The following is a 56,965-nucleotide window of genomic DNA, read 5'->3' as shown; positions in this document are numbered from 1 at the left end:
GTCGCCCGCGGGCGCCGGCGCGGCCAGGGCCGCCGGCATACAGCCCAGCAGGGCGGCAAAAAGGATGGCGCGGGTCATTGCACGATTATAGCGTGCACGATGACGACGAGGGCGACGAGGACGACGACGACAGCGGCGAGCGTCGCCGTGCGCCGCCGGCGGGGCGCTGCTGATACAGTCGGCTTTCCCCCACACCTTGTTTGCCATGAATACGCACCGCCTCCTGCAGAATGTGAAAAGCCTGGCCGGCTGGCTGCTGGTCACTTTTACCGCCGCCGCGCTGGGCGCCTGGGCTTCACGCGACGCGCCGGAGTTCTACGCCCAGCTGAACAAGCCGGCATGGGCGCCCCCGCCCGGCGTGTTCGGCCCCGTGTGGAGCGTGCTGTACCTGCTGATGGCGATCGCCGCCTGGCTCGTGTGGCGCGTACGCGGCTTTTCCACGGCGCCGCGCACGCTCGGCCTGTACCTGGTGCAGCTGGCCGCGAACGCGCTGTGGAGCTGGCTGTTCTTCGCCTGGCACCTGGGCGCGGCCGCGTTCGCGGAAGTGCTGCTGCTGTGGGCCCTGATCGTCGCGACGACCATCGCGTTCTGGAAGGCGTGCCGCGCCGCCGGCGTGCTGCTGCTGCCTTATCTCGGCTGGGTCACGTTCGCCGGCGCGCTGACGTACGCCTGCTGGCAGCGCAATCCGCAACTGCTCGGCTGACACTGGACGCCGGCGCCATCGTTGTCTATGCTCGCACGACACGATGGAGGAAACGATGAGCGGACCCCTGGCAGGCATCAAGGTGGTGGAAATCGGCGCGCTGATCGCGGCGCCGTTCGCGGCGCGGCTGCTGGCCGAATTCGGCGCGGAAGTGATCAAGATCGAAGCGCCGGGGCACGGCGATCCGATCCGCAAGTGGCGCAAGCTGCACAACGGCACGTCGCTGTGGTGGTACCTGCAGTCGCGTAACAAGCAATCGATCGCGCTGAACCTGAAGAGCGCGGAAGGCGTGGACATCGTCAAGCGCCTCGCCGCCGAGGCCGACGTGCTGATCGAGAACATGAAGCCGGGCGCGCTGGAAAAGCTGGGCCTCGGTTGGGACGTGCTGCATGCGCTGAACCCGAAGCTGACGATGGTGCGCATCTCCGGCTATGGCCAGACGGGCCCGTACAAGGACCGCCCCGGCTTCGGCGCGATCGGCGAGGCGATGGGCGGCATCCGCTACACGACGGGCGAGGCGGGCGGCGTGCCGGCGCGCGTCGGCGTCAGCTTGGGCGATTCGCTGGCGTCGCTGCACGCGGTGATCGGCGCGCTGATGGCGGTGCTGCGCGTGAAGACGGGGCAGGGCGAAGGGCAGGTCGTCGACGTGTCGCTGGTCGAGAGCGTGTTCAACCTGATGGAAAGCCTGGTGCCCGAATACGACCTGCTGGGCCACGTGCGCGAGCGCAGCGGCGGCGCGCTGCCCGGCATCGCCCCGTCGAACACGTATCCGACGCGCGACGGCGCCTACGTCGTCATCGCCGGCAACAGCAACCCGATCTACAAGCGGCTGATGGCCGTGATCGGCCGGCCGGATCTGGCCGACGATCCCCGCTTTGCGCACAACGACGGGCGCGCCGCGCAGGCCGCGCTGATCGACGGCGCGATCGCCGGCTGGACGTCGCTGCATCCGATCGAGCACGTGCTGGCCGCGCTGGAAGCGGCCGACGTGCCGGCCGGCCGCATCTACTCGGTGGCGGACATCGTCGCCGACCCGCATTACCAGGCCCGCGACATGATCCTCGACCAGCAACTGCCGGACGGCGTGCGCGTCAAGATGCCGGGCATCGTCCCGAAGCTGTCCGACACGCCGGGCGCCGTGCGCTGGCAAGGGCCGGCGCTGGGCGAGCATACGGATGCCGTGCTGGCGCGGCTCGGCATGACGGCGGCGGACATCGCGCGGCTGCGCGCGGAGGGGGTGGTGCAGTGATCAGCGCCGCCGCGCGCCGGCCAGCAGCGCCGTCAGCGCATGGGTATCGACGGGTTTGACGAAATGGTGGTCGAAGCCGGCCGCGAGCGACGCCCGCCGGTCGCTGTCCTGGCCGTAGCCGGTGATCGCGATCAGCAGCGCGGCCGCGGCGGTGGGCAATTGGCGCAGCCGGCGCGCCAGCTCCCTGCCGTCCATGCCGGGCAGGCCGATGTCGAGCAGTCCCACGTCGAACGGTTCGCGCTCGGCCAGCGCCAGCGCGGCCGGGCCGTCGTGTGCCGTGCGCACATCGTGCCCCTGCGATTCCAGCAGCAGCGCCAGCATCAGCGCCGCGTCGACATTGTCGTCGACGACCAGCGTGCGCACTTTGCCGGCGGTGCCGGGCAGGTCCGCCAGGGGCCCTTGCGGCGCGGCGGCATCGGCCGGCAGGGCCGGCAGCCGAACGACGAAACGCGAACCGCGGCCCGGGCCGTCGCTGTGTGCGCTCACCGTGCCCTGGTGCTGTTCGACGAGCGCCTTGACGAGGGCCAGGCCTAGCCCCAGCCCGCCCTGCGAACGGTCCGGCGTGCGGCGGGCCTGCGTGAACAGGTCGAATACGGCCGGCAGCAGCTTCGCTTCGATGCCGATGCCGTTGTCGGCCACCGAGATCTCCACGTGGCCGTCCGTGCAGAGCGCTTCGACCGTGATCTGGCCACCCTCCGGCGTGTACTTCGCCGCGTTCGACAGCAGGTTCGCCAGCACCTGGACCAGGCGCTTGTGGTCGCCCTCGACGGCCACGCGCCGCGGCGGCAGCCGCAGCGCCAGGTGGTGGCGCCGGTTCGACACGAGCGGGCGCGCCTGTTCGACGGCGTCCGCTACCACGCGGTTCAAGTCCAGCCGGGTGCGCTCGATCGTCACCAGGCCCCGTTTCACGCGCGAGACGTCCAGCAGGTCGTTGACGAGGCCCGTCATGTGCACGACCTGGCGCGCGATGATCTCGCTGGTGCGGCGGATCTGGGCCGCGTCCAGCCGGCCGTAGCGCAGCAGGTCGGCGGCGCCGCCGATCGGCGCCAGCGGGTTGCGCAGCTCGTGGCCCAGCATCGCCAGGAATTCGTCCTTGGCGCGGCTGGCTTCCTCGCGGTCGGCGTTCAGCCTGGCCGTCTGCAGGCCGCTGGCAGCCAATGTCGTGGCGGCGCGCAGCAGCGCGACCTGGGCGGTCGTCGGGAACGTGGGGTCGGGCGAGCCGAACCAGATGCCGCCGGCCGTCTCGTACAGGCCGAGGCTGAGCACGATCACGCGCTGCGGGCCGAGCGGGGTATCGCACAGCTGCACGCGCTGCGCCGCGGCACGGGGCCAGATCGTGACGCTGTCGAGCCACGCCGGCGCATCGGCCAGGTCGACGGGAGCGCCCTGGATGCGCAGGCGCGGGCCACCGCGCATGCCGACGTCCGCATACAGGAATGCGAGCGGCACGAGGTGTTCGACGGCTTCGCTCATGATGCGCAGCACCGCCTCCTCATCGCGCCCGGCCCACAGGGCGGGCAGCGCGAGGAGGCCCATCAGGTCCCGGGTTTCCCGCGTCAGCGCGGCCGGGTGGGGCGGCGGGTACGCGCGCTGCTCGCCGTCATGCATCCTTCATATGCCCCCTGCGGCGGCGCAGTTCATCGAGCATCTCGCGCGGCGGCGTGAAATACGGGTTTTCCTGGATGACGCCGTTGATCAGCGTGAGCGGGTGCGTACGCAGCAGGTCCATCATCATCGCGCCGGACAGCTTGGCGGTGTCGTAGACGCACACGGCCGGCTGGCGGTTGCGGGCCAGCACCTCGTTGACTTCGGCCTCGTACTCGATCAGGTCTTCGGCGCCGGGCAGGTCCGCGAACGCCCAGCCCATATTGCCCATGATGCGCAGGCCCGTGAACTGGCCGGCCGTGGCCTCGCGCGTCAACGCGTCGACAGTCGCCAGCATCTTGTTTTTGTCGAAGGCGCCGTCGGCGTTCAGGTAGGCCTCTTGCCAGCCCAGCACTTCCAGCTGGCCGCAGGTTTCGCAGTGATGGGTGTCGATGCCGCCGTCGCGCAAGCGTGCCTTGTGGTCGTCATGCAGCTCGGCCGCGACGATGTGCAGGTTCTTTTCACGCTGCGTCACGGCTTCCTGATAGAACGGCGTCAGCACCGCGTATTCCTGGGTGCGGCTGTCGAAGAAGGCGCAGACGTGATAGGCGTCCAGCTGGGTGCCGGCGATCGACATGGTGCGCATGGTGGCCTCGCGAAAAGTGTTAAAAACACATTGTACGATGCCGCGGGCGGCGTGGCACCATGCACGGATGGCTACTAAATCGGTAGCCGCGCAACAGCCGCGCGCCAGCTCGCGGGCCGGCGGGCAGGTCAGGCGAACAGGTTCAGGATGCCGTCCAGGCCGACGAAATTGAGTGCCACGGTGGCCTGTTCGCGCACGACCGGCTTGGCGCGGAACGCCACCGACATGCCGGCGATGCCCATCATTTTCAGGTCGTTGGCGCCGTCGCCCATCACGATCGCCTCGGATGGGGTGATGCCGAGGCCGGCGCACACGTGCTCGACGGTGGCCTGCTTGGCGGCCGCGTCGACGATGTCGCCGATCACCTTGCCGGTCAGCTTGCCGTCGACGATCTCGAGCTCGTTGGCGCGCGTGTAGTCGAGGCCCAGGCGCTCCTTCAGCCGGTCGGTGAAATAGGTGAAGCCGCCCGAGACGAGCAGCGTCTTCAGGCCGGCGGCCTGCACGGCGCGCAGCATCCGTTCGGCACCTGGCGACAGGCGCAGGCGCTCGTCGTACACGCGCTGCAGTGCCGAGGCATCGAGCCCTTCGAGCAGCGCGACGCGGCGGCGCAGGCTTTCCGAGAAGTCCAGCTCGCCCCGCATCGCCGCCTCCGTGATTGCTGCCACCTGCGGTTTCAGGCCCTGCATGTCGGCGATCTCGTCGATGCATTCGATCGTGATCAGCGTGGAATCCATGTCCATCGCGACCAGCTTGTAGTCGGCAAGGTGGTGCACGCCCATCATGTAGGTGGCGTCCAGTTCGGCCGCGTGGGCGGCCACTTCGATCGTCTGGCGCAGCGCCGGCGAGAAGGCGATGCCGTCGCAGCGCAGCGCCGTGTCGGAGATGCGGGTGACGTGCCGCGGTGCCGTCAGCGCGGCGATGCGCTCGGCGCGCGGCATGCAGTCGTCCACGCCCTGCAGGACGAGGTTCATCGTGATGTCTTGTACTTGATTCATCGGACTAAGGTTCATGCGGTCAGTTGTTTGATCGCGTTCTTGATCTGTGCAACGCGGGCCGCCAGGTCCGGCATGTTGGCGGTGATCTTCAGTTTGTCCTGTCCGTTCAGCTTGATGTGCCGGTTCTTCTGGATCAGGGTGATGATGCGCATCGGGTCGATGGGCGGCTTCGGCATGAATTGCAGGTTCGCTGCCTCTCCATGCGCGTCGATCTTGACGATGCCGACCGTGGCCGCGGCCAGGCGCAGCCGGTGCGTCTCGATCAGCGCACGGGTCGCCTCCGGCAGCTTGCCGAAGCGGTCGATCAATTCTTCCTGCAGGCCGTCGATCGCGTCCTGCGACGCGCAGTTGGCGAGCCGTTTGTAGATCGACAGGCGCTCGTGCACGTCGCCGCAGAAGTCGGCCGGCAGCAGCGCGGGAACGTGCAGGTTGATCTCGGTGGTGGACGCCAGCGGCGCCGCGAGATCCGGCTCCTTGCCCGCCTTCAGCGCGCGCACGGCCTCGTTCAGCATGTCCGTGTACAGCTGGAAGCCCACTTCCAGCATTTCGCCGGACTGGCTTTCGCCCAGCACTTCGCCGGCGCCGCGGATCTCCAGGTCGTGCATCGCCAGGTAGAAGCCGCTGCCCAGTTCTTCCATCTGCTGGATCGCGTCGAGCCGGCGCTGCGCCTGCTTCGACAGGCCCTGCAGGTCGTTGACGAGCAGGTAGGCATAGGCCTGGTGGTGTGAGCGGCCGACGCGCCCGCGCAGCTGGTGCAGCTGGGCGAGGCCGAACTTGTCGGCGCGGTGCATGATGATCGTGTTCGCCGTCGGCACGTCGATGCCCGTTTCGATGATCGTCGTGCACAACAGGATGTTGTAGCGCTGTGCCACGAAGTCGCGCATCACCTTTTCCAGGTCGCGCTCGTGCATCTGGCCGTGCGCGACGGCGATGCGGGCTTCGGGCAGCAGTTCCGTCAGCTGGGCGAGGCGGTTCTGGATCGTCTCCACCTCGTTGTGCAGGAAGTACACCTGGCCGCCGCGCTTCAGTTCGCGCAGCACGGCTTCGCGGATGATCGATTCGCCCTCGCTGCGCACGAACGTCTTGATGGCCAGGCGCTTCTGCGGCGCCGTGGCGATGACGGAAAAGTCGCGCAGCCCTTCCAGCGCCATGCCCAGCGTGCGGGGAATCGGCGTGGCCGTCAGGGTCAGCACGTCGACCTCGGCGCGCAACGACTTCAGCGCCTCCTTCTGGCGCACGCCGAAGCGGTGTTCCTCGTCGATGATGACGAGGCCGAGGCGGGTGAACTTGACGTCCTCGGACAGCAGCTTGTGGGTGCCGATCACGATGTCGAGCGTGCCGTCGGCCATGCCCTTGATCGCGTTGGCGATCTCCTTGCCGGTACGGAAGCGCGACATTTCCGCGATCTTCACGGGCCAGTCGGCGAAGCGGTCGGCAAACGTCTGCGCATGCTGCTCGGCCAGCAGCGTGGTGGGCGCGAGGATCGCCACCTGCTTGCCACCCATGACGGCGATGAATGCGGCGCGCAGCGCCACTTCCGTCTTGCCGAAGCCGACGTCGCCGCACACCAGCCGGTCCATTGGTTTGCCCGACGTCATGTCGTGGATCACGGCATTGATCGCCGCCGCCTGGTCCGGCGTCTCGTCGAAGCCGAAGCTGTCGGCGAAGCGCTCGTAGTCGTGCGACGAATATTCGAACGCATGGCCCTGGCGCGCGGCGCGCCGGGCGTACAAGTTGAGCAGCTCGGCGGCCGTGTCGCGCACCTGCTCGGCGGCCTTGCGCTTGGCCTTGTCCCACTGGCCGGAGCCCAGCGTGTGCAGCGGGGCATCCTCGGGCGCGCCGCCCGAATAGCGCGAGATCACGTGCAGCTGCGATACGGGCACGTACAGCTTGGTGTCCTTGGCGTATTCCAGGTGCAGGAACTCGGTCTCGCCGACACCCAGGTCCATGCTGGTCAGGCCCATGTAGCGGCCGATGCCGTGATTGATGTGCACCACCGGGTCGCCGATCTTCAGCTCCGACAGGTCGCGCACCATCGACTCGACCTGCGTGACGGCTTCCTGCTTCTTCTTGCCGACGCGCCGGCCGGTACCGGCATACAGCTCCGTCTCCGTGACGAACGCCAATGGCTCGTCCAGCCGCAGCTCGAAGCCGGCCTGCAGCGGCGCGACGCCCAGCGCGAGCTTCTGGTGCGAGCCCGTGAAGCCGTCATAGCCTTCGACCAGCGCGGGGTGCAGGTCGAATTCGGCGAAATACTGCTGCAGCGTTTCGCGCCGGCCGGCCGAATCGGCGCAGATCATCACGCGCCCCGGGAACTTCAGCAGATACGCGCGCAGGTTCGTCAGCGGATCGTCCAGGTGGCGGTTCACCGCCACGTTCGGGACGGGCGCGGACAGCTCGGACGGTTCGCCGTCGTTGTCCTTGCCGATCGCCACGCGGGCATGCGGCTTGGCCAGCGTGTAGAACGCCTCGTCGCGCAGGAAGATCGCTTCCGGCGGCAGGATCGGGCGCTCGCGGTCGGCCTTCAGGAATTTGTAGCGGCTTTCCGTATCGGCCCAGAAGCGGCGGATCGCGCTGTCGATGTCGCCGACGAGAGCCAGCGCGGCGCCGTCGGGCAGGTAATCGAACAACGTTGCCGTCTCTTCGAAGAACAGCGGCAGGTAGTATTCGATGCCGGCCGACGCGATGCCGTTGGAGATGTCCTTGTAGATCATCGAACGCGACGGATCGCCCTCGAACGTTTCGCGCCAGCGGCTGCGGAACGTCGTGCGCGCCGCCTCGTCCATCGGGAATTCGCGGCCCGGCAGCAGGCGCACTTCCTTGACGGGATACAGCGAGCGTTGCGTGTCGGCGTCGAACGTGCGGATCGTCTCGACCGTGTCGCCGAACAGGTCGAGCCGGTACGGCAGCGCGGAACCCATCGGGAACAGGTCGATCAGGCCGCCGCGCACCGAGTATTCGCCGGGCGACATCACCTGCGTCACGTGGTTGTAGCCGGCCAGCGTCAGTTGCTTGCGCAGCGCACCCTCGTCGAGCGTTTCGCCCTGCTTGAAGAAGAAGGTGTAGGCGGCCAGGAACGACGGCGGCGCCATCCGCACCAGGGCCGTGGTGGCCGGCACCAGCATCACGTCGCACTGGCCGCTGCGGATCTCGTGCAAGGTGGCCAGGCGTTCGGACACCAGGTCCTGGTGCGGCGAGAACGCGTCGTATGGCAGCGTTTCCCAGTCGGGTAGCAGGTGGCAGCGCAGAGTCGGTGCGAACCACGGGATCTCGTCCAGCAGGCGCTGGCCGTCGCCCGCCTGGGCGACGACGACCGCCAGCATGCGGCCCTGTGACTTCAGGTGCAACGCCGCTTGCGCCAGCGCGTAGGCGTCGGCGGAACCGTACAGCGCGGGCAGCGCGAAGCGGTTACCGGGTTTCGGGAGGGCTTTAGTAAAGTCGAAAGGCATGCGGCAGGAAGGCTGACTTGTAACGAGCTGACTTCTAACTGGCTGACGAGGCAGCGCGGCCATGGCCGCGCGAAGGCAACATTATAGTCGAAGCATCGCAGGGGCGTCGTCCCTGTGGCCGGGACGCGCTTACGCCACCGTGGCGCCGAATTGCAGGGCCAGGTGATCGACCAGCAGCCGCGCCGCCGCCGGCAGCGTGCCGTGCCAGACAGCCTGCACGCGCTGCGGCGGCGGTTCGTGGTCCTGCAGGATGAGCTGCACGCGGCCTTCGTCGAGCAGGCGGCGCACCTGCCACAGCGCGGCCATGCCGGCGCCCAGCCCCTGCGCGACGGCCTCGTTGCACGTCGCGGCGTCGTTGGCACGAAACACGCCGGCGACCTTGACCCGCCGCGCCGTGGCGCCGTCCTGGTACGGCCACTGGCCCCGCTCCGGGCCGATCGTCCGCACGACACACGGCAGTTGCGCCAGCGCCTCGGGCGTGGCCGGCAGGCCGTGGCGCCGTACCCACTCCGGCGCGGCAAAGAACACGCGGCGCAGCCGCGCCAGCGGCCGGGCGCGCAGCGTGGAATCGGCCAGTTCGCCGATCCGGACGGCGAAATCGAGCTTTTCGCTCAGCAGGTCGGCTGGGCGGTCGCCGACGACCAGTTCCACCCGCAAGTCCGGCCAGCGGTGCAGGAAGCGCGCCACCATCGGCCCCACGTGGCTGGCCGCCAGCAGGGCCGGCGCGGCGATCCGCAGCGCGCCGGCAACGTGTTCGGCCTCGCTGCGCGCCTCGGCCCGGGCCGCGTCCAGCTCGGCCAGCACGGGGCGGATGCGGTGGGCGAACGCCAGCCCGGCCGGCGTCGGCTGCAGGCTGCGCGTGGTGCGCCGGATCAGCTGCGTGCCCAGTTCCCGCTCCAGCCGTGCCAACAGCCGGCTCACCGCCTGCAGCGAGCGACCGTGCGCCCGGGCGGCGGCCGTCAGCGAGCCCAGTTCCACGATCGCGGCAAACACCCGGTAGTCGTCCAGTTCGTTCATGCTCAGCAGATTCTCTCGTCAAATGGAAGAGTCTATCAGTGCGGCCGCCGATTGTGGCGGCACGCGGCACAGAACAAGCTCCCACCATCACCACTACACGGAGCAACGATGGCACCCCAGATCCACCACGTCGACGCATTCACCCGCACGCCCGGCCGCGGCAACCCGGCCGGCGTCGTGCTGCACGCGGACGGCATGACCGATGGCGACATGCTGGCGATCGCCCGCGACGTCGGCTATTCCGAAACGGCGTTCGTGCTGGCGCCCGACGACGAGCGCCACGACGTGCATGTGCGCTTCTTCACGCCCACCGTCGAGGTGCCCGTGTGTGGCCACGCGACGATCGCCGCCCATTATGTGCGCGCCGCGGTGCTGGGCATCTCCGGCAGCTTCGTGCAGAAGACGGGCGCCGGCTTGCAGCGCATCGGCGTCACCCGCCATGAGGGCGACTGGCGCGTGGCGATCCACCAGGGCGCCCCCGAGTTCGGCGCGCCGCTGGATGCGGCGCTGCGTGCGCGGATCGCCGCCGCGCTGGGCCTCGTGCCGGACGATATCGCCGCCCACCTGCCGGTGCAGATCGTCTCGACCGGACACTCGAAGGTGCTGGTGCCGCTCACGGACGCCGCCTTGCTCGACCGCCTGGCGCCCGACCGGGAAGCGCTGACCGCCTTGAGCGGGGACTTGGGCAGCAAGGGATATTTCCCGTTCGTGGCGGGGGAAGGGCGCACGGAAGGGCGCATGTTCGCGCCGGCGATCGGCGTGGCCGAAGACCCCGTCACTGGCAACGCGAACGGGCCGCTCGGCGCCTACCTGGTGCGGCATGGGCTGATGGCGCACGACGGCGTGCGGCTGGCGTACGAGGGCCACCAGGGCCGCGCGCTGGGCCGCGACGGCATCGTCCACGTGGCCGTCGACATCGGCGGCGGCGCGCCGCTGGCGGTGACGATCGCCGGCGACGCCGTGATCAACAGCGCAGCAGCACGGCCGTGATGTTGTCCCGGCTGCCGTCGCGCTTGGCCATCGCGACCAGTCCGGCGCAGCAGGCGTGCAGGTTGTCGGGGCGAGCGTCCGCCAGGATGCCTGCCAGCGCCGCCGCCGGCGTTTCGCCATGCAAGCCGTCGCTGCACAGCAGGTAGACGTCGCCCGGCGCCACCGTGTGGGTGATCAGTTCCGGTTGCACGAAGGAGCCGGGGCCGACGGCCTGCAGCAGCAGGTTGCGCGGCGGCAGAGGCGGCGGCGCGTGCAGGTCGAGCGCTTGCTGGTACAGCGTCTGGTCGCGCGTCAGCTGCGTCAGCGCGCCGGCGCGCCAGCAATACAGGCGGCTGTCGCCCACGTGGAAGATCAGTGCCGGGCCGCCGGGCACCGGCTGCCACATGCCTGTCAGCGTCGTGCCCATGCCCGTGCCTTCCGCGTGGTGGTGCGCGAGGTTGGCCTGGTATAGGTGCGCGTTGGCGTAGGCAACGGCGTCGTGCAGCGTGGCGACGGCCTTCAGCGCGGCGCCGGTCCACGTGGCGTCGGGGTCGGCCGGTTCCGGGGCGCCGGCCGGCCGAGCATGCGGCGCGGCGTGCTCGCGCTGCCCGGCGAGATAGTCGCACAGCAGGCGGATCGCTTCCGCGCTCGCGATCTCGCCTGCTTCGTGGCCGCCCATGCCGTCCGCGACTGCGAGCAGGTTCAGCTCGGGGGCGACATGAAAATGATCCTGGTTCGAGGCGCGCACGGTCCCCACGTCCGTGATCCCGAACGCAACGCCCAGCTCCAGCGTTTGGTACTGCGACAATGATGGCCGGTTCCAGCTGCCCAAGAGAACTCCCCGTTCACGATGCAGCGCATGCTAGCACGGGGCGCACTGCCGCGCCCAGCGCCGTCACGTCAGCAGCTCGGCATAGGCGCTGACGCTGCGCGGCGGCGGCAGGTTCAGCTGGGCGGCGACGCGCATGTTGACGACGTAGGTGAAGCGCGCCAGCGTTTCGATCGGAATGTCCGCCGGCGGCGTGCGGCGCTGCAGGATCTGCGCGGCCTTGTGCGCCGTCAGCCGGCCCACCGCGCCATAGTCCGAGACGAGGCCGAACAGCGCCTTGCCCTCGCGGAGCATCACCTCCGTGGCGGCGAAGCAGGGCAGCCCGACGGCCAGCGCCGCATCCGTAAGGGGCGCGCGGTGCGCGGCCAGGAAGCTGTCCGGGCCGATGTACAGCAACGTGGCGCCTCGTTCGGCCAGGTCGGCCACCAGTTCCGGCAGGCTGGCCGGCTGCGGCCGGCGCGTATCGTCCAGCGGCACGGGGCGTTCGAGCAACGTCATGCCTTCGGCCCGCATCGCCGCGCGCAGCTCGCGCACGGTCTGCACGGAATTCGGTTCGACGGGATTGTAGATGATGCCGACCCGGCGGAACGGCCGGTAGGCCCGGATCGCGGCCAGCTGCTGGCGCACCGGCACCACGTGGCAGGTGCCGGTGAGATTGCGGCCGGACGACGTCAGCGACGGCACGAGGCCGCAGCCGACCGGCGTGGCGACCATCGTGAAGACGACCGGCACATCGGTCACGTGCACGGCCGGGTTGACGGCGCCCACGCGGCCGGCGACGGCCAGCGAGACCGGCGTGCCCCAGGTGTAGATCAGGTCGGCCTGCCAGGCGCGCGCCTCGGCCACGTGCTCGCGCACGCGCGTGACGTCCAGCGCCACGTCGCGCACCAGGTATTCGACCGGCATCAGGCGGCCCGCGAAGTGGTCGCGAAAACCTTTTTCGACATCCGTCTCGCCGCGGTAAAGAATCATCGCGACGCGCGGCACGCGGACCGCGGCGGGCGCGCGCAGCGGCATGCCGGCCGCCAGCGCGGCACCGGCCCCGGCGCGCAGCAGCGCGCGCCGTGACGGCGCGTCCGGGTGGGAGTTCCGCACTGGTGCCATGGCTGTCGTCCGGTGAGGGGATGGGGCGATTGTAGCACCGCCGAGTGAACGCGGAACCGAGCGGGCCTTCAGTTCGTCAGCTGGCCGGGAAGCGGCTGCGGCTGCTGCGGCGGCACCGGCGTCACGTTCTGCGCGTTCGGCACGGTGGCCGGTGCGGTGGCGGCTTCGCCTTCGACACCGGGCGGCGACGGCGGCGCCATCGGCGCGCCGTCGTCCAGGTCGATGCCGCGCACGGTCGGATCGTTGGCGTATTCCTCCAGAATCCAGTCGCCGTCCACCTGCACGACACCTTCGGGCGGCGTGCGGTCGACCACCGGCCGCTTGGCCAGCGCCACCTTCATGTAGTCGATCCAGATCGGCAGCGCCAGCGTGGCGCCGAACTCGCGCCCGCCCAGCGACTTCGGTTCGTCGTAACCCATCCACGCCACCGCCACGACGCCGCCGCCATACCCGCCGAACCAGCCGTCGAACGAATCGCTCGTCGTGCCCGTCTTGCCGGCGATATCGACGCGGCCCAGGCGCTGGAATGCCGTGGCGCCGGTGCCGGTGCGCGCCACTTCGCGCAGCATGCTATCCATGATGAAGGCATTGCGTGCATCGAGCACGCGGGCGCTCTCCTCCAGCCGGGTGGGTGGCTTGGCCGCGAACAGCACCTTGCCGTCGGCATCCTCGATCCGCTCGATCAGGTACGGTTGCACGCGGTAGCCGCCGTTGGCGAACACGGAATAGGCGCCCGCCAGCTGTTGCGGCGTGACGGCGCCGGTGCCCAGCGCCATCGTCAGGTTGCGCGGATGGCGCGCGGCGTCGAAGCCGAAGCGGCCCAGGAACTCGTGCGCGTACGGCACGTCGACGGCGCGCAGGATACGCACCGACGGCACGTTCTTCGACGCGGCCAGCGAGCGCCGCATCGTGATCGGGCCGTCGAATTGCATGTCGTCGTTCTGCGGCCGCCACGGCGCGCCGTTGGCGCCGCCGGGCAGTTCGATCGGCACGTCGTTGACCAGCGTGGCCGGGCCGTAGCCCTTCTCGATGGCGGCCGAATACACGAACGGCTTGATCGACGAGCCGGGCTGGCGCCACGCCTGCGTCACGTGGTTGAACTTCTGCAGGTTGTAGTCGAAGCCGCCGACCAGCGCATGATAGGCGCCGGTGGTGGAATCGATCGACACGAAGGCGGCGGCCACCTGCGGCACCTGCGTGATGGCCCAGCCCTTGGTGCCGTTGCGGGCCACGCGAATGATGGACCCCGGGCGCAGGCGGATGCCGTCCCTGGCCTTCGCCGACAACCCGGCCGCGGCCAGCTTCAGGCCGTCGCCGGTGATTGTGATGTCCAGGCCGTCGGCCGTCTCGGCGCGCACCTCGCCGGCGCTGGCAGCCAGCACCACCGCCGGAATCAGGCCGTCGCTCGACGGCCGGCGATCCAGTGCCGTGTCGATCGCGCGTTCGCGTTCCTCGTCGTCGGCCGGCAGGTCGACGAAGCCCTCCGGGCCGCGGTAGCCGTGCCGCTGGTCGTACGCCAGCACGTTGCGTCGCACGGATTCGTAGGCAGCTTCCTGGTCGGCCTTCAGGATCGTCGTACGCACCACGATGCCGCGCGTGTACGCTTCTTCCTTGAATTCGGCATACACCTGCTGGCGCGCCAGCTCGGCCACGTATTCCGCATGCGTGTCGAACTCATGGCCGCGCTCATTGATGTGCAGCGTTTCGGCGCGCGCCTGTTCGTACTGGGCATCGGTGATGTAGTCGAGGTCGTGCAGGCGGCGCAGCACGATCTGCTGGCGCGCCTTGGACCGCTTGAAGTTGGTGATGGGGTTGTGGCGCGCGGGGTTCTGCGGCAGCCCGGCCAGCATCGCGATCTCGGCGATCGACAGGTCCTTCAGCTGCTTGCCGAAATAAACCTGGGCGGCCGCGGCGAAGCCGTACGAGCGCTGGCCCAGGTAGATCTGGTTCATGTACAGCTCGAGGATCTGGTCTTTCGTCAGCGCGTCCTCGATCTTGTAGGCCAACATCATCTCGTTGAGCTTGCGCGAGAGCTCCTTGCGCCGCGTCAGGTAGAAGTTGCGGGCGACCTGCATCGTGATCGTCGACGCGCCCTGGCGGAAGCCGCCGGACAGGTTGGCCTTGATCGACCCGAGCCCGCGCACCCAGTCCACGCCGCCGTGTTCGTAGAAGCGCGTGTCCTCGATGGCCAACAGCGCTTTCTTCATCATGTCCGGCATGTCCTTGATCGGCACGAAGTCGCGGTGCTCCTCGCCGAATTCGCCGATCAGCACCCTGTCGGCCGTGTACACGCGCAACGGGATGTTCGGCTTGTAGTCGGTCACGGCTTCCAGGCTGGGCAGCCGGGGCCGCACGACCAGCAACAGGTAGCCCAGCAGGGCGAGGGTGGCGAGCAGGCCGGCGATGGCGACGGCGATCAGGCCGCGCACGGCGTTGCGCCGGTTCAGCCAGGAGGCGGAGGAGGTCAAATCGGATATCCCACGGTGGTCAAACCGGGCCATTATAGACCACCCGGCGGGGCGCACCGTCGCGCCTGGCGCCGCGCACGGAACGCGCAACTTGCGGAACAAGCGGTAACTGTCGTATCTTGATAGAAATTATCGAGCCGGAGATCCAATGGCAGCGGCAAGGCAGGACGTCGATTGTGACGTGTTGGTGGTGGGTGGCGGCATCAATGGCGCGGGCATTGCGCGCGACATCGCGGGCCGCGGCCTGTGCGTGGCGCTGTGCGAGCGCGACGACCTGGCGTCGCACACATCGTCCGCGTCGACAAAGCTGATCCATGGCGGCCTGCGCTACCTGGAGCATTACGAGTTCGGCCTGGTGAAGAAGGCTCTGGCCGAGCGCGAAGTACTGCTGCGCGCCGCGCCGCACATCATGCGTCCGCTGCGCTTCGTGATGCCGCACACGGGCCAGCGCCCGGCGCTGCTGATCCGCGCCGGCCTGTTCCTGTACGACCGGCTGGCCCGCCGCGAACTGCTGCCGGGATCGGGCGGCGTGCGGTTCTCCTGCCACCCGGCCGGCCGCGCACTGCAGCCGTCCTTCAAGGTAGGGTTCGAGTATTCGGATGCGTGGGTGGACGACGCGCGCCTGGTCGTGCTGAACGCCGTCGATGCGGCGCAGAAGGGCGCCTGCGTGCTGCCGCGCACCGCCTGCACGCAGGCCCGGCGCGATGGCGACGTGTGGCGCGTGACGCTGACGAAGCAGGACGGCACGCACAAGGACGTGACTGTGCGCTGCATCGTCAACGCCGCCGGGCCGTGGGCCGCGTCGTTCCTCGACACGGCACTGCAAAGGCCCGCCGCGGCGCGGCTGCGGCTCGTCAAGGGCAGCCACATCGTCGTGCCCAGGATGTTCGAGCACGACGACGCCTACCTGTTCCAGCATACCGACGGCCGCATCGTGTTCGCGATTCCCTACGAACGCGATTTCACGCTGATCGGCACGACGGACGTCGAATACACGGGCGATCCGGGCCGCGTGGCGATCGCACACGACGAGGTTCGCTACCTGTGCGACGTGGCCAGCCATTACTTCCGCCAGCCTGTCGTGCCGAGCGACGTCGTGTGGAGCTACGCCGGCGTGCGCCCACTGCTGGACGACGCGGCGTCGAACGCATCGGCCGTGACGCGCGATTACCGGCTGCAGATGGACGAGCAGGGCGCACCCCTGTTGACAGTCTTCGGCGGCAAGCTGACGACGTACCGCCGGCTGGCCGAGGAGGGCGCGGACCTCGTCTGCAAGGCGCTGGATCACCGCGGCGCCGCATGGACGGCGGATGCGTGCCTGCCCGGCGGCGACCTGTTCGGCGCCGTGCCGCAGAACCGTTCCGTGCTGGAGTTCGACCAGTGGGTATCGGCGCTGCGCGTGCGCTACGCGTGGCTCGACTGCGCCCTCGTCGGCCGCTATGCCCGCGCGTACGGCACGCGCATCCACACGCTGCTGCAGGAGTGCGGGTCGATGGCGGACATGGGCGAGCAGGTGCTGCCGGGGCTGTATGAGGCGGAGCTGGACTATCTGCGCCGGCACGAATGGGCGATGACGGCCGAGGATATCCTGTGGCGGCGCACGAAGCTGGGACTACATTTGCCGGGCGGGGCAGCGGCGGTGCTGGATGCGTGGTTGGCGGAGTAGGGTCAGACCCGCCGGGTCTGACCCGAGGCTTTACGGGGTTCGGAGACAACGGCGGCCCGCGGGCCGCCGTTGTCTTTGCCGCCCGGGTAATGCTACAACGCCGGCAGCCTCTGGATCACGCCTTTTGCCGAACTTTTCAGCTGGACGCCCGTGCCGCCCCGCTTCAAGATGCACACGCCATTGGAGTAGCTCTGGCCGTAGGTGGCGTTCGGGACCCCGCCGATCGCGATGAACGGCGTGCTGGTGCAGTCGGCGGCCGGTTTCCACTGGTATTCCTCCGCGTCCGGGAAGTTGCCGTTGAAGACCACCACGGGCGATTCCGCGGTTTCCCGATCGAGCTGCACGGCGTGCGTACCGCCGGCAACGATCGGCAGCAGCACGGCCTGGTTATCCTGCGGGGCATCGTCGCGCAGGTCATGTTCGGCGACGCGCATCACGTTCAGGAAGTACTGATACTGGGCGTCGTCTCGCGTCGTCTCGGGCACCCCGCCGATCTCGATGCGCCAGGCGCCGAAGTCCGGAGTCTCCTTGGCGTCCGCCGGCTCCACGGGGTAATTGGTCCATACGCCGTTGGCGTCACGCACGGTGAAGCGGCAGTTATCGGTGGACGTATTCGTCGCGGGGGCAGCGCACGAGCTGCCGTCACCGGGAGCACCGCCGGCGAGCGTGACGTATGCGCGAGCGGGCAGCAGGGGCTCGATCGTCACCATCGCATCGTCGTTGCGTACGACCAGCGGTGCGTTCTTCGGCCCCGGCACCGTGTAACGGCTGGCGCTCGTGTCGGACGGCGTCGGCTTTTGAAACGTTCTCGGCATTTTCGCGGTATGCAGCAGCGATACGGCCGGCAGCTTGTACGGCGAATTGACGCGGTCGTAGACGAGGATCGTCGGCGGCAGGTCTGCGCCGGTCCGCTTGTCTTTGGCGCGGAGATAGACGATCTGGCGGCGGAAGCCATCCTGTGGATGGAGCCGGTAGCGGTGCGCAATGCTGCCCTTGGCGTCGGGCGCCTGATGACACCTGCTCGGCGACAGGTAGGCCTTGCCGGCGTTCGCGCTGACGTAGGAATAGGTGTACCCATCCTCGAACTCGTCGACGCCGTCGAGGACGTTGCCGTTGCGGGACTTGATTTCCTCGCGCGTAGGGTACGCTTTGCCGCCATTATCCACATTGGCTTCGCATGTGAACCACTGGCCACCGTCGTTACTGGCCGGGACGGTTTTCCCCTCGTCCCGGTATGTGTAGCTCTCGGCCGGGTCGTGGACGACGATCGTGTTGTGGGCGATCGTCCGGCGGTAGTAGTTGTGCCAGTGAGCCGTGCCATAGTTGCCGTAGCCGGAGTCCAGCAACAACGGCCCCTTGTAGTACAGCGAAAAACTGTTCTGGTCCAGGTGCTGGTGGTTCTCGCTGGCGAACGATGTCGATTTGAAGTCGAGCAGCGCGGCGTTGGCGAAGTCCCACGAATTGCGCATGAAGACGTTGCCGGCGATCGAGTAGTGCGAGGCCAGCTTACGAGTTGTTGGGTCCAGCGTGACCCGTGCCGCTTTGGTCCCGGGGAAGTACAGCGCATCCCACAGAGCCTGCGCATTGGCACGACTGCGCTTGCCCGCTATCTGGTCCTCGTAGAACGCCGTGGCGATGCCGCGCGCGTTCTCGAGGGTCGATCCTGGAACAGTGAACTTGGCGCTGGTTGCCGCCGCAAGCGCCATGTAGCCAATGTTGTTGCCGTCCACCGTCGTGGCGAAGTAGTCGCCGCTGGCGGGGTAGGTGCCGTCGGCGCGCAGCCCATCGATGAATGGGAATACGAGGCGCGGTATCCAGTCCTGTTCCAGCTCGGGCGAAGCCTGCCCGTGCGCCGCCCGCGCGCGACGCCACATGATCAGGCGCTCGATCACTTCGCCGACGGTCGACCCATACGAGAACAGCGTATGGTGGCCGCCGTCGATCGAAATGTCCTTGCGGGCAGGCAGGAGTCCATTGACCAGGTGGCCATAGATCTGGTCCAGCAGCGGGCGGACCCTGGCATCGTCGTCGACGATGGCAAGCAGACCGATCGCGGTTCCCGCCATCGCGCTGGCGTTGTGCCCCATGATGTAGTAGCGCGCGATATCCGGGTCTGTCACGCATTTGAGTTCGGTCCAATTCGCCTCGGTTGGCTGGGTCAATTTGCCATTCGGGCCGCAGTTCATGCCGATCAGGTCCATCATGCCCTTGGGGTCGTCGGCACGGATGTTGTCGGCAATGGCCTTGCGTATCTCCGCTCTCCGGGCTTCGGACCACAAGTCATAAAACCAGTCGTACAGGATGCCCAGCGCCGCGACGCGGGCGCTCTGCGCCCATTCGCCGCCGACGGTGAAGCCGGTGTTTACTACCTTGCCGTTCGCGTCATATTCGTTGTAATTCGCCATCTTGAGAATGACGTCCACGTAGTTCTTGGCCGCATCCCAATAGACCGGGTCCCCGGTCAGGCGATAGGCGAACGCGAGGTTCTGAGCGGTGTCGGCAATCGCTACCCGGCCGGCCTTCGCGACGTTACAGACGTCAGTCGCCCCGCTCGGCATCGACTCAATCTTGCATCCACTGGCATCTTTCGCCACGCCCGGTCCGATGTGGTCGGCAAGGTCAAAATAGGCAGCGCCCACTTCCCAGTCGATGTTTGTGCCGTCCCAGACGCGTGTCTGGGTGGCGCTGTCTTCCACGTAGAATTCGGCGATTTGCTGGCCTTTGCGGCCGACGAAGTAGTAATTCTGGGCCGCCGGTTTCCAGCCGGTGTTGTCGCATTTTAGTTCTTTGCCGCAGTCGACGGCGGTGGCACTGCCGTTGACGTAGATTCTGACCGTGCCTGCTGCGTCATAGCGAATGATGAGTCGCAGCTCGCCATCCGTGGGAACACGCCACCCCAAGTTGAACGCTTCGGTGCCGTCCGCCTTGACGAGCCGGGCCTGAATGTTGGTAGCGGTCTGGCCGTCGGCATCCTTCAGGTAGCGGATGGAGAGCGCGCCCTGTTTATTGAAATCACCAAAGATGACCGAGCCGGCTGGATCGGTGGCGCCGAGAAGGGTGGGCTTGATACGCAGATGGATCGCGCCGGTCTTCGGCATGTCCGGCCGGGTCGGCAGCTTCTTTTTCAGCGCCTCGATATCGGCAGGCGTAGCATACAGAAACGGCCGCGCGATGCTCGTCTCGGCGGCGTGTGCGCATGGGGCGTACAGGGCGAGGCCAGCCGTCGTGGCCAGCAACGCCCGCAGTACCGGTTTGAGGTGCATACAAGCTCCAGGGTGGGTGGTGGAGCTTGCATCTTACATCCCTGGTATTAACGAAAAACTAACAAATTGTCACAGCCACGGCAATAAAAAACGGCGGCCCGCAGGCCGCCGATTTCCGTTCACAGCAAGGTGAAATCACTTCACCCCATGCATCAGTTTCTGGATGAGCGGCGCCAGCAGGAACAGCAGCGCGCCGCCGATCACCAGCGACCAGAAGCCGAAGTTGTAGCCGGACAGCGCGGACGCCACCGACATGCCCGACTCGCCAGATACGTGCGAGGCGAAGATGCCGGACAGGTTGTTGCCGATACCCGTCGACAGGAACCAGCCGCCCATGCCCAGGCCGACGAGGCGCGTCGGCGCCAGCTTCGTCACCATCGACAGGCCGATCGGCGACAGGCACAGCTCACCGACGGACTGGATGAAGTACACGGCGAACAAGGTCCAGAACGGGATCTTGCCGTCGACGACGAGCGTCTTCAGCGCGAACACGAGCAGCAGGAACGCCAGGCCGTTGAAGATCAGGCCCAAGCCGAACTTGCGCGGGATCGACGGTTCGGCGTTGCGCTTGGCGAGCCAGATCCAGATTGCCGCGATGATCGGCGCGCACGTGATGATCGCGGTGGAGTTCACGCTCTGGAACCAGGCGGTCGGGAAGATCCAGCCGCCGAAGTCGCGATTGACGATGTTCTCGGCCAGGAACGTGAACGAGCTGCCCGCCTGTTCGAAGAACATCCAGAACAGGATGTTGAAGAAGAAGATGATCATCATCGCCCACACCTTGTCGCGCGCGACGGGGCCGTTGCGATAGCCTTCCACCAGCAGCATCACCGCCAGCAGGATGAACAGCACGGACAGCACGCCCTGCAGCTGTTCGGCGCCGACGGCCAGCAGCGCGTACACGACGGGGATCGTGACGAGCGCGCCGAGCACCACGTACAGCACGCGTTTCGGGCTCTGCGCCTGCGCTTCCGGCATGCCGATGCCCTTCAGCTGGGCGCGGCCGATGAAGAACCACACCAGCGAAATGAGCATGCCGACGCCGGAGGCGATGAACACGATCTTGTACGCCGGCGTATCGCCCGTGTTGAACACGTGCTGCGCCAGGTACTGGGTGAGGATCGGCGAGACGAACGCGCCCGCGTTGATCCCCATGTAGAAGATCGTGAAGCCGCTGTCGCGGCGGCTGTCGGCGGCGGAGTAGATCTTGCCGACCAGCGTCGAGATGATGGGCTTGAACATGCCGTTGCCGGTGATGATCGTCGCCAGACCCAGTTTGAAGACCGTCGGGTCCGGATAGGCGATCATGAACAGACCGGCGGCCATGATGATCGCGCCGATCAGGATGGAACGCTGGTAGCCCAGGATCCGGTCGGCCACGTAGCCGCCGAACAGCGCCGCCGCGTAGACGAGCGCCAGATACGAACCATAGGTGAGGTTTGCGTCGGCCTCACCGGAAGCCGCACCGCCATGGAATTGGGCGACGATGTACAGCACGAGCGCCCAACGGATACCGTAGAACGCGAAGCGCTCCCAGAACTCCGTCATGAACAACATCCACAGCGGGGCGGGGTGCCCCAAAATCTGTTTGAATTCGGGGATGGCCGTATCTACTGCCTTGCTAGTACCGCTCATGCGGCATCTCCTGAAAAAAAGTCGCCATTGTAATGGAGGCTCGCCGTTTGTCGATCGATTTTGGCGGGCAATTCGGTGGTGCGGCGCAGCAATGTGGTATGTTTGAAAAGATTGCAATAGTGTTTGCCTGCCGATGTCGTATATTGGCGAACATGGCGGCTTTCCGCACGACTCAGATAAAGGATTCACGCATCATGGAACAAGGTTTCGTCGACACACTGATCTCACCTGAGGGCAAGCTCGAGGTACTGTCCAAGGCCGAAGTCATCAAACTCCTCGACACCGGCAAGGGCGGCTTGTACAAGATGTTCCGCCAATGCGCGCTGGCGGTACTCAATTGCGGCAGCACGATCGACGACGGCAAGGAACTGCTGGACCGCTACCAGTCGTTCGACATCAACATCCTGCAGCGCGAGCGCGGCATCAAGCTCGAGATCCGCGGCGCGCCGGCCATCGCCTTCGTCGACGGCAAGATGATCAAGGGGATTCACGAACACCTGTTCGCCGTCCTGCGTGACATCGTTTTTGTGAGCAATGAAGTCACGGACAATCCGAAGTTCGACATGTCGACGACCGAAGGCATCACGGACGCCGTCTTCCACATCCTGCGCAACGCCAACGTGCTGCGCCCGCAGACCAATCCGAACCTCGTCGTGTGCTGGGGCGGCCACTCGATCAACCGGGCCGAGTATAACTACTCGAAGGAAGTGGGTTACCAGATGGGCCTGCGCGCTCTCGACATCTGCACGGGCTGCGGCCCGGGCGCGATGAAGGGTCCGATGAAGGGCGCCACGATCGGCCACGCCAAGCAGCGCTTCATGAACGGCCGCTACCTCGGCATCACGGAGCCCGGCATCATCGCGGCCGAGTCGCCGAACCCGATCGTCAACGACCTGGTGATCATGCCGGACATCGAGAAGCGCCTGGAAGCCTTCGTGCGCACGGGCCACGGCATCGTCGTGTTCCCGGGCGGCGCCGGCACGGCCGAGGAGATCCTCTACATCCTCGGCATCCTGCTCCATCCGGACAACGCGGAGATCCCGTTCCCGCTCGTGTTCACGGGCCCGGATTCGTCGCGCGAGTACTTCAACCAGATCAACGACTTCATCGGCCAGACGCTGGGCGAAGCGGCGCAGCGGCGCTACAAGATCGTCATCGACGATCCGGAGACGGTGGCGCGTGAAATGCTCGAAGGGATCAAGCAGGTGCGCGAGTTCCGCAAGTCCCGTAGCGACGCGTACTACTTCAACTGGGCGCTGCGCATCGACGAGGAATTCCAGCGCCCGTTCGCTCCCACGCACGAGAACATGCGCAACCTGAAGCTGCACAAGAACCAGCCGGTGCACGTGCTCGCGGCGAACCTGCGGCGCGCATTCTCCGGCGTGGTGGCCGGCAACGTGAAGGCGGACGGCATCCGTGCGATCGAGGAACACGGCCATTTCGAGATCCACGGCGACGTGTCGATCATGGACCCGATGGACAAGCTGCTCGCGTCGTTCGTCGCGCAAAGCCGCATGAAACTGCCGGGCAAGGCCTATACGCCTTGCTACCGCGTCATCAAGTAAGGCGGGGCCATGCAGCCCTACCATCCGCCAAGCAGCCCCGACGAGCTGGTGCTGGCCTGGCTGCGCCGCGCCCGCGAATCGCAGATGGGGCATTACGAAATGGCCACGGCGCTGGAGGCGCGCAGCTACTGGCTCGGCGTGCCCGTGATCGTGATCTCTGGCCTTGTCGGCACGTCGGTGTTCGCGTCGATCGCCGCCGAGGTCATCCCCGTGCAGGCCAAGCTGATCGTCGGCGTGCTGTCGGTACTGGCCGCCATCCTGTCCAGCCTGCAGACGTTCTTCAAGTTCGCCGAGCGCGCCGAGAAGCACAAGACGTTCGGCGCGCGCTTCGGCGCGATCCGCCGCGAGCTGGAGGTGCTGCATGCCTCCGGCGCCGCGCATCTCGAACCGCACTATATCGGCACGTTGCGCGAGCGGCTCGACCGGCTGGCCGAGGAGGCGCCGGCCGTGTCGGCCAGCGTGCACAACCGCGTGCAGCACCAGTTGAAGATCGCCGACGGGGCGGTGCCGGCCTGAACACTTGCCGCCGCGGCAAGCTGACGCGCATGTGCAACGCATGTGCTTGAAATTAAAGTATTTTTAGGCGGCTGCGTATTTTCCGACGGATACACTACGTCCATCCTGGGCGCATGCCCGCCATTCATCTTCCCATCATGACCATGCATCTTCCCGCCGATCGGTTGGGCGCCCTTGCCGCCGCCAGCCGTTCCGATGTCGCCAGCGCGGTGCTGGCGGCGATCGAAGCCACGCAGGCGACGCTCGAATTCGATGTTGCCGGCCACATCGTCCATGCCAACGCCCGTTTCCTGGAACTGACCGGCTACACGCTGGACGAACTGGCGGGCCGCCATCACCGCGTGCTGTGCACGTCCGAATACTTGGGGTCCGCGGACTATGCGGACTTCTGGGAGGAGCTGGCGGCGGGCGCCGGCAAGGGCGGCACGTATCGCATCGTGCGCAAGGCCGGCGGCGCCTGCTGGCTGCAGGGCATGTTCGTGCCCGTGCCGGGCGGCGGCGGTACGATCGCGCAGGTGATCATGATCGCCACCGACGTCACGCAGGCCAAGCTGCGCAACGCCGACTTCGAAGGCAAGAGCCGCGCGGTGAACCGGGTGCAGGCCGTCATCGAATTCGAACTGACGGGCAAGGTGCTGGACGCGAACGACAACTTCCTCGACGTGATGGGCTACGGCATCGACGAGGTGCGTGGCCAGCACCACCGCATGTTCTGCGAACCGGCGTTCGCCCACTCGGCCGAATACCAGGCGTTCTGGGAGCGCCTGGGGCGAGGCGAATTCAACACGGGCGAATACCGCCGCGTGACGAAGAGCGGCAAGGACGTGTGGATCCTCGCGTCGTACAACCCCATCTTCGATGCGGACGGCAAACCCGTGAAGGTGGTCAAGTACGCGGCCGACATCACCGAGCGCAAGCGCCTGTCCGAGGAAATCCGCGGCAAGCTCGATGCGCTGGGCCGCTCGCAGGCCGTGATCGAGTTCGACCTGCGCGGCAATGTGCTGACCGTGAACGACAACTTCCTGCGCACGATGGGTTATGTGCACGACGAGGTCGTCGGCCAGCACCACAGCATGTTCTGCGACGAGGAGCTCGTGAAAAGCGCCACGTACCGCAACTTCTGGGCCGATCTCGCGGCCGGCAAGTTCCAGTCGGGCCGCTTCCAGCGCCGCGGCAAGCACGGCGCGGCGATCTGGATCCAGGCGACATACAACCCGATCCTCGACATCGACGGTAAGGTGTACAAGGTCGTCAAGTTCGCGATGGACGTGACAGCGCAGGTGGACCGCGAGGAGAAGGTCACAGCGCGCGTGCGCGACATCGCCGCTGTGCTGGCCGAGCTCACGGGCTCGATCAACGCGATCGCCCAGTCGGCGCGCCACTCGACGGCGCTGGCCGGCCAGACGCAGGCCGAAGCGGGCAGCGGCGGCGCGTTGCTGACGCGGGCGAAGGACGCGATGGAAGCGATCCAGCGCTCGTCGGCGGACGTGCGCGACATCATCGACACGATCAGCGAGATCGCCAGCCAGACGCACCTGCTGGCCTTCAATGCCGCGATCGAGGCGGCGCGCGCCGGCGAGCACGGCGCCGGCTTCTCGGTGGTGGCGAACGAGGTGCGCAAGCTGGCCGAGAAATCCGCGCTGGCCGCCCGCGAGATCGGCAAGCTGATCACGCAAACGGTGGGCCGCGTGGACGAAGGCACGCGCCTGACGGGCGACGTGGAGGCGGCATTCGAACGCATCGCCGGCGCCGTCGCGAAGACCAGCGAATCGATCGCGCTGATCGACGGTTCGACGCAGGCGCAGGCCGACTCCACCCGCAACGTCGCCGCCTTGCTGGAAGACCTGGAGCGCGTGGCGACGGAGCGTTAAGATGAGCGCAGCGGCTCCCACGCGACGCTTTGCCGTCGTCGCCATCGGCGCGCTCACCGTCGGCATCGACGTGGATTGCGTCGTGCAAGCGCTGCCGATGCCGGCGGCGCTGGTGCCGCTGCCGCGCCGGCGCGGCGCGCTGGCCGGAGTCGTCGATTGCCAGGGGACGCTGATTCCCGTGGCGGACCTGGCACGCTGGGTCGACACCGGCGCCTCGTCCGGCGCAGCGGCGGCGCGCCGCATCCTCGTGCTGCGCGACGGCGGCCGGCGTATCGGCTTGCTGGTCGATGCGATCGACGGCTTTGCCGACGTGCCGGCCGATGCGATCGCCCGGCTGCATCATGACGACGATGCCGAGGAAGTGTTCCAGGCCGCGGCGAAGGTGCCAGGTTCGGAGACAATCCTGTCGGTGCTGGAGACGGGGCGCCTGGTTGCGCTGGCCTGTGCGTGGCATGGCGATGACGGGCCATCCGCGGCATCCGCCGCGCAGGCGCCGGTGGAGCAGGCGGCGGTGCGCGTGCTGTGCGCGGTGCTGCAGGCTGGTGGCGTGCTGCTGGCGCTGCCCGCGGTGCGGCTGGCGGCCGTGCTGCCGCGGCCCGCGCTGGAGCCCGTAGGCGGCGGTGCCACGGCGTTTTGCCGCTGGGGCGAGCGGCTGGTGCCCGTGGTGGCCGCGTCCGATGCGGTGCCGGAGCTGGCGCCCACCACGGCCGGCACGTTGCTGGCGATCGTCGAACATGCGGGGACCGCGCTCGGCATGCTTGTCGATGCCGCCCTCGACATGCGCGAACTGGCGCTGCCGGACGGCCCGGTGCCGGTCGTCCACGGTGAGGACGGCCAGGCAATCGCGTGGATCGATGTCCCGGCCTTGTTTGCGCGGCATCCGGAAACGGCGCTCAGCAAGGCAGCCGGCGGTGCCGGGGCTCCGGTGCGCAACGTCAACGACGGCGAGCTGCTGGTCTTCGAGGCCGGCGGCACGTTGGCCACGCCGCTCGACGGGATCGAACAGGTGCTGCCGTTCGACGGCGCCGATGGCAACGCGCCCGCGACGATGCCGTGGCAGGGCCGGGCGATCGCCGTCACGGACCTGCGCGGCGCAGGGGCACGGAGCGGGCAGGGTGCCATGCTGGTGCTGCGCGCTGGCGGCGGCCACGCGGCGTGTATCGTGGAACGGGTACGCTCGCTGGTGCCGCGCGGGACCGGTGAGGTGTACAGCCTGGCGCAGCCGGGGCAGGGCGGCCCGGCATGTTTCATCGCGGTGCGCGACGGCGAGCGCACGGCCAGCTACCGGATCGACGACCTGGCCGAACGGGTGCGGCGGCGGTAAGGCGATCGTCCGCCGCGAGGAGCCGGACACCCACGGGGAACTTGCCGGGCAGGGGCCGCCCCGGCCACGACCCGGGTTTTCTCTGGCTGCTGTGCCGTTTCTGGACACCTTATCCTGAACCATCGGGCGTCGATGGCGTGGCCGCCGGCGAATGGACGCTCCTGCCGGAGAGCGATGTCCGTTGGCTCGACGCCCAGATCGGCAGTTAGGAGGTCTCGACCGGGCCCCGCCGGGTGATCGATGGACCGATCGGATGGCTGTGCGGCGCTTGCCATGCCATGTCCATCGATGTGGACGATCGCACAAAAGAAAACGCGCGGCCGTGGCCGCGCGTCGTCAACCAGAAAACGCGATCGCTCAGTCTTCCTTGCGCAAATGCGGGAACAGCAGCACGTCGCGGATGTTCGGCGAGTCCGTCAGCAGCATGATCAGGCGGTCGATGCCGATGCCGCAGCCGCCGGCCGGCGGCATGCCGTATTCCAGCGCGCGGATGTAGTCGGCGTCGTAGTACATCGCCTCGTCGTCGCCCGCTTCCTTCGCGGCCACTTGCGACAGGAAGCGCTGCGCCTGGTCTTCCGCGTCGTTCAGCTCCGAGAAGCCGTTGGCGATCTCGCGGCCCACCATGAACAGCTCGAAGCGCTCGGTGATGCCCTTGCGGGTGTCCGATGCGCGCGCCAGCGGCGACACTTCTTCCGGGTAGTCGATGATGAACGTCGGCTCCCACAGCTGCGCCTCGGCCGTCTCTTCGAACAGCGCCAGTTGCAGCGCGCCCAGGCCCGAGTGGGCATGCGGCTTCACGCCGAATTTGAGCAGCTCGGCCTTGATGAAGGCTTCGTCGTTCAGCTGCGCATCCGTGTAGTGCGGGGCGAACTTGTTGATCGCGCCGACGATCGTCAGGCGGTGGAACGGTTTCGACAGGTCCAGCTCGCGGCCGCCGTAAGTCAGCACGGCGGAACCGTGCGCGTCGATCGCGGCCTGGCGGATCACGGCTTCGGTGAAGTCCATGATCCACTGGTAGTCCGTGTACGCCGCGTAGAATTCCATCATCGTGTATTCCGGGTTGTGACGGATCGACACGCCTTCGTTGCGGAAGCTGCGGTTGATCTCGAACACGCGGTCGAAGCCGCCGACGACGAGGCGCTTCAGGTACAGTTCCGGCGCGATGCGCAGGTACATCTGCATGTCCAGCGCGTTGTGGTGCGTGATGAACGGTTTCGCCGCCGCGCCGCCCGGGATCGGGTGCAGCATCGGCGTTTCCACTTCCATGAACTCGTGCTGCTGCATGAAGCGGCGGATCGACGAGATCGCGGCGGTACGGGCCTTGAACGTGCGGCGGGTTTCCTCGTTCATGATCAGGTCCACGTAGCGCTGGCGGTACTTGGTTTCCTGGTCCGCGAGGCCGTGGAACTTGTCGGGCAGCGGGCGCAGCGACTTCGTGATCAGGCGCAGTTCGGTGACCTTCACCGTCAGCTCGTCCGTCTTGGTCTTGAACAGCGTGCCTTTCACGCCGAGGATGTCGCCCAGGTCGTAGCCGCGCAGCGCTTCCATCGCCGCTTCGCCCGTCACGTCCAAGGTCACGTAGATCTGGATGCGGCCGTCGCATTGCGAGCCGGACGAATCCTGCAACGTCGCGAACGCGGCCTTCTTGCCCGCCTCGCGCTTGAGCATCATGCGGCCGGCCAGCACCACCGGCACCGGGTTCGCTTCCAGGTCTTCACGCGACTTGCCGCCATGCTGGGCGTGGAGGTCGGCGGCCTTGTGCTCGGGCCGGAAGTCGTTCGGGAAGGCGACGCCTTGCTCGCGGATCGCGGCCAGCTTGGCCCGGCGTTCGGCGATGATCTTGTTGTCGTCGTGGCCTGGCGCCTGGTCTTGGATTTCCGTAGTCATGGTTACTGTGCTTGTTGGGTGAATGGTGTGGTGGCGAACAGCTCGCCGATGTCCAGTTCGGAGAAGTCGCGCGCGAGCTTGACCACGTTGTCGAATTCCGCGAACGCCTCGGCCGGCAACGTGGTCGTCAGCACGACGGCGCGCATGCCGGCGCGGCGTGCCGCTTCCACGCCCAGCGGCGCATCCTCGAACACGATGCAGTGCTCGGGCGCGACGCCGCAGCGCTCGGCCGCCAGCAGGAACACGTCCGGATTTGGCTTGCCGCGGGCGACGTCGGCCGCGCCGACGACGGCATCGAAGTGGCGGCGCAGGTCCAGCCCGTCCAGGGTGAACACGATGTTGGCGGGCGGCGCGGCGGTGGCGACGGCCAGGCGCACGTCTTCCTGCTGCGCCGTGGCGATGAACTCCTCGAAGCCGGCGACGGCTTCCAGGTGCGGCGCGTACAGTTCGCGGTACAGCTCTTCCTTCTCGGCGTCGAGCAGCGCGGCATCTTCCTTCGTCAGCCCGGCGTCCAGGTAGGTGCGCATGATTTCATGGCCCTGACGGCCGGCCGTCGAGCGGAAGAATTCGTCCGCGTCGATGGCGTGGCCGCGGCGCTCGAAGAACGCCAGCCACGACTTCGTGTGGAACGCCATGTTGTCGACGATCGTGCCGTCCATGTCGAAGATGAACGCGCGGGGCACGGTCATGCCGGTGCTCGTACTCGTGGTCGTCGTCATCACACGCCTTGTTTCAGCGAGGCGGCGATGAAGTCGTCCAGGTCGCCGTCCAGCACGTTTTTCGTATTGCCCGTCTCAAAGCCCGTGCGCAGGTCCTTGATGCGGCTCTGGTCCAGCACGTAGGAGCGGATCTGGTGGCCCCAGCCCACGTCCGTCTTCGAGTCTTCCAGCTTCTGCTGCTCGCTCATGCGCTTGCGCAGTTCCAGCTCGTACAGCTTGGCCTTCAGCATGTCCATCGCCTCGGCCTTGTTGCGGTGCTGCGAGCGGTCGTTCTGGCATTGCACGACGATGCCGGACGGCGCGTGCGTGATACGCACTGCGGAGTCGGTCTTGTTGATGTGCTGACCGCCGGCGCCGGAGGCGCGGTACGTGTCGATGCGCAGGTCGGCTGGGTTGACCTCGATCTCGATCGAGTCGTCCACCTCGGGGTAGACGAACAGCGACGTGAACGACGTGTGGCGGCCGTTGGCGCTGTCGAACGGCGACTTGCGGACCAGGCGGTGCACGCCCGTCTCGGTGCGCAGGTGGCCATAGGCGTAGTCGCCCTCGACCTTCAGCGTGGCCGTCTTGATGCCGGCGACCTCACCCTCGGATTGTTCCAGCACCTCGACCTTGAAGCCCTTGCGTTCGCAATAGCGCAGGTACTGGCGCAGCAGCATCGACGCCCAGTCCTGCGCCTCGGTACCGCCGGCGCCTGCCTGGATGTCGATGAAGCAGTTGTTCGGGTCCATCGGGTTGTTGAACATCCGGCGGAATTCCAGGCCTTCGATGACCTTCTGGATCTCGGCGGTGTCGCCGATGACGGATTCGAGGGTGGCGTCGTCGCCTTCCTCCTTGCCCATCTCGAACAGCTCGGCCATGTCGGCTAGGTCGCTCTTGGCCTTCGTCAGCGTGTCGACGATGGCTTCCAGGGCTTTCTTTTCGCGGCCCATGTCCTGGGCTTTTTTCGGGTCGTTCCAGACCGCCGGGTCTTCCAGCTCGGCGTTCAGTTGTTCCAGTTTCTCGGACTTCTTATCGAAGTCAAAGATACCTCCGAAGTTCGGCTTCGCGGGACGTCAGGTCTGCGAGCTGGGCGGCGAGGGAATTGATGCGTTCTGCTTCCATGGTTTTTCTGTCTCTGTAGAGTGCGATCAAACCTTGGATTATACCTTACCCTCCGTGCTCCGGCCGCGTGCCCCGGCCAGCGCCAGCACGGCCCGGTAGGCAAGGGCGCCGTAGAGCAGCACGATGGCGATGCAGGCGGGCACGGTGGGGGCCGTCATCCACGTTCCCTCGGTCAGGCCGAGCGGGCGCAACACCGGCGTCCAGACGATCACGAGCAGCAGTGCCGGCGCGGTTGCGTAGTCGATCAGTTGGCCGCCGGGGCCGAAATTAAGGAACAGGTACGAGCCGACGAAGTAGAGGCAAACGAGGGTCGCGGCAATGCGGGCGCGGCGGCGGATGGCGGCGGGTCGGTCCATGGCGTACTCCGATGATGCTTGCACGATGCCAGCTTGCTGGCGGCGGGGTGGCTTTGTATTATGCATGCCTTCGCCTCTTTGCCACGGACTTGCCATGCTGTTACGCCACTGCCCGCTGATCCTGACCGTCCTCATCGCGGGGTGCGCCGCCGTGCAGCCCGGCGTTCCCGCCGGCACGCAGGCGACGCTGGCGCTGCTGGAAACGACGGACCTGCACGGTAACGTCGTCAGCTACGACTACTACAAGCTGGCGCCCGACGCCTCGCTGGGCCTGGAACGCACCGCCGCGCTGATCGCCCAGGCGCGCGCCGAATACCCGAACAACGTCCTGCTCGATAACGGCGACACGATCCAGGGCACGGCCTTGTCCGACTACCAGGCCGTCGTCAAGCGGCTCGGCTGCGGTGAGACGCTGGCTATCTACAAGGTGTTCAACGCACTGGGCTACGACGGCGCCGGTGTCGGCAACCACGACTTCAACTACGGTCTCGATTACCTGAACCAGGTGTCCGGCAGCCAGTTCGATGTCGCCGGCGTCGAGAACGGGCAGCGCTGCGCGGGCCCCAACTTCCCGCAGGTGCTGGCCAACGTCTACAGCGCGAAGACCAAGGAGCCGCTGTTCCGGCCGTATGCGATCATCGACAAGCGCATTGTCGCAACAGGCCCGGACGGCAAGCCGGTGCCGGCCACGATCCGCGTCGGCATCATCGGTTTCACGCCGCCGACGATCCTCACGTGGGACAAGCGCCACCTGGAGGGCAAGGTGTACACGGAAGGCGTGCGCGAGACGGCCGAGCGCTACGTGCCGAAGCTGCGCGCGGAAGGGGCGGACATCGTCGTCGCGATCTCGCATGCGGGGCTCGATGCGAGCGCCTATTCGCCGACGATGGAGAACGGCAGCTGGCACCTGTCGCGCGTGCCGGGCATCGACGCGCTGCTGATCGGCCATTCGCACCAGGTGTTCCCGAACCCGGCCAGCAAGGTGCCGCAGTTCGACCTGCCGGGCGTCGACAAGGTGAAGGGTACGGTCAACGGCGTGCCGACCGTGATGGCGGACCTGTGGGGCAAGCACCTGGGCGTCGTCGCGCTGGCGCTGCGCTGGGACGGCAAGGCGTGGACCGTCGACCGGGAGCGCACGAAGGTCGAGGCGCGGCCAATCCGCACCGGCAAGGAGTCGGTGGCACATCCGGCCGTCGCGCCGCTGGTCGCGCTTGAACACGCGGCAACCATCGACTACGTGAAGACCCCAATCGGCAGCACGGACTTCCGCATGTCGACCTATTTCGCCGACGTGGGCGACGTCAGCGCGATCCAGGTCGTCAACCAGGCGCAGGCCGCCTACCTGGCCGAGTATGTGAAGACGAACCTGCCGCAGTATGCGCAATTGCCGGTGCTGTCGCTGTCGTCGCCGTTCAAGAGCGGCTCGGCCGGTGTCACCGATTACACGGACGTGCAAGCCGGCCCGATCGCACTGAACAACGCGGCCGACCTGTACCTGTACCCGAACGCGCTGTACGGCGTGAAGATCGACGGTGCGGGCCTGGCCGCATGGCTGGAAAAGGCGGCAGGGCGCTTCAACACGATCGACCCGCGCCGCACGGCCCCGCAGGAACTCGTCAACGCGCAGTTCGCGGGCTTTAATTTCGACATGCCGACGAGCCCCGACCTGCGCTACGAGATCGACGTGACGCAGCCGCCGGGCCAGCGCATCAGGAACCTGCGCTGGCGCGGCGGGCCGCTCGCGCCTGGCCAGGAATTTCTCGTCGCGACAAATAACTATCGGGCCAGCGGCGGCGGGGGATTCCCCGGCCTGGACGGCAGCCGGACGGTCGTCGCGGCGCCGGACAACAACCGCGACGTGCTGATCGCCTACCTCCGTAAGCAGGGTGCGCTGACTCGGGCCGCGAACGGTGCCGCGCGCAGCTGGCGTTTCACGCCGGTGTCGACGCAGGGCCCGGTGGTGTTCCATTCGGCGCCGGGCAAGGAAGCCCTGGCCCGTGCGGCGGGACTCGATAATGTGCGCGAGCTGCGCACCGACGATGGCGGCGGCAAGGGGTATGCGCTGTACGGGATCGACCTGGGGCGCTGAAGCAGGGCGCCTAGTCGGGCACGTGCACCCGCGCCTTCACATGCTTCAGGTTGGCGACAATGGTGAACGACATGATGACGAGCAGCGACCACGCGCTCCATTTGCTGACGTGGACGGCCGACCACGCGCCCAGCTGGTTCGGGTAACGCCACACGCCCATGAAGGTGCCGAGATTTTCGGCCAGCCAGATGAAGAAGCCGATCAGCATGAAGGCCAGCAGCAGCGGCATCCTGCGGTCGCGGTCGAGCGGGCGGAACACCACCGTCGTGCGCGCGTACAGCCCCAGCGCGCACGCGGCCAGGTACCAGCGGTAGTCGGCGATATAGTGATGCGTGAAGAAGTTCGCGTAGATCAGCAGCGCGATGAGCGCGGCCATCCAGTGCGGCGGATGGTGGCGGATGCGCAGGTCGAACAGGCGCCACGCCTGGATGATGTAGCTGCCGACGGCGGCGTACATGAAACCGGAGAACAGCGGCACGCCGAGCAGTTTCGTGTAGCCGGGATCCGGATAGCTCCATGACCCGACCGACGTCTTGAACACTTCCAGCACGAAGCCCACCGCGTGGAACAGGCCGATGGCCTTCACTTCATCCCATGTTTCGAGCCTTGCCGCCAGCATCCAGGCCTGGATCGCCAGGGCAAGCACCAGCAGCACGTCGTAGCGGGGCAGGCCGCCGAGGCCCGCGCGCGGCACGCAGAACACGGCCAGGAAGAACAGCCCGGCGAACAGGCAGGCGCGCGCTTCCTTGATGCCGAAGCAGAGGAACTCGACGAACGGCCGGTGCGCGGCCCGCAATGTGCGCGGGCGGGCATCCGTCAGACGGGCGTCGAGGGCGGCCAGCATTGGCAGCACCGGCGGTCAGTGCAGCTTCTTCTGCTGCTGCACGAGGATGAACGGGCTGACGACGCAGGCCCACAGCTTCGCTTCCGTCTCCAGCCACATTTGCGCCTGCTGGTCCGACACCTTGGCGATCTGGCCCGCGGTCATCCATTGGGTCACGCTGGCCTTGTCGTCATGGGCGATGCGCACGGCCACGTCGACGAGGTCCAGCTCGTCCGCGATCCACACCACATTGCCGGAGGCGAAGTGGCGCATCAGTTCCGACCATGGCAGGCGGCCCGTTTCGCGGTTGACCTTGTCGCGCAGTTCGAGATCTTTTTCAGGCTTGGTCTGCATTGTTGATTCAATTCTTGTGATTCGAGGAGAACGGCGCGACGTCGGGCGTCGGGCCACCCCGCCATGTTAACCGATAGGCCGTGCCTTTGCGAACGTTGCCGACCAGCGCTGGGCGGAAGCAGGCGAGATTGGTGCCGCCCGCCCGCCGTACGCTCGGGTACAGGATGCCCATCGAGCCGGCCGCGAGCAGGCGCTCGGCCAGCACCTGCGAGACGACGTAACTGTCCGGCGCGAGGCAGGGCGCATAGTCGGGCAGGTTGCGGATGTCGTGGAACTGGGCCGTGAAGTCGGCCAGCATCGTCTGGTAGCTGACGCTGTCGTCGAAGCGGTCGATTTCCGCGTACTCGACGGTCTTGTGGAAGATCACTTCGGCCAGCGCCGTCTCGATCTCGAACGCGCAATACCAGGCGCCCCGGTCGCCGTCGTTGAAGCGGCTGCCTTCGGGGCGCGGATACGTGAACGCCGCGTTCACGATGCGAAAGTTCGGCACATGGAACAGCAGCTCGTCGATGCCGATGCCGGGCGCGCCGCCGTGCTCGGCCAGCACGCGCGCATTGGTCGCGTTGTCCAGCTCAAACAGGTCGGCCAGCTCGGCGTCGTTGTCGGACAGCGGCGCGAGCACGGAATCCTCGACGTCGGCAAAGCGCGACGGGATCAGGCGGCACGTATCGAACCGCCGCAGCAGCCGCAGCGGGGGAAGCGGCAACGAAGAAGGCTGCTGACCCGGCAATTACAGGCCTCCCCGCCGCGCGTCGAGCAGCTTGCGCACGGTCTGCATGGCCAGCAGGCCGCCGGCCTGCATATAGGCCAGCGGCGTGCGGCCGCCAAAGATGGTGTTCTTGTTCGGCAGGCTGACCCATTCGTCGGCCAGCTGGTCGCCGTAGATGATGTGCAGGGATTTGTAGATGCCGAGGAGGTAGGAGATGCGGGTGATGCGGTCGACCTCGAGCACGCGCTCGGGGTTTTTCTTCCATTCGTAGAACGTGCTGCTGGACAGGCCGCCCAGCAGTTCACGGGCGTCGTCGTCGCGCAGTTTCCACGCGGCGGCCAGTTTGAAAAATCCTTTCAGTGCCGACTTCGACAGGCGCTCACGTTCTTCCCTGGCATTCAGGTCGACGGGCACCACCGGTTCGAATCGGCTCTTGGGGTACGCATAGGCGGGGTTCATATGTCCTCCAGTTATGGAGACTTTATACTCCGATTTCGTGTTCTTTGCAAGCAAGCTGTTGTGCACCATCAATGGTTCGGCTGCGCCCGGTCGCGCTGGCGCCACCTTGAGGCTTATTCCAGGTCAAAGGGCGCGCCTTCCGGTGCCCCGATGACGGGCGTACGATGGTCAGACTCGCAACTTGAAAGGAATGCCATGCGCGCGACCACGCTTGCCGCTTCGATGACGCTGCCGCTCCTGGCCACGCTGCTGCTGGCCGGCTGCGCTGCGGCGCCGGCCCCGCCCGCGGCCTCGGCCCCGTCCGCCGCCGTTGCCGCGTTGACGCGGCAGGTTGCCGACACGGAGAGGGCGTTCGCCGCTTCGCTGGCGCGGCGCGACTTCGCCGCCTTCCAGCGATTCATCGCCGATGATGCCGTGTTTTACTCGAGCCCGGCGCCACTGCGCGGCAAGCCGGCCGTAACGGCCTACTGGCAGCGCTATTTCGACGGCGCCGAGGCGCCGTTCGCGTGGGCGCCGGAGGAGGTTGACGTGCTGGCGGACGGCACGCTCGCTGCCACCTCCGGCCCCGTGCGCGACGCGGCGGGGCGCACGATCGCGCGCTTTTACTCGGTGTGGCGCCTGGAGGCACCGGGGCGTTGGCGCATCGTGTTCGACAAGGGCGACGTGCCGTGCCAGTGCGTGGGCAGGCGGCAGCCTTGAACGCCACGCGAGCGTTGTAAAAAAGCCATCAACAGGCAGCCGGACGCACCCGGCGCTTTTCCTTGCACGTTGCCGGGCGTACCATCAGTTCTCCCATCAGCTCTTTAACGTGACCTGAAAGGAAATTGAAATGCGTACCAAACTTGCAGGACTTGTCACCGCCGGCATGCTGCTGGCGTCTTCCTACTCCGCATGCGCCTGGGCCGGGCCGTCGGAGCTCGACAACGCTGCCCTGCGCCGCCAGGTGATCGCCACCGAGCGTGCGTTTGCGGCGTCGATGGCGAACCGGGACTTCGATGCGTTCAAGACGTTCCTGTCCGACGAGGCGATCTTCTATGCGGGGAACGGCATCCTGCGCGGCAAGGAAGCCGTGGCCGATGCGTGGAAGCCGTTCTTCGATGGTGCCGAGGCGCCGTTCTCGTGGGCGCCGGACCGTGTGTCGGTGCTGACGTCCGGCACGCTGGCCCATTCCAGCGGTCCCGTGAAGGACCCGGCGGGCCAGGTGACGGGCCGCTTCAACTCCGTGTGGCGGCAGGAAGGCCAGGGCCGTTGGCGCATCGTGTTCGACAAGGGGGAAGACGTGTGCAACTGCCGGCAGCAGGCGGGCGCCCGTCCGGAAGCGATGGTCGAATGATCCGCTGACGCGGAGTCGACTCCGCAACGCCGGGCCGGTCGTATCCAGCCGTGTCCTTTACGCCGGCTCGGCGTGTTCCACCATCAGCTGCACCCGCGTGGTGCCGTTGTACTCGTTGGCGTCGAGCCGGAACGCAACGCGCGCCCGTTCGCCGACGGCATCCGTGCGGCCGAACCAGATCGCGTCGTAGCGCGCGCCGTTCTTCTCCAGCAGCAGCTTCAGGTGGCGCTCCTTCAGGATGCGCTGGCTGACCACGCGGAATTCATCGCAGAACACGGGTGGCGCGAAGCCCTGGCCCCAGACGATGCCGTCCAGGATCTCGATGAACTGCGGCGTGAAGTACGCGTCTTCCAGCGGGCCATCCGTCTCGATCACCCGTTCCAGCTGCTGTTCCGTCAACAGTGCGCGGCCGACCGCCTCGAACGCCTGCGCGAACGCGTCGAACGCTTCGGCGCGGATCGACAGGCCGGCCGCCATCGCATGGCCGCCGAACTTGTCGATCAGGCTGGGCGCGCGTTTCGACACGAGGTCCAGCGCATCGCGCAGGTGAAAGCCCGCGATCGAGCGGCCGGAACCCTTGATCCAGCCGTCGCCGGCCGGCGCGAAGGTGATGGTCGGCCGGTAGAATTTTTCCTTCAGCCGCGACGCGACGATGCCGATCACGCCCTGGTGCCACGTGTCGTCGAACACGCTGATCGTCGTGCTCTGCGCGGGTTGGAAGTCGTCCAGGTGCAGCAGCGCCGCATCCTGCATTTCGGCCTCGATTTCGCGGCGCTTCAGGTTGATCTCGTTGAGCTGCTGGGCCAGCGCCCAGGCGCGCCCTTCGTCGTCCGTGATCAGGCATTCGATCCCCAGCGACATGTCTTCCAGCCGGCCGGCTGCGTTCAGGCGCGGACCCAGTGCGAAGCCCAGGTCGAACGGCGTCGCACAGCGCGCCTGCCGGCCCGCCACGCGGAACAGCGCGGCCACGCCGGCATGCATGCGGCCGGCGCGCATCCGCTTCAGGCCCTGCGCGACGAGGATGCGGTTGTTGGTATCGAGCTTGACGACGTCGGCCACCGTGCCCAGCGCCACCAGGTCCAGCAGGTGGTCGAGCTTCGGCTGCGTTTGCGCGTCGAACACGCCGCGGCGGCGCAGCTCCGCGCGCAGGGCCAGCAGCACGTAGAACACGACGCCGACGCCGGCCAGGTTCTTCGACGGGAAGCCGCATGCCGGCTGGTTCGGGTTGACGATGACGCGCGCGTCCGGCAGCTTGTCGCCCGGCAGGTGGTGGTCGGTGACGACGACTTCGATGCCGCGGCGCTTCGCTTCCTCGACGCCATCGATGCTGGCGATGCCGTTGTCGACGGTGATGATGATGTCCGGCGCCTTTTCGCGCGCCGTCAGCGCCACGATCTCCGGCGTCAGGCCGTAGCCGTACTCGAAGCGGTTCGGCACGATGAAGTCGACTTTCGCACCCATTGCGCGCAGGCCGCGCAGCGCCGTGGCGCAGGCGGTGGCGCCGTCGCAGTCGTAGTCGGCGACGATCACCATGCGCTTGCCGGCGGCGATCGCGTCGGCCAGGAACACGGCTGCCGCGTCGATGTGCAGCAGGCCCGGCGGGGGAATCAATGCCGTCAGCTCGGCGGACAGGTCCCTCGGATCGGTCAGGCCGCGCGCTGCGAACAGGCGGGCCAGCACGGGGTGGATGCCGCCCTGGCGCAGCATTTCCGATTCGCGGAACGGGCAGGGGCGGGTGGCGATGCGGGTCATGGGCGGGTCTATCTATGTAAGCAGATTCTTCAAGTGTTGCGGACGCCAGAACTTGTGCAGCGCCAGTTTCGTCGTCGCGGTGTCGGTCCAGCCGAGGCGGTTCGTCAGCACAAGCCGCGCGTTGGCAACCTGGCCGCCGCGCAGCGCGGCCAGCAGCGGCGCGAACCATTGGTCCTCCAGCTGCTGCATGCCTTGCAGCCACCGGCCCCAGTCCTCGGCGATGCCGGCCGCGACCAGGTGGCCGGCCACGGCCGTGCGGTGCGGGCCTTGCTGCGCCAGCCATTGGACCGCGGTCGCGTCGCGCAGTTCCGGCGCGGCCAGCGCGTTCAGCCAGGCGGGCGCGGCGGCCGTCGCTAGCACGCCTTGCGGCGCCTGCGGTGCCGTGCCGCCCGCCCACAGCCAGAACGAATTGACGGCCTGCTTGCGGCCCTCGTTGACGGGGTGGGCGTGCCACAGCATCTGCACTTCGTTCAGCAGCCGGCGGAAGTCGCGTGCGGCGGACCCGCGCGGCATCCATGGGTGCAGGTTGTCGCCGGTGGCCGCGTCCGGCGACGCCGTCGCCAGATCGGTCCAGCCATCGGCGCGCAGGAACCATGTGTGGGCGTCGCCGTACACGAGCTCCATGCCGGGCTCGTCGAACAGCGGGCGGGCCGCGTCGAACAGCGCGCGCGCCTCGTCCTCGCCGACCCGCACGGTGCGCAGGTCGGGCATCATCAGGTGCGTGCCGACGATCACGTGGACGGGGTGGAACACGAACCAGTGGCCGGCGGCAGGCGCCAGGCCGTAGCCGCGCATCACGGCCGGCGCGAACGGCGCGGCCGGCGCCGTGGCGGGATCGCCGGCCAGGCCCAGCGCATGCGCCAGCCAGGCCTCGTGCGGCAGCAGCCGGGTGTCCGGCTCGAAGCCGTGCGCGGCATGATTGGTGTTGCGAGAAAGTAAAGTCGCCAGCGACGGGGCCTGCAGGCTGCGGATCAGGTCCGGGGCCATGTCCTTGGGCGGCAGGCCGTAGGGTACGACGAGGGTGGTAGCGAGGTTCGGCAAATCCATGCGGCATTGTAATGGAAAGCGGGGACTATCGTGCCTGGCGGCGGGCTTACAAGCTCATCCGTAACCCATCAAATACTGTTTATATGGCAAACTGCGGTCTTTGCGCCAGGGAACCGTCCTTCTTCATGAGTTTGATCCACCAGATGCCGTTCGAATTGCTGGTCGGGCTGCGCTACACGCGCGCCGGCAAGCGCAGCGGCCGCAACAGCTTCATCTCGTTCATCTCCGCCATTTCGATGGCCGGCATCGGCCTGGGCGTCGCCGCGCTGATCATCGTGCTGTCCGTGTACAACGGCTTCCAGAAGGAAGTCACGGCGCGCATGCTGTCCGTGCTGGGCCACGTCGAGGTGTACCAGATGAACGGCCCGATGGCCGACTGGCACGCCACGGCGCGCAGCGCCTTCGCCAATCCCGAGGTGCAGGGCGCGGCGCCATTCGTCGAGCTGCAGGCGCTGCTGGCGCATGGCGGCGACGTGCTGCGCCCGGCCATCGTGCGCGGCATCCTGCCGGAAGAAGAGGGCAAGGTCTCCGACGTGCCGCGCCAGATCCGCTCTGGCAGCTTCGCCGACCTGCGCCCGGGCGGTGCCGGCATCGTGCTGGGCATCGAGCTGGCCCGCGAGCTGGACGTGAAGGTGGGCGGCAAGGTGGCGATGGCGCTGGCGTCGGGCGGCGGCGGTACTGGCGGCAGCACCGGCGGAGGAGCGCCGGCGCTGCGCACCTTTACCGTCGTCGGCATCTTCGAGGCCGGCCACAACGAATTCGATTCCACGCTCGCCTACGTGCACCTGGAAGACGGCGCGCGCCTGCTGGACCTGGCCGGCCCGTTCGGCCTGCGCCTGAAGCTGCGCGACATGGACCGCGCACCCGAAGTGGCGTTCCAGCTGAAGCAAACGATGCCGGGCGACCTGCTGGTGCGCGACTGGTCGAAGCTGAACGTGAACTGGTTCGCGGCCGTGCAGACGCAGAAGAAGATGATGTTCATCATCCTCACGCTGATCATCGCGGTGGCCGCGTTCAACCTCGTCGCGACGCTCGTGATGACGGTGACGGACAAGCAGGCCGACATCGCGATCCTGCGCACCCTGGGCGCCTCGCCCCGTTCGGTGATGAAGATCTTCATGGTGCAGGGCGCGCTGGTCGGCGTGCTCGGCACCGCGCTGGGCGTGGCGGGCGGCGTGCTGGTCGCGCTGAACGTCGGCTCGATCGTGGCCGGCATCGAAGCGCTGTTCGGCGTGCACTTCCTGGCGAAGGATATCTATTTCATCAGCGAGGTGCCGTCCGACCTGCGCTGGCTCGACGTGGCGGTGATTGGCGCGACGGCTGTCGGCCTCGCGTTCCTGGCAACGCTGTACCCCAGCTGGTGGGCGGCCCGCGTGAAACCGGCGGAGGCGCTGCGCTATGAGTAATCTGCCCTTTGAATGGCTGGTCGGCCTGCGCTACACGCGCGCCGGCAAGCGCAGCGGCCGCAGCGGCTTCATCTCGTTCATCTCGCTGATCTCGATGTGCGGCATCGCGCTCGGCGTCGGCGCGCTGATCGTCGTGCTGTCGGTGATGAACGGCTTCCAGAAGGACGTCACTGACCGCATGCTGTCGGTGCTGGCCCACGTCGAGGTGTTCGCCCCGCAGGGCGGCATGCCGGACTGGCAGGAGCAGGCGAAGAACGCGCTGCGCCACCCGGAAGTGAAGGGCGCCGCGCCGTATTCGGAAACGCAGGCGGGCCTGATGCATGGCGGCGAGGCGCTGCGCCCGGCGATGGTGCGCGGCGTGCTGCCGGAGCAGGAGGGGGACGTGTCGGACGTCGCCAAACACGTCAAGATGGGCAGCTTCGCGGCATTGCGGCCGGGCGAATTCAACATCGTGCTGGGCATCGACCTGGCCCGCGCGCTGGGCGCCGGCATCGGCGAGAAGGTGACGATGGTGCTGCCGCAAGGGACCGTGACGCCGGCCGGCCTGGTGCCGCGCATGCGCAACTTCACCGTCGTCGGCATCTTCTCCGCGCAGCACCAGGAGTTCGACGCCGGCATGGCTTTCGTCCACCTGCAGGATGCCGAACGCATGCTGCGCATGGACGCGCCGGCCGGGCTGCGCCTGCGCCTGGCGGACATGCACCGCGCGCCGCAGGTGGCCGAGGAGTTGAAGAAGCTGCTGCCGGGTCACCTGCAGGTGCGCGACTGGTCTAAGCTGAACGCCAACTGGTTCGCCGCCGTGCAGACGGAAAAGCGCATGATGTTCATCATCCTCACGCTGATCATCGCGGTGGCCGCGTTCAACCTCGTGTCGACGCTGGTGATGACGGTGACGGACAAGCAGCCGGACATCGCCATCCTGCGCACCTTGGGCGCATCGCCGAATTCCATCATGAAGATCTTCGTCATCCAGGGCTCGCTGGTGGGCTTGCTCGGCACCGCGCTGGGCGTGGCCGGCGGCGTCGCGGTGGCGCTGAACATCGACGTGATCGTACCGTTCATCGAACATTTATTGGGAGTGCAGTTCTTGTCGAAGGATATTTATTACATCACCACCGTGCCATCGGACATGCGCTGGCCGGACGTGACGAAGATCGGCGTCGTCTCCGTGCTGATGGCCTTCCTGGCCACCGTGTACCCGAGCCGCAGCGCGGCGCGCGTGAAACCTGCGGAGGCGTTGCGCTATGAGTGAGAACGGCAACCCGGCAGTCCTGTCCTGCCGTAACCTGGGCAAGACGTTCACCCAGGGCGACTACTCCGTCAACGTGCTGGCCGGGATCGACTTCGCCGTGCATCGCGGCGAGCGGGTGGCCATCGTCGGCGCTTCCGGCTCCGGCAAGTCCACCTTGCTGCACCTGCTGGGCGGGCTCGATACGCCGACTACCGGCAGCGTGACATTGCAGGGCAAGGACTTCGCCACGCTGTCCGAAGCGGCGCGGGGCGAATTGCGCAACCAGGCGTTGGGCTTCGTCTACCAGTTCCACCACCTGCTGCCGGAATTCTCGGCGCTGGACAACGTGGCGATGCCGCTGATGATCCGCCGCATGAAGCGCAAGGACGCGCACGAGCAAGCGCAAGCGATGCTTGCGCGCGTGAACCTGGCCAAGCGCGTGACGCACGTGCCGGGCGAACTGTCCGGCGGCGAACGGCAGCGCGTGGCGCTGGCCCGCGCGCTGGTGACGCAGCCGGCCTGCGTGCTGGCCGACGAACCGACGGGCAACCTGGACCACGCGACGGCCGAGCAGATCTTCGACCTGATGCTGGAGCTGTCGCGCACATTGGGCACGGCATTCGTCATCGTCACTCACGACCCGGAACTGGCACGCCGCTGCGACCGCGTGCTGCGGCTGACGGACGAAGGCCTCCGGCCCGAGTAAACCATGTGGATCGACACCCACTGCCACCTGGATGCGCGCGAGTTCGGCGGCGACTCGCTCGGCGTCGCCGCCCGTGCCGCGGAGCGGGGCGTGGGCATGATCGTCATTCCGGCGATCGACCGGAATAACTGGCCGGCCGTGCGCGACCTGGCGGCCAGCGCCGCCAATGCCAGCTACGCGATCGGCATCCACCCGATCTGCGTGCCGCGCGCTACCGAGGACGACCTGGTGGCGATGCGCGATGCGGTGCGCGCGGCGCTGGACGATCCGAACTTCGTCGCGATCGGCGAGGTGGGGCTGGACTTCTTCCTCCCTGAACTGTGCGAGCCGGCGATGCGCGACAAGCAGATCCTGTTCTTCCGGGAGCAGCTGAAGATCGCCCGTGAATTCGGCCTGCCCGTGCTGACGCACGTGCGCAAGTCGCAGGATCAGGTACTGAAGCACGTGCGGCAGATCCCGCCGGCCGGCGGCATCGCCCATGCGTTCAACGGCAGCTTCCAGCAGGCGCAGGGCTACATCGACGTCGGCTTCAAGCTGGGCTTCGGCGGCAATGTCACTTTTACACGAGCATTGCAGATCCGCAGGCTCGCCGAACAGCTGCCGCTGGACAGCATCGTGATGGAGACGGATGCACCGGACATCGCGCCACACTGGCTGCACCCCGGCGTCAACACGCCGGACCAGGTGCCGGCGATCGCCGACGTGCTGGCGCAACTGCGCGGCATCCCGCTTGACGAACTTCAACGCGCCACGACGGCGAACGCGCATATCGTAATGCCTCGGCTGCGCGCCCTGACAGGGACGTAGCGCCCGGCGCACCGCATCCATCCACGGCGTGCCGCTCTCCTGTGAGGTGGCATGCGCAGCTCCATCCTTGGTTTCGTCGCCGGCGCCGCGTTCCTGCAGACGCGCGCCGCGTTACCCGCCCATCCGTTGGCCTGGCTGCTGGTACTGCTGGTGCTGGCCGCGCTGATCGGCTGGCGGTTTGATGTGCGCGGACGCTGCGCCGCATTGTTTGCCTGCGGTGCCGGCATCGGCTGCATGTGGGCCGCGCTGGTGGCGGCCGATGCGCTGTCCGCCGGCCTGGCCAAGGCGGACGAGGGCCGCGACGTGGTCGTCGTCGGCACCATCGCCGACCTGCCGGTGGCGAACAGCCAGTTCACCCGCTTCCAGCTGGACGTCGAACAGGCCGACGGCATCGTCGTGCCGCCGCGCGTCGCGCTGTCCTGGTACGGCAACCTGCGCGGGCAGGAAGCGCCCGTGCCCGCGCTGCGGCCGGGCGAGCGCTGGCGCCTGAAGGTGCGGCTGCAGCGGCCGCACGGCAATGCGAATCCGCACGGCTTCGATTACGAGCTGTGGCTGCTGGAACAGCGCATCCGCGCCACCGGCTACGTGCGGCCGGATGGACCGCAGCAGCGTCTGAATACCTTCGTGTTCACGTTGCCGCATGCGGTGGAGCGCCTGCGCTGGCTGCTGCGCGCGCGCATCGAGCGCGCCTTGGTCGGGCGGGAGTACGCGGGAGTGATCGTCGCGCTGGTGGTCGGCGACCAGCGCGACATCGACCAGTCGGACTGGCAGGTGTTCAACCGCACCGGCATCAGCCACCTCGTGTCGATTTCCGGCCTGCACATCACAATGATCGCCGGGCTGGCCGCATGGCTGATGTCCGCCCTGTGGCGCCGCTCGTTCTTCGTGCGCGGCGTCCGGCTGCCGCTGCGGCTGCCCGCGCAGAAGGCGGCGGCGCTGGCCGGCATGCTGGCGGCGTTCGGCTACGTGCTGCTGGCCGGCTTCGGCGTGCCGGCGCAGCGCACCCTGTACATGCTGGCCGTCGTCGCGCTGGCCGTGTGGACGGACCGGGCCACCAGCGTATCGCACGTGCTGGCGCTGGCGGCCGGCATCGTCGTGCTGCTTGATCCGTGGGCCGTGATGTGGCCGGGCTTCTGGCTGTCGTTCGGCGCCGTGGGCGCGATCCTGTATGCGTCAGTGGGCCGTACGCAGATCGTCAAGAACCCCGGCAATCCGGATGCGGCGGACGAGGACGAGCGACGCGGCAAGCCGCTCACCCGTCGGCAGCGCGGCATGCGCGCACTACAGGCGGCGGTCGGCACGCAGTACGCGGTGACGCTGGGCCTCGTGCCGCTGACGCTGCTGCTGTTCGCGCAGGTGTCGCTCGTCAGCCCGCTGGCGAACGCGATTGCGATTCCGGTGGTCAGCTTTGTCGTCACGCCGCTGGCGCTGGCTGGCGGCGTGCTGCCCGATCCGTTCTCAAGCCCGCTGCTGGTAGCGGCCCATGAAACGATGCGCGCGCTGGCCGTGCTGCTGCGATGGTGCAGCACCGCGCCGCTCGCCGTGTGGCAGGCGCCGGCGCCGCCGTGGTGGCTGTTCGCGTTTGCGCTGGCCGGCACGGCGTGGCTGCTGGCGCCGCGCGGCTGGCCCGTGCGCTGGCTGGGCGTGTTCACGTGGGTGCCCTTGCTGACGGCGCCCGCGGACGCGCCGCGGCCCGGCACCTTGCGCATCACCGCGCTCGACGTGGGGCAGGGCATGGCCGTGCTGGTCGAGACGGCCGGTCACCGGCTGCTGTACGACACGGGACCCGCGTATGGCCCGGAGGCGGATGCGGGCGGGCGCGTGATCGTGCCTTACCTGCGCGCACGGGGCATCGGCCGGCTCGATGGCCTCGTCGTCAGCCATGCGGATGCCGACCATGCGGGCGGCGCGCTGACGTTGCTGGCGAATACGCGGGTGAACTGGGTCCTGTCGTCGCTGGGCCCCGGCCACCGGATCGCCCGCGCCGCCGCGTCGCACGCGCATTGCGTGGCGGGCCAGCACTGGGAATGGGATGGTGTACGTTTCGAGATGCTGCACCCGGGTGCGGCCAGCTATGCCGACGCGGGCCTGAAGACCAACGCGCGCAGCTGCACGTTGCGCATCGCGGCACCCGGCGGCACGGTACTGCTGCCCGGCGATATCGAGGCGGCGCAGGAAGCCGAACTGGTGGCGCGTCATGGTGACGGCTTGCGCGCGGATGTGCTGCTGGCGCCGCACCATGGCAGTGGCACGTCGTCGACGCCGGCCTTCCTGGCCGCCGTACGGCCACGCATCGCGATCTTCCAGGTGGGATATCGTAACCGGTATCGGCATCCAAAAGGCGAGGTGTACGCGCGCTATGGCAGCATCGGCGCGCAGCGGTTGCGCACGGATGGCGCGGGCGCCGTGGAGGTGGAGCTGGGCGCCGACATCACGGCGACCGCGTACCGCACAGTCCATCCGCGCTACTGGTATGACCGCTGACGGAACCGCCCCGTTGTGCCGGACCGCTGGTGGTGTTATTGTCGATCGGATAAGACCAATTCCGACGGAAAAGTGCTTCAGCAATGTCGGTTAGAATGCGACAGCGCTTACCCGTCCCCACCATGAAACCGATCCTGCACTTCGCCCACGCCAACAGCTACCCCGCCGGCACGTACCGTCAACTGTTCGACGCGCTGCGCGCGGATTTCGACGTGCAGGCGCTGGACATGCACGCTCACAATCCCGCGTATCCCGTGCGCGACGGCTGGCACGAGCTGGTCGACGAGCTGGTGGCCGAGCTGGAAGCGCGCTATCACGGCGAGCCGGTGATCCTCGTCGGCCACTCGCTGGGCGGGATGCTCAGCCTGATGGCCGCGGCGCGGCGTCCGGAACTGGCGCGCTGCGTGATCATGCTGGATTCGCCCGTCGTCGCCGGCTGGCGGGCCTGGGCATGGCGGCTGATCAAACGCCTCGGCGCGGAAGATCGCTACTCGCCGTCGCGCTACTCGGTGCGGCGCCGCAATGTGTGGGCCAACGAAGCCGAAGCGCTGCGCCACTACGCCAGCAAGGAACTGTTTGCCGCGTGGGCGCCGGGCGTGCTGCAGGATTATCTCGATGCGGGATTGAAGCCCCATCCGGAAGGGGTGCAGCTGCGCTTCTCGCGTGAGGTGGAAACGGCCGTGTATCGCACGCTGCCGCACCATATCGGCACGCTGGTGGCCGGCACGTTCCCGGTACCGGTCGGCTACCTGGCCGGACGCATCTCGGCCGAGAACCGGCAGGCGGGCCTTGGCGCCACGAAGGCGCTGGTCGGCCGGCATTTCCGCGTGATGCCGGGCGGGCACTTGTTCCCGATGGAGTTTCCGCTGCTGACGGCGCAGGCGGTGCGCGATATGGCCTGCGACCTGCTGGGCCCCGCGCTGGCGCTCTGCGGCGAGCAGCGCCAGGCATAAATCCGCGCAAAAGCCTGTAGCAGGGGGCGCGGATCGCGTAAAATCGCGGCAACGCGGCAAAACCGCTCCCGCAACCAATGAAAACAGCCTGACGATGACGATTAAAAGCGACAAATGGATCCGCAAGATGGCGGAAGAACATGGAATGATCGAGCCCTACGAGCCGGGCCAGGTGCGCGCGGTCGATGGCCGCAAGGTGATCTCGTTCGGCACGTCGTCGTATGGCTACGACATCCGCTGCGCCGATGAATTCAAGGTCTTCACGAACATCAACAGCACGATCGTCGACCCGAAGAACTTCGACTCGAATTCGTTCGTCGACGTGAAGAGCGACGTCTGCATCATTCCCCCGAATTCGTTCGCGCTGGCGCGCACGATCGAGTACTTCCGCATTCCCCGCAACGTGCTGACGGTCTGCCTGGGCAAGTCGACGTATGCGCGCTGCGGCATCATCGTCAACGTGACGCCGTTCGAACCCGAATGGGAAGGTTACGTGACCCTGGAGTTCTCGAACACGACGCCGCTGCCGGCCAAGATCTACGCGGGCGAAGGCTGCGCGCAGGTGCTGTTCTTCGAGAGCGATGAAGTGTGCGAAACGTCGTACAAGGACCGCAACGGCAAGTACCAAGGCCAGCGCGGCGTGACGTTGCCGAAAGCATAGGTAAAGGGCCACACTCGGCGGAAGGCAAACCCTAGACCGAAACCCCGGGGTCAGACCCGGCGGGTCTGACCCCAGCCTTTGCCGTTGGGGTGAAAGCATGCGATAGCGGATTCGGCAGGCGCCCCTGCTTCAATCCAGCGGCAGCGTAATCTCCACGCACAACCCGCCGCCATCGCGATTGTAAGCGGCGATCGCGCCGCCATGCTGCTGCACGACGTGGCGCGCGATCGCCAGCCCCAGGCCGTGGCCTTCGACGTCCTTCTGCGTGCCGCTGCTGCGGAAGAATGGCTCGAAGATCGTCTGCAGGTCTTCCGGTGCGACACCCGGCCCGCGGTCGAGCACTCGGATGCGCAGCTCGGCACCGCGCGCGGTACTTTCGACGACGACGGTGCCGCCCGCCGGGCTGTGCTTGATCGCGTTGCGCACGACGTTCTCGATCGCCCGCGTCAACAGGTCAGGCTGGCCGAGCAGCACCACGTCCGGCGTGCCCGCGGCTTCGACGACGCGGCCCTGCGCCGTTGCTTCGAACTGCGCATCGCCGACGATCTGGTCGAGCAGCTCGGCCGCGTTGATCTCTTCCTTGGCGCCGGGCAGCGCACCCGCTTCCAGGCGCGATAACGTCAGCAGCTCGTCCACCAGCTTATCCATCCGCATGCTTTCGCGCTCGATGCGTTCCAGCGAGGCGCTGATCCGTTCCGGGTTCTGGTGCGCCAGGCCGATCGCTGCCTGCAGCCGGGCCAGCGGGGAGCGCAGTTCGTGGGACACATCGTGCAGCAGCCGGGTCTGGCCATCCATCAGGCTGGAGAGGCGCGCCGTCATGCGGTCGAAGTCGCGGCCAAGGTCCGTCAACTCGTCGCCGCGGCCCGTGCCGGCGTGCGTGAAGCGGGGCGCCAGGTCGCCTTGCGACGCGGCTTCGAATGCTTGCCGCAGCGAGCGGATCGGGCGCGAGAAATACCACGCGAGCAGCGCGGCGAACAGCAGGCTTGCGAGCAGGGCGGCGGCCAGCGGCACGAACGGCGTCAGCGGCTGGAAGCGGGGGCCACGCGGGCCGTCCGGGTCGAACTGGCCGCCGGGGCCCGGTTGCGGGCCGGCGCCCGGCTGGCCCGGCGGCGGCTGTCCGGCGCGGTCGCCAGGGGAGCCGGGCGGCGGGCCACCGTCGCGCGGCGGTCCGCGCCGCTCCACCATCTGCGCGATCGGCAGGCCGGCGCCGGCCAGCAGCGGCCGCGCATCGTCGTTCAGGCCGCGCTGGCGCTCACGGGAAGGCAGGAACAGCAGGTAGTGCTGGCCGTTCGGCAAAGCGAGGCGGCGCACGACGCGGGTATCACCCTTGGCGAGCAGGGCGCGCGCCTCGGCCACGGCGGCCGGGTTGACGATGCGGCCCAGCAGTTCCTTGCCGTGTTCGTCGACGGCGAACACGCGGTGCCGCTCCATGTTTTCCAGCAGCCGCGCCAGCGCTTGCGGCCCGCCGAATTGCAGCGTCGCGACGGCCGATTCGATCGCCAGCTGGGCCGGCGGACTGGTGTCGATGTCCAGGCGCCTGCCTTGTTCGGCCGCGCGGTTCTTCAGCCACACGGCGCCGCCGATGCCCACCGTCGCCGCGATCTGCGCCAGCAGGATACACAGGAAGAACTTCCAGAACAGGCGCCCCACGTCAGTCCTTGATCAGCTGGTAACCCATCCGGTACACGGTTTGCAGGCAGGACCGGCCGTCGGCCAGGGTGCCCAGCTTGTGCCGCAGGCTGGACAGGTGCACGTCGATATTGCGGTCGAAGCGCGCCATCGGCCGGCCCAGGCCCTGTTCGGACAACGTGTTCTTGCTGACCGGCTTGCCCGCGTTGCGCGCCAGGACTTCCAGCAGGTTGAACTCCGTGCTGGTCAGCTCGAGGGTCGTGCCGGCCCATGAGGCGCGGCGCTGTTCCGGCCACATCGTCAGCTGGCCGACGACGAGCGGCGCCGACGCCAGCTGGTCCATCGGCGAGCCCTGCGTGCGGCGCAGGATCGCACGGATGCGCGCCGTCAACTCACGCGGCGTGCACGGCTTCGTCACGTAATCGTCGGCGCCCAGTTCCAGGCCGACGATGCGGTCGGTATCGTCGCCGCGGCCCGTCAGCATCAGGATCGGCATGCGGCTGGCGGCGCGGATGCGGCGCAGCGTTTCCAGGCCATTCATCCGCGGCATCATCACATCGAGAATCGCGATCGCGTACTGGCCCGTCAGCGCGGCCGCGGTACCGGCTTCGCCGTCGTTGGCCGTCTTGACCTCGAACCCTTCCTGCTCCAGGTATTCCTGGAACATCCCGACCAGTTCGACATCGTCGTCTATCAGCAGAACCTTGCTCATACAGCTTCGTGGAATTAACAGAAGCGGCCATGATAGCAGCCCGCCGCGGCCGGACGGCGGCTATTTACCCGGATTTACAGCCGTGCTCTTTACATGGATTTACGTGCCTCTTACCGCGCTTTACATAGGGGAAACGGAGAATGGCGGCTCCCATGTCACCGAAGGACCGCTGATGAAAACCAAACAACAAATACTGCAACGATTCCTGCTTGCCGCCGCGCTGGCGCTGCCCGCGGCGGCGTGGGCCGACCGTGCCGGCGGTGCGGACAGCGCCGGCGACGAGGCAGCCGGCGCGCCGGAGCACGGCCCCCGTGCGGACGACCGCCGCGGACCTCCGCCGGCGATGCACGAGGGTCTTCGCGAAGGCGAGGACATGGATGGCCCGCGCGGCCACGGCTTCGGCCCCGGCCGCGGCTTCGGCCCGATGGGCTTCGCAGCCGTGCCGCCTTACCTGCGCGGCATCGAGCTGACCGAGGCGCAGCAGGACAAGATCTTCGCGATCGCCCATGGCCAGGTGCCATACCTGCGCGACCAGATGAAGGCCCGCATCAAGGCCGAGCGTGCGCTGGCCGAGCTGCATGGCGCCGCGAACTTCGACGATGCCGCCGCCGCGAAGCTGGCACAGGCCGCCGCCCAGGCTGAGGCGAACGTCACGCTGGCGCAGCTGCGCACCGAACAGAAGGTGCTGGCCGTGCTGACGGCAGAGCAGCGCAAGGCGCTGGATGAGCGCCGCAACGACCGCGGTCGTGAAGACCGTCCCGACAACCGCGCACCGGGCCGCCCGGGCAACCACTAATCCAAAGGAGACACCATGACCATCAGTTCGCTCACTTCCAGTGCCGCCAGCCAGCTGGCCTATGCCAACCGCCTGTCGGGTATGTCGTCGACGTCCGGCACCCAGCAGACCAGCGGCACGCGCCGGCCGCCACCGCCGGACGATGGCGGCGGCTTGATCAGCGCCATTGCCGACGCGCTGAAGTCGATCGGCGTCGGCACCACGTCGGACACGACGAGCACCGACTCGACCAGCACCGATACCAGCACCGACACGACGACTTCCACCGATACGACCGCGAACGCGGCGCAGGCGCTCGGCTCCTTCCTGGAGAACCTGATGGGCGCGCTGCACGCGCAGCAGGGCGAAGACGGCGGCACGCCGCCGCCGTACGGTGAGCCGCCGCAGGGTGGTCCCGGCATGGGCGGCGGCCCCGGCAAGCTGGCGTCCGACCTGCAAAGCCTGATCTCGAAGCTCAGCGATGACAGCAGCGACAGCACCGACAGCACCACCACCGATACCACGACCGACACCAGCAACACCAGTGTCAGCGAGCTGGAAAGCTCGTTCAAGAGCCTGCTGACGGCGCTCGGCGGCGACGGCAGCGACTCGTCGGCCCAGCTGTCCAGCTTCCTGCAGGCGCTATCGAGCAAGCTGCCGTCCGCCAGCAGCAGCGGCAACCTTATCAACACCAGCGCTTAAATAGTGGGGGAGCCAGCCATGGAACACCACGGACACAGCCTCGAGGAAGACCTGCGCAAGATGCTGGGTGCCACCGCCGACCGGCGCCAGTCGTTGCGCTGGCTGCTGGCGGGCGCCGCGGCGCTGCCGGTGGCCGGATGCGGCGGCAGCTCCACCGATTCCAGCGCCAGCACGACGACGAGCACGGACACGACCGGCACGACCACGGGGACCACGGGCACCGGCACCACCGGTACCGGCACGGGGACGACCGGCACCAGCTCCAGCTGCTCGGTGATCCCGGAAGAGACGGGCGGCCCGTACCCGGGCGACGGCACCAACAGCAACAGCAGCGGCGTCGTCAACGTGCTGACGCAGACCGGTGTCGTGCGCAGCGACATCCGCGGCAGCTTCAACGGCATGAGCGGCACCGCGGCCGGCGTGCCGCTGACGATCAAGCTGCACATCGTCAATGCCAACAACAACTGTGCGGCCGCGAACGCGTTCGCCCTCTACCTGTGGCACTGCGACCGCGACGGCAACTACTCGCTGTACTCGAGTGGCGTGACGAACCAGAACTACCTGCGCGGCGTGCAGGAGGCCGATGCGAACGGCGACATCACGTTCACGACGATCTTCCCCGGCTGCTATTCGGGCCGGATGCCGCACGTGCACTTCGAGGTGTATGCCAGCCTGGCCAAGGCCACGAGCGCGGCGAACCGCGTCAAGACGTCGCAGTTCACGTTCCCGATGGCGACGTTGAACGAGGTCTACGCCACAACAGGCTACAGCGCCAGCGTGCGCAACCTGGCGCAGATCAGCTACGCCACCGACAACATCTTCAGCGACGGCTACGCGCTGCAGCTGGCCACGGTGACGGGCAACGCCACCGACGGCTACGTCGCGACCTTGACGGTGGCAGTCGCCGCCTGATCCCTCCCGGCGAACTTTCGTTCGCTGTTTTCGCCCGGCCTTGCGTGCCGGGCGAAATCCTTTCCACCACGTTGGCCGATTTCCCGGCGCGCCGAATTGGTTCGCTCGACCGGTGCCGCGCATGTCGCGCCAAGAAAAAAGGCGGCCCGCAGGCCGCCTCGTTCAGTACCTAGCAAGGAGCTTACTGCCTCACACAGTCGACGAAGTAATCGCGCTTGCCGTTGACTTCGCGCTTGACGAGGCCGTGCACGTCCGTCTCGAAGCCGGGGAAGCGCTCGTTGAAGTCGCGGGCGAAACGCAGGTAGTCGACGATCGTCTTGTTGAAGCGCTCGCCCGGGATCAGCAGCGGAATGCCCGGCGGGTACGGCGTCAGCAGGATCGACGTGATGCGGCCCTCCAGGTCGTCGATCGCCACGCGCTCGATCTCGCGGTGCGCCATCTTCGCGAACGCGTCGGACGGCTTCATCGCCGGGACCATCGACGACGTATACATCTCGGTCGTCAGGCGCGCCACGTCGTAGGCCTTGTAGAAGTCGTGAATCTGCTGGCACAGGTCCCGGAGGCCCATCTGCTCGTAGCGCGGATTCGCCTGCGAGAACTCGGGCAGGATGCGCCACAGCGGCTGGTTCTTGTCGTAGTCGTCCTTGAACTGCTGCAGCGCGGTCAACAGCGTGTTCCAGCGGCCCTTCGTGATGCCGATCGTGAACATGATGAAGAACGAGTACAGGCCGCACTTCTCGACGATCACGCCGTGCTCCGCCAGGTACTTCGTGACGATCGAAGCAGGGATGCCGGATTCGGCGAACTGGCCGTCCAGCGACAGGCCCGGGTTGACGATGGTCGCCTTGATCGGGTCCAGCATGTTGAAGCCCGGCGCCAGGTCGCCGAAGCCGTGCCATTCCTTGCTTTCCGCCTTGAAGATCCAGTCTTCGCGCGTGCCGATGCCTTCCTCGGCGAAGTGGTCCGGGCCCCACACCTTGAACCACCAGTCGCTGCCCCATTCCTCGTCGACCTTCCGCATCGCGCGGCGGAAGTCCAGCGCCTCGAGGATCGATTCCTCGACGAGGGCCGTGCCACCCGGCGCTTCCATCATCGCGGCCGCGACGTCGCACGAAGCGATGATCGAATACTGCGGCGACGTCGACGTGTGCATCAGGTACGCCTCGTTGAACATGTCCTTGTCCAGCTTGACGGTCTCGGAATCGCGCACCAGCACCTGCGAAGCCTGCGACAGTCCGGCCAGCAGCTTGTGCGTCGATTGCGTCGAGAAGATCAGCGACTCTTTGGCGCGCGGGCGGTCCTTGCCGATCGCGTGCATGTCCTTGTAGAAGTCGTGGAACGTGGCGTGCGGCAGCCATGCTTCGTCGAAGTGCAGCGTGTCGATCTTCCCGTCCAGCATTTCGCGCAGCACTTCCACGTTGTAGACCACGCCGTCGTAGGTGGACTGCGTGATCGTCAGGATGCGCGGCTTCTTGTTCTGCGCGTCGCGCGCGAACGGGTTGTTGTCGATCTTCTTCTGGATCGACTCCATCGAAAATTCTTCCAGCGGGATCGGGCCGATGATGCCCAGGTGGTTCCGGGTCGGCATCAGGAACACCGGGATCGCGCCGCACATGATGATCGAGTGCAGGATCGACTTGTGGCAGTTACGGTCGACGACGACGATGTCGCCCGGCGCCACCGTCGAATGCCACACCATCTTGTTCGACGTGGACGTGCCGTTGGTGACGAAGTAGCAGTGGTCCGCGTTGTAGATGCGCGCGGCATTGCGCTCGGACGCGGCCACGGGGCCCGTGTGGTCGAGCAGCTGGCCCAGCTCCTCGACGGCGTTGCAGACGTCGGCGCGCAGCATGTTCTCGCCGAAGAACTGGTGGAACATCTGGCCGATCGGCGACTTCAGGAACGCCACGCCGCCCGAGTGGCCGGGGCAGTGCCACGAATACGAGCCGTCGTTCGCGTAGTGGACGAGGGCGCGGAAGAACGGCGGCGACAAGCCGTCCAGGTAGCTCTTCGCCTCGCGGATGATGTGGCGGGCGACGAATTCCGGCGTGTCCTCGAACATGTGGATGAAGCCGTGCAGCTCGCGCAGAATGTCGTTCGGGATGTGGCGCGACGTGCGGGTTTCGCCATACAGGTAGATCGGGATGTCCGCGTTCTTGTAGCGGATCTCCTCGACGAACGCGCGCAGCGACTTCAGTGCGTGGTCCGTCTCTTCCTTTGAACCGCCGCCGAATTCCTCGTCGTCGATCGACAGGATGAAGGCCGAGGCGCGCGACTGCTGCTGGGCGAACTGCGAGAGGTCGACATAGCTGGTCACACCCAGCACTTCCATGCCTTCCTTTTCCATCGCCGCGGCCAGGGCGCGGATGCCCAGGCCGGACGAATTCTCGGAACGGAAGTCCTCGTCAATAATGACGATGGGGAAACGAAATTTCATGATGTCTCCAAAAAGAAGAACCGCCCCGGTTCAGTCGTTACCGGAGCGGAGCTGGGTGCGCCAAAAAAAAGAAACGGGATTCTCGCAGAATTTGCACCGCAGGGGTAAAAAAATTATGACTCAATGTCCACCGGCCGCGGCGCCACCGAGCTTGCCCAGCAGGGCGCCCAGCGGATCGACGTGCAGCCAGGCGAAGATGCCCAGCAGGATGCCGGCCCCGGCGACGACGTACGTGGCGATGTGCAGCCAGCGGCGGTGCGTCAGCAAGGTGATGGCGGCCAGCGCGATGGCGATCTGCTCGGCCGTCGTGGCCAGCGCCCACTGGTGGTGCTGGTGCAGCACCGTATCGGACTTCTTGTCCCATTCGGCCGACTGGGCTTCCCACTTCTCGGCCTCCTTCCTGATGTCATCCTTCTCGGCCTTGTAGCGGGCCACGTCGGCGCGGTATTTTTCAGGATCGACGTTCGGCAACGTCATCGCCAGCTCGGCCAGGTTCTGCTTGTTCGACTTGGCCTGGTAATAGTTCCAGCGGTTCGCGGCCTCGGTCTTCGCGATCGCCGCGTTATTCTTGAACATCGCCGCGTCGTTCTGCGTGGCGCCGCCCTGGTAGCCGAACAGCGCGCCGATCGTCGCGAGGATCGCGGTCGTGACGGCGATATTTCCGGAGAATTTGTCATTGCCGTGGGCGGAGTGTTCGACCGCGTGATCGTGCGGTCCGTGGACGTGGAAACCGTGTCCCGACATGATGCTGTTCCTTCTTACTGATTGCGTTGATAGGTGACGATGTCGAACGCGAGCCCGCTTGCCGACTGGTGCGCGGTGCGCTCCGTTTCCCGCCACACGGCAGGGTCGATCGGCGCCAGGAACGTGTCGCAGTCGAACGCCTCGTGGATTTCGGTGACGATCAGGCGGTCCACCACGTCCAGCGCCTCGCCAAAGACCTGCGCGCCGCCGATCACGAAGGCGGGCGCGCCGCCGACGAGGGCGACGGCGTCGGCCAGCGAATGCACGACGTCGACGCCTTCATGGCGCCATGCCGGATCGCGCGTGATGACGATGCTGCGCCGGTTCGGCAACGGCTTGCCGATCGAATCGAACGTCTTGCGGCCCATGACGATCGGGTGGCCGGTGGTGAGCCGCTTGAAATGGGCCAGGTCTTCCGGCAGGTGCCAGGGCAGCTGGTTGCGCACGCCGATGCCGCGGTTGCGGTCGACGGCGACGATGATCGAGAGTTGGGTCATGCGGGTGTTCATGGGCGATCCTGTAAAGGCGTGCATTATCGGCGATTTTCGCGACAGCGGTGTGACGCGGAACCTCGCGTGCGGCGGGTGCCCGTCAACTGCCGTCCACGCTGAGCGCGCGCACCGCGCCACGCAGCGCCCCATGCAGCGCCTGGCGCTCTTCGGCTGACAGCTCGGGGAACATCTGCGCCTCCACTTTCACCACTTCGGCGTCGCAACGCTCCATCACGGCGTGGCCGGCGACGGTCAGGCTGATCTGGATGATGCGGCCATGCGACGGGTCCGGCCGGCGCTCGATCCAGCCCCGTGCCTCCATCGCCTTGACCATCTCGTTGGCCGATTGCGGCGACACCATCGTCCGCTCGGCCAGCTGTGCGTTCGACAGCGAGCCCTGGGCCCGGAACACGGTCAGCGCCGTGTATTGCGGCACGGTCAGGCCATAGGGGGCAAGGCTGTCGCGCAGGCGGCGGTTCAGCACGTGATCGAGGCGGCCCACGAGGTAGGCAAGGCCGGACGGTTTCTGGGCGTTGGATTTCGGCATCGGCAATCTGCTTGTCAAATCGGGACAGCTGGCATTAATATGAAGACAATATCAGGGTACTTGATATTCCCCGACGTGGCGCGGCGTGGTGAATGGGGGAGCCATTGTAAGGCAATCATCGCCTGGCGCGCCTTCCAGAAGACCGCAGAAGATCTATAACACAGGAGACCTCATGCAGATCACGCTTTCCCGCACCGCGCTGGCACTGGCCGGCGTTGCGTTGCTGCCCGGCTGCGGCGGCGATACCGTCGTGGCGCAAGGCCCGCGGCTGGCTGCCGCCAGT

The 56,965-nt window shown here is 67.3% G+C and carries 49 protein-coding genes (2 of these 49 cut by a window edge); 22 read left to right on the top strand and 27 right to left on the bottom strand.

The window, feature by feature from the left end; genetic code table 11:
- A protein-coding gene (locus IP92_RS23080; protein ID WP_145879641.1) for a c-type cytochrome crosses the window boundary here: on the bottom strand, window positions 1-78 show its 5' end (the start). 297 nt of this gene lie to the left of the window's left edge; only the first 78 of its 375 coding nucleotides appear in the window; the start codon lies at window positions 76-78; the stop codon falls past the left edge of the window.
- Window positions 79-205: 127 nt separating this feature from the next.
- Between IP92_RS23080 and IP92_RS23075 the strand changes: the two genes are divergently transcribed.
- Complete coding sequence (locus tag IP92_RS23075; RefSeq protein ID WP_145879638.1) at window positions 206-703, top strand: TspO/MBR family protein; 498 nt, start codon at window positions 206-208, stop codon at window positions 701-703.
- Between the two features lie 55 nt (window positions 704-758).
- On the top strand, window positions 759-1,952 hold the full coding sequence (locus IP92_RS23070) for a CaiB/BaiF CoA transferase family protein (protein WP_145879636.1): 1,194 nt from the start codon (window positions 759-761) through the stop codon (window positions 1,950-1,952).
- Here the strand turns inward: IP92_RS23070 and IP92_RS23065 are convergent, their stop codons facing one another.
- The 5 genes from IP92_RS23065 to IP92_RS23045 form a co-directional block, all read right to left on the bottom strand.
- Window positions 1,953-3,560: a hybrid sensor histidine kinase/response regulator gene (locus IP92_RS23065; protein ID WP_145879634.1), complete on the bottom strand. Its 1,608-nt coding sequence runs from the start codon at window positions 3,558-3,560 to the stop codon at window positions 1,953-1,955.
- Window positions 3,553-4,182: an MEDS domain-containing protein gene (locus IP92_RS23060; protein WP_145879632.1), complete on the bottom strand. Its 630-nt coding sequence runs from the start codon at window positions 4,180-4,182 to the stop codon at window positions 3,553-3,555. The genes IP92_RS23065 and IP92_RS23060 overlap by 8 nt, the downstream gene beginning before the upstream one ends.
- A 128-nt stretch (window positions 4,183-4,310) precedes the next feature.
- Window positions 4,311-5,153 (bottom strand): phosphoserine phosphatase SerB, encoded by an 843-nt coding sequence (serB, locus tag IP92_RS23055; protein ID WP_145879761.1) that lies wholly within the window; start codon window positions 5,151-5,153, stop codon window positions 4,311-4,313.
- A gap of 35 nt (window positions 5,154-5,188) precedes the next feature.
- Window positions 5,189-8,626 (bottom strand): transcription-repair coupling factor, encoded by a 3,438-nt coding sequence (mfd, locus tag IP92_RS23050; protein WP_145879630.1) that lies wholly within the window; start codon window positions 8,624-8,626, stop codon window positions 5,189-5,191.
- 129 nt (window positions 8,627-8,755) lie between these two features.
- A complete protein-coding gene (locus tag IP92_RS23045; RefSeq protein ID WP_145879628.1) occupies window positions 8,756-9,643 on the bottom strand; it encodes a LysR family transcriptional regulator in 888 nt (295 codons plus the stop codon).
- Between the two features lie 108 nt (window positions 9,644-9,751).
- Between IP92_RS23045 and IP92_RS23040 the strand changes: the two genes are divergently transcribed.
- A complete protein-coding gene (locus IP92_RS23040) occupies window positions 9,752-10,633 on the top strand; it encodes a PhzF family isomerase (RefSeq protein ID WP_145879626.1) in 882 nt (293 codons plus the stop codon).
- Here the strand turns inward: IP92_RS23040 and IP92_RS23035 are convergent.
- The 3 genes from IP92_RS23035 to IP92_RS23025 all read right to left on the bottom strand — a co-directional run bounded on the left by IP92_RS23035 (window position 10,608) and on the right by IP92_RS23025 (window position 15,046).
- Complete coding sequence (locus IP92_RS23035) at window positions 10,608-11,420, bottom strand: PP2C family protein-serine/threonine phosphatase (protein WP_145879624.1); 813 nt, start codon at window positions 11,418-11,420, stop codon at window positions 10,608-10,610. The two genes, IP92_RS23040 and IP92_RS23035, sit on opposite strands and share 26 nt — an antisense overlap.
- Before the next feature lie 87 nt (window positions 11,421-11,507).
- Window positions 11,508-12,545 (bottom strand): ABC transporter substrate-binding protein, encoded by a 1,038-nt coding sequence (locus tag IP92_RS23030; protein ID WP_145879622.1) that lies wholly within the window; start codon window positions 12,543-12,545, stop codon window positions 11,508-11,510.
- A gap of 68 nt (window positions 12,546-12,613) precedes the next feature.
- Complete coding sequence (locus tag IP92_RS23025) at window positions 12,614-15,046, bottom strand: penicillin-binding protein 1A (RefSeq protein ID WP_145879620.1); 2,433 nt, start codon at window positions 15,044-15,046, stop codon at window positions 12,614-12,616.
- Window positions 15,047-15,161: 115 nt separating this feature from the next.
- On the opposite strand from IP92_RS23025, the gene glpD reads away from it, so the two are divergent.
- Window positions 15,162-16,679, top strand: a complete 1,518-nt coding sequence (glpD, locus tag IP92_RS23020; RefSeq protein ID WP_145879619.1) for a glycerol-3-phosphate dehydrogenase — start codon at window positions 15,162-15,164, stop codon at window positions 16,677-16,679.
- Window positions 16,680-16,771: 92 nt separating this feature from the next.
- On the opposite strand, the gene IP92_RS23015 is transcribed toward glpD, so the two are convergent.
- Window positions 16,772-19,942, bottom strand: coding sequence for a heparinase II/III domain-containing protein (locus tag IP92_RS23015; RefSeq protein WP_145879617.1), 3,171 nt, complete (start codon window positions 19,940-19,942; stop codon window positions 16,772-16,774).
- Window positions 19,943-20,077: 135 nt separating this feature from the next.
- The gene (locus IP92_RS23010; protein ID WP_145879614.1) at window positions 20,078-21,577 is read right to left on the bottom strand and encodes a peptide MFS transporter; all 1,500 of its coding nucleotides are present in this window, start codon (window positions 21,575-21,577) and stop codon (window positions 20,078-20,080) included.
- A 194-nt stretch (window positions 21,578-21,771) separates the two neighbouring features.
- Between IP92_RS23010 and ppnN the strand changes: the two genes are divergently transcribed.
- The 4 genes from ppnN (at window position 21,772) to IP92_RS22990 (ending at window position 26,853) form a co-directional block, all read left to right on the top strand.
- A complete protein-coding gene (gene ppnN / locus IP92_RS23005; RefSeq protein WP_145879612.1) occupies window positions 21,772-23,142 on the top strand; it encodes a nucleotide 5'-monophosphate nucleosidase PpnN in 1,371 nt (456 codons plus the stop codon).
- A 9-nt stretch (window positions 23,143-23,151) separates the two neighbouring features.
- Window positions 23,152-23,658 carry an SLATT domain-containing protein gene (locus IP92_RS23000; RefSeq protein WP_145879610.1) on the top strand — a complete coding sequence of 169 codons (507 nt, stop codon included), beginning with the start codon at window positions 23,152-23,154 and terminating at the stop codon, window positions 23,656-23,658.
- A 137-nt stretch (window positions 23,659-23,795) separates the two neighbouring features.
- Window positions 23,796-25,529, top strand: a complete 1,734-nt coding sequence (locus IP92_RS22995) for a methyl-accepting chemotaxis protein (RefSeq protein WP_307724868.1) — start codon at window positions 23,796-23,798, stop codon at window positions 25,527-25,529.
- Window position 25,530: 1 nt separating this feature from the next.
- Window positions 25,531-26,853: a chemotaxis protein CheW gene (locus IP92_RS22990; RefSeq protein WP_145879608.1), complete on the top strand. Its 1,323-nt coding sequence runs from the start codon at window positions 25,531-25,533 to the stop codon at window positions 26,851-26,853.
- Between the two features lie 357 nt (window positions 26,854-27,210).
- Here IP92_RS22990 and lysS read toward each other — a convergent pair whose 3' ends face one another.
- The 4 genes from lysS to IP92_RS22970 all read right to left on the bottom strand — a co-directional run bounded on the left by lysS (window position 27,211) and on the right by IP92_RS22970 (window position 30,985).
- Window positions 27,211-28,740: a lysine--tRNA ligase gene (gene lysS, locus IP92_RS22985; protein ID WP_145879606.1), complete on the bottom strand. Its 1,530-nt coding sequence runs from the start codon at window positions 28,738-28,740 to the stop codon at window positions 27,211-27,213.
- A 2-nt stretch (window positions 28,741-28,742) separates the two neighbouring features.
- The gene (locus IP92_RS22980) at window positions 28,743-29,459 is read right to left on the bottom strand and encodes an HAD family hydrolase (RefSeq protein WP_371860963.1); all 717 of its coding nucleotides are present in this window, start codon (window positions 29,457-29,459) and stop codon (window positions 28,743-28,745) included.
- A protein-coding gene (gene prfB / locus IP92_RS22975) for a peptide chain release factor 2 (protein WP_145879604.1) occupies window positions 29,459-30,563 on the bottom strand; the annotation gives its coding sequence in 2 pieces (ribosomal slippage) (window positions 29,459-30,481 and window positions 30,483-30,563; 1,104 coding nt in all). The genes IP92_RS22980 and prfB overlap by 1 nt, the downstream gene beginning before the upstream one ends.
- A gap of 38 nt (window positions 30,564-30,601) precedes the next feature.
- Window positions 30,602-30,985 carry a hypothetical protein gene (locus tag IP92_RS22970; protein ID WP_145879602.1) on the bottom strand — a complete coding sequence of 128 codons (384 nt, stop codon included), beginning with the start codon at window positions 30,983-30,985 and terminating at the stop codon, window positions 30,602-30,604.
- Window positions 30,986-31,013: 28 nt separating this feature from the next.
- Here IP92_RS22970 and IP92_RS22965 point away from each other — a divergent pair, with 28 nt between their 5' ends.
- Window positions 31,014-33,008, top strand: a complete 1,995-nt coding sequence (locus IP92_RS22965; RefSeq protein ID WP_229418929.1) for a bifunctional 2',3'-cyclic-nucleotide 2'-phosphodiesterase/3'-nucleotidase — start codon at window positions 31,014-31,016, stop codon at window positions 33,006-33,008.
- Window positions 33,009-33,018: 10 nt separating this feature from the next.
- On the opposite strand, the gene IP92_RS22960 is transcribed toward IP92_RS22965, so the two are convergent.
- Genes IP92_RS22960 through IP92_RS22945 form a run of 4 tightly spaced genes read right to left on the bottom strand, consistent with a single transcriptional unit; the run spans window position 33,019 to window position 35,353 of the window.
- Complete coding sequence (locus tag IP92_RS22960) at window positions 33,019-33,852, bottom strand: DUF817 domain-containing protein (protein ID WP_145879598.1); 834 nt, start codon at window positions 33,850-33,852, stop codon at window positions 33,019-33,021.
- Between the two features lie 15 nt (window positions 33,853-33,867).
- On the bottom strand, window positions 33,868-34,185 hold the full coding sequence (locus tag IP92_RS22955) for a DUF2288 domain-containing protein (protein ID WP_145879596.1): 318 nt from the start codon (window positions 34,183-34,185) through the stop codon (window positions 33,868-33,870).
- A 7-nt stretch (window positions 34,186-34,192) separates the two neighbouring features.
- The gene (locus tag IP92_RS22950) at window positions 34,193-34,891 is read right to left on the bottom strand and encodes an RES family NAD+ phosphorylase (RefSeq protein WP_145879594.1); all 699 of its coding nucleotides are present in this window, start codon (window positions 34,889-34,891) and stop codon (window positions 34,193-34,195) included.
- A 24-nt stretch (window positions 34,892-34,915) separates the two neighbouring features.
- Window positions 34,916-35,353 (bottom strand): MbcA/ParS/Xre antitoxin family protein, encoded by a 438-nt coding sequence (locus IP92_RS22945; RefSeq protein ID WP_145879592.1) that lies wholly within the window; start codon window positions 35,351-35,353, stop codon window positions 34,916-34,918.
- Window positions 35,354-35,548: 195 nt separating this feature from the next.
- Here IP92_RS22945 and IP92_RS22940 point away from each other — a divergent pair, with 195 nt between their 5' ends.
- Both IP92_RS22940 and IP92_RS22935 read left to right on the top strand, forming a co-directional pair.
- Complete coding sequence (locus IP92_RS22940; RefSeq protein WP_145879590.1) at window positions 35,549-36,052, top strand: YybH family protein; 504 nt, start codon at window positions 35,549-35,551, stop codon at window positions 36,050-36,052.
- 130 nt (window positions 36,053-36,182) lie between these two features.
- Window positions 36,183-36,686, top strand: coding sequence for a YybH family protein (locus IP92_RS22935; protein WP_229418928.1), 504 nt, complete (start codon window positions 36,183-36,185; stop codon window positions 36,684-36,686).
- A 57-nt stretch (window positions 36,687-36,743) separates the two neighbouring features.
- Here the strand turns inward: IP92_RS22935 and recJ are convergent, their stop codons facing one another.
- Together recJ and IP92_RS22925 are read right to left on the bottom strand one after the other, a co-directional pair.
- The gene (gene recJ, locus IP92_RS22930; RefSeq protein WP_145879588.1) at window positions 36,744-38,438 is read right to left on the bottom strand and encodes a single-stranded-DNA-specific exonuclease RecJ; all 1,695 of its coding nucleotides are present in this window, start codon (window positions 38,436-38,438) and stop codon (window positions 36,744-36,746) included.
- A 12-nt stretch (window positions 38,439-38,450) separates the two neighbouring features.
- Window positions 38,451-39,485 carry a hypothetical protein gene (locus tag IP92_RS22925; RefSeq protein WP_145879586.1) on the bottom strand — a complete coding sequence of 345 codons (1,035 nt, stop codon included), beginning with the start codon at window positions 39,483-39,485 and terminating at the stop codon, window positions 38,451-38,453.
- 125 nt (window positions 39,486-39,610) lie between these two features.
- Here IP92_RS22925 and IP92_RS22920 point away from each other — a divergent pair, with 125 nt between their 5' ends.
- From IP92_RS22920 to dcd, 7 genes are all read left to right on the top strand, one after another.
- On the top strand, window positions 39,611-40,891 hold the full coding sequence (locus tag IP92_RS22920) for a lipoprotein-releasing ABC transporter permease subunit (RefSeq protein ID WP_145879584.1): 1,281 nt from the start codon (window positions 39,611-39,613) through the stop codon (window positions 40,889-40,891).
- Window positions 40,884-42,143: a lipoprotein-releasing ABC transporter permease subunit gene (locus IP92_RS22915; protein WP_145879582.1), complete on the top strand. Its 1,260-nt coding sequence runs from the start codon at window positions 40,884-40,886 to the stop codon at window positions 42,141-42,143. The genes IP92_RS22920 and IP92_RS22915 overlap by 8 nt, the downstream gene beginning before the upstream one ends.
- Window positions 42,136-42,828 (top strand): lipoprotein-releasing ABC transporter ATP-binding protein LolD, encoded by a 693-nt coding sequence (lolD, locus tag IP92_RS22910; RefSeq protein ID WP_145879580.1) that lies wholly within the window; start codon window positions 42,136-42,138, stop codon window positions 42,826-42,828. The genes IP92_RS22915 and lolD overlap by 8 nt, the downstream gene beginning before the upstream one ends.
- Window positions 42,829-42,831: 3 nt before the next feature.
- On the top strand, window positions 42,832-43,635 hold the full coding sequence (locus IP92_RS22905) for a TatD family hydrolase (protein ID WP_145879578.1): 804 nt from the start codon (window positions 42,832-42,834) through the stop codon (window positions 43,633-43,635).
- 51 nt (window positions 43,636-43,686) lie between these two features.
- Complete coding sequence (locus IP92_RS22900; protein WP_145879576.1) at window positions 43,687-46,119, top strand: DNA internalization-related competence protein ComEC/Rec2; 2,433 nt, start codon at window positions 43,687-43,689, stop codon at window positions 46,117-46,119.
- Window positions 46,120-46,241: 122 nt separating this feature from the next.
- On the top strand, window positions 46,242-47,072 hold the full coding sequence (locus IP92_RS22895) for an alpha/beta fold hydrolase (RefSeq protein ID WP_145879574.1): 831 nt from the start codon (window positions 46,242-46,244) through the stop codon (window positions 47,070-47,072).
- 94 nt (window positions 47,073-47,166) lie between these two features.
- Window positions 47,167-47,733: a dCTP deaminase gene (gene dcd, locus IP92_RS22890; protein WP_145879571.1), complete on the top strand. Its 567-nt coding sequence runs from the start codon at window positions 47,167-47,169 to the stop codon at window positions 47,731-47,733.
- Window positions 47,734-47,862: 129 nt separating this feature from the next.
- On the opposite strand, the gene IP92_RS22885 is transcribed toward dcd, so the two are convergent.
- Complete coding sequence (locus tag IP92_RS22885) at window positions 47,863-49,383, bottom strand: HAMP domain-containing sensor histidine kinase (protein ID WP_145879568.1); 1,521 nt, start codon at window positions 49,381-49,383, stop codon at window positions 47,863-47,865.
- Between the two features lies 1 nt (window position 49,384).
- A complete protein-coding gene (locus IP92_RS22880; protein ID WP_145879566.1) occupies window positions 49,385-50,074 on the bottom strand; it encodes a response regulator transcription factor in 690 nt (229 codons plus the stop codon).
- Window positions 50,075-50,246: 172 nt separating this feature from the next.
- Here IP92_RS22880 and IP92_RS22875 point away from each other — a divergent pair, with 172 nt between their 5' ends.
- The 3 genes from IP92_RS22875 to IP92_RS22865 are packed head-to-tail and all read left to right on the top strand — an operon-like array spanning window position 50,247 to window position 52,463.
- Window positions 50,247-50,870 carry a Spy/CpxP family protein refolding chaperone gene (locus tag IP92_RS22875; RefSeq protein WP_145879563.1) on the top strand — a complete coding sequence of 208 codons (624 nt, stop codon included), beginning with the start codon at window positions 50,247-50,249 and terminating at the stop codon, window positions 50,868-50,870.
- Between the two features lie 15 nt (window positions 50,871-50,885).
- Window positions 50,886-51,551 carry a hypothetical protein gene (locus tag IP92_RS22870; RefSeq protein WP_145879560.1) on the top strand — a complete coding sequence of 222 codons (666 nt, stop codon included), beginning with the start codon at window positions 50,886-50,888 and terminating at the stop codon, window positions 51,549-51,551.
- Between the two features lie 18 nt (window positions 51,552-51,569).
- A complete protein-coding gene (locus tag IP92_RS22865) occupies window positions 51,570-52,463 on the top strand; it encodes a peptidase associated/transthyretin-like domain-containing protein (RefSeq protein ID WP_145879558.1) in 894 nt (297 codons plus the stop codon).
- 181 nt (window positions 52,464-52,644) lie between these two features.
- Here the strand turns inward: IP92_RS22865 and IP92_RS22860 are convergent, their stop codons facing one another.
- The 4 genes from IP92_RS22860 to IP92_RS22845 all read right to left on the bottom strand — a co-directional run bounded on the left by IP92_RS22860 (window position 52,645) and on the right by IP92_RS22845 (window position 56,682).
- A complete protein-coding gene (locus IP92_RS22860) occupies window positions 52,645-54,900 on the bottom strand; it encodes an arginine/lysine/ornithine decarboxylase (protein WP_145879556.1) in 2,256 nt (751 codons plus the stop codon).
- 120 nt (window positions 54,901-55,020) lie between these two features.
- On the bottom strand, window positions 55,021-55,644 hold the full coding sequence (locus IP92_RS22855; protein ID WP_145879554.1) for a DUF4337 domain-containing protein: 624 nt from the start codon (window positions 55,642-55,644) through the stop codon (window positions 55,021-55,023).
- 14 nt (window positions 55,645-55,658) lie between these two features.
- Window positions 55,659-56,153 (bottom strand): dihydrofolate reductase, encoded by a 495-nt coding sequence (locus IP92_RS22850; RefSeq protein WP_145879552.1) that lies wholly within the window; start codon window positions 56,151-56,153, stop codon window positions 55,659-55,661.
- 82 nt (window positions 56,154-56,235) lie between these two features.
- Window positions 56,236-56,682, bottom strand: coding sequence for a MarR family winged helix-turn-helix transcriptional regulator (locus IP92_RS22845; protein WP_145879550.1), 447 nt, complete (start codon window positions 56,680-56,682; stop codon window positions 56,236-56,238).
- 172 nt (window positions 56,683-56,854) lie between these two features.
- Here IP92_RS22845 and IP92_RS22840 point away from each other — a divergent pair, with 172 nt between their 5' ends.
- A protein-coding gene (locus IP92_RS22840) for a tannase/feruloyl esterase family alpha/beta hydrolase (RefSeq protein ID WP_145879548.1) crosses the window boundary here: on the top strand, window positions 56,855-56,965 show its start. 1,650 nt of this gene lie beyond the right edge of the window; 111 of the gene's 1,761 nt are visible here — the first part of the coding sequence; it begins with the start codon at window positions 56,855-56,857; the stop codon falls past the right edge of the window.

The organism is Pseudoduganella flava (genome assembly GCF_007830495.1).
Classification (GTDB): Bacteria; Pseudomonadota; Gammaproteobacteria; order Burkholderiales; family Burkholderiaceae_D; genus Rugamonas; species Rugamonas flava.
This window is presented reverse-complemented; position numbering and strand designations above follow the sequence as displayed.

Coding starts and splice junctions, on each gene's coding strand:
- mfd (WP_145879630.1), bottom strand. CDS start 8,626: ATGCCTTTCGACTTTACTAAAGCCCTCCCGAAACCCGGTAACCGCTTC.
- glpD (WP_145879619.1), top strand. CDS start 15,162: ATGGCAGCGGCAAGGCAGGACGTCGATTGTGACGTGTTGGTGGTGGGT.
- IP92_RS22875 (WP_145879563.1), top strand. CDS start 50,247: ATGAAAACCAAACAACAAATACTGCAACGATTCCTGCTTGCCGCCGCG.
- IP92_RS23000 (WP_145879610.1), top strand. CDS start 23,152: ATGCAGCCCTACCATCCGCCAAGCAGCCCCGACGAGCTGGTGCTGGCC.
- IP92_RS23075 (WP_145879638.1), top strand. CDS start 206: ATGAATACGCACCGCCTCCTGCAGAATGTGAAAAGCCTGGCCGGCTGG.
- IP92_RS22895 (WP_145879574.1), top strand. CDS start 46,242: ATGAAACCGATCCTGCACTTCGCCCACGCCAACAGCTACCCCGCCGGC.
- IP92_RS23015 (WP_145879617.1), bottom strand. CDS start 19,942: ATGCACCTCAAACCGGTACTGCGGGCGTTGCTGGCCACGACGGCTGGC.
- IP92_RS22965 (WP_229418929.1), top strand. CDS start 31,014: ATGCTGTTACGCCACTGCCCGCTGATCCTGACCGTCCTCATCGCGGGG.
- IP92_RS23070 (WP_145879636.1), top strand. CDS start 759: ATGAGCGGACCCCTGGCAGGCATCAAGGTGGTGGAAATCGGCGCGCTG.
- IP92_RS23045 (WP_145879628.1), bottom strand. CDS start 9,643: ATGAACGAACTGGACGACTACCGGGTGTTTGCCGCGATCGTGGAACTG.
- IP92_RS22925 (WP_145879586.1), bottom strand. CDS start 39,485: ATGGATTTGCCGAACCTCGCTACCACCCTCGTCGTACCCTACGGCCTG.
- IP92_RS23040 (WP_145879626.1), top strand. CDS start 9,752: ATGGCACCCCAGATCCACCACGTCGACGCATTCACCCGCACGCCCGGC.
- IP92_RS22855 (WP_145879554.1), bottom strand. CDS start 55,644: ATGTCGGGACACGGTTTCCACGTCCACGGACCGCACGATCACGCGGTC.
- IP92_RS22955 (WP_145879596.1), bottom strand. CDS start 34,185: ATGCAGACCAAGCCTGAAAAAGATCTCGAACTGCGCGACAAGGTCAAC.
- IP92_RS22900 (WP_145879576.1), top strand. CDS start 43,687: ATGCGCAGCTCCATCCTTGGTTTCGTCGCCGGCGCCGCGTTCCTGCAG.
- IP92_RS22945 (WP_145879592.1), bottom strand. CDS start 35,353: ATGAACCCCGCCTATGCGTACCCCAAGAGCCGATTCGAACCGGTGGTG.
- IP92_RS22970 (WP_145879602.1), bottom strand. CDS start 30,985: ATGCATAATACAAAGCCACCCCGCCGCCAGCAAGCTGGCATCGTGCAA.
- recJ (WP_145879588.1), bottom strand. CDS start 38,438: ATGACCCGCATCGCCACCCGCCCCTGCCCGTTCCGCGAATCGGAAATG.
- ppnN (WP_145879612.1), top strand. CDS start 21,772: ATGGAACAAGGTTTCGTCGACACACTGATCTCACCTGAGGGCAAGCTC.
- IP92_RS23025 (WP_145879620.1), bottom strand. CDS start 15,046: ATGGCCCGGTTTGACCACCGTGGGATATCCGATTTGACCTCCTCCGCC.
- IP92_RS23065 (WP_145879634.1), bottom strand. CDS start 3,560: ATGCATGACGGCGAGCAGCGCGCGTACCCGCCGCCCCACCCGGCCGCG.
- IP92_RS22880 (WP_145879566.1), bottom strand. CDS start 50,074: ATGAGCAAGGTTCTGCTGATAGACGACGATGTCGAACTGGTCGGGATG.
- IP92_RS22990 (WP_145879608.1), top strand. CDS start 25,531: ATGAGCGCAGCGGCTCCCACGCGACGCTTTGCCGTCGTCGCCATCGGC.
- IP92_RS22865 (WP_145879558.1), top strand. CDS start 51,570: ATGGAACACCACGGACACAGCCTCGAGGAAGACCTGCGCAAGATGCTG.
- IP92_RS23030 (WP_145879622.1), bottom strand. CDS start 12,545: ATGGCACCAGTGCGGAACTCCCACCCGGACGCGCCGTCACGGCGCGCG.
- IP92_RS22960 (WP_145879598.1), bottom strand. CDS start 33,852: ATGCTGGCCGCCCTCGACGCCCGTCTGACGGATGCCCGCCCGCGCACA.
- dcd (WP_145879571.1), top strand. CDS start 47,167: ATGACGATTAAAAGCGACAAATGGATCCGCAAGATGGCGGAAGAACAT.
- serB (WP_145879761.1), bottom strand. CDS start 5,153: ATGAACCTCGTCCTGCAGGGCGTGGACGACTGCATGCCGCGCGCCGAG.
- lolD (WP_145879580.1), top strand. CDS start 42,136: ATGAGTGAGAACGGCAACCCGGCAGTCCTGTCCTGCCGTAACCTGGGC.
- IP92_RS23010 (WP_145879614.1), bottom strand. CDS start 21,577: ATGAGCGGTACTAGCAAGGCAGTAGATACGGCCATCCCCGAATTCAAA.
- IP92_RS22995 (WP_307724868.1), top strand. CDS start 23,796: ATGACCATGCATCTTCCCGCCGATCGGTTGGGCGCCCTTGCCGCCGCC.
- IP92_RS22980 (WP_371860963.1), bottom strand. CDS start 29,459: ATGACGACGACCACGAGTACGAGCACCGGCATGACCGTGCCCCGCGCG.
- IP92_RS22850 (WP_145879552.1), bottom strand. CDS start 56,153: ATGAACACCCGCATGACCCAACTCTCGATCATCGTCGCCGTCGACCGC.
- IP92_RS22860 (WP_145879556.1), bottom strand. CDS start 54,900: ATGAAATTTCGTTTCCCCATCGTCATTATTGACGAGGACTTCCGTTCC.
- IP92_RS22920 (WP_145879584.1), top strand. CDS start 39,611: ATGAGTTTGATCCACCAGATGCCGTTCGAATTGCTGGTCGGGCTGCGC.
- IP92_RS22935 (WP_229418928.1), top strand. CDS start 36,183: ATGCGTACCAAACTTGCAGGACTTGTCACCGCCGGCATGCTGCTGGCG.
- IP92_RS22845 (WP_145879550.1), bottom strand. CDS start 56,682: ATGCCGAAATCCAACGCCCAGAAACCGTCCGGCCTTGCCTACCTCGTG.
- IP92_RS22870 (WP_145879560.1), top strand. CDS start 50,886: ATGACCATCAGTTCGCTCACTTCCAGTGCCGCCAGCCAGCTGGCCTAT.
- IP92_RS22905 (WP_145879578.1), top strand. CDS start 42,832: ATGTGGATCGACACCCACTGCCACCTGGATGCGCGCGAGTTCGGCGGC.
- IP92_RS22915 (WP_145879582.1), top strand. CDS start 40,884: ATGAGTAATCTGCCCTTTGAATGGCTGGTCGGCCTGCGCTACACGCGC.
- lysS (WP_145879606.1), bottom strand. CDS start 28,740: ATGACTACGGAAATCCAAGACCAGGCGCCAGGCCACGACGACAACAAG.
- IP92_RS23060 (WP_145879632.1), bottom strand. CDS start 4,182: ATGCGCACCATGTCGATCGCCGGCACCCAGCTGGACGCCTATCACGTC.
- IP92_RS22940 (WP_145879590.1), top strand. CDS start 35,549: ATGCGCGCGACCACGCTTGCCGCTTCGATGACGCTGCCGCTCCTGGCC.